37 protein-coding genes and 1 pseudogene are annotated in these 46,779 nt (G+C 50.8%); 8 read left to right on the top strand and 30 right to left on the bottom strand.

Annotated features, from left to right (window positions below; translation table 11 throughout):
• Positions 1-162: 162 nt before the first annotated feature.
• From LKD71_RS13200 to LKD71_RS13160, 9 genes are read right to left on the bottom strand one after another with little or no spacing between them, the layout of a single operon-like run.
• A complete protein-coding gene (locus tag LKD71_RS13200) occupies positions 163-783 on the bottom strand; it encodes a V-type ATP synthase subunit D (protein ID WP_178045195.1) in 621 nt (206 codons plus the stop codon).
• Between the two features lie 15 nt (positions 784-798).
• Positions 799-2,193 (bottom strand): V-type ATP synthase subunit B, encoded by a 1,395-nt coding sequence (locus LKD71_RS13195; RefSeq protein WP_178045196.1) that lies wholly within the window; start codon positions 2,191-2,193, stop codon positions 799-801.
• 16 nt (positions 2,194-2,209) lie between these two features.
• Positions 2,210-3,976, bottom strand: coding sequence for a V-type ATP synthase subunit A (locus tag LKD71_RS13190; protein ID WP_227615818.1), 1,767 nt, complete (start codon positions 3,974-3,976; stop codon positions 2,210-2,212).
• Complete coding sequence (locus tag LKD71_RS13185; RefSeq protein ID WP_227615816.1) at positions 3,969-4,556, bottom strand: V-type ATP synthase subunit E; 588 nt, start codon at positions 4,554-4,556, stop codon at positions 3,969-3,971. The genes LKD71_RS13190 and LKD71_RS13185 overlap by 8 nt, the downstream gene beginning before the upstream one ends.
• Positions 4,557-4,573: 17 nt before the next feature.
• The gene (locus tag LKD71_RS13180) at positions 4,574-4,882 is read right to left on the bottom strand and encodes a V-type ATP synthase subunit F (protein ID WP_227615815.1); all 309 of its coding nucleotides are present in this window, start codon (positions 4,880-4,882) and stop codon (positions 4,574-4,576) included.
• Positions 4,883-4,885: 3 nt separating this feature from the next.
• Positions 4,886-5,326: an ATP synthase subunit C gene (locus tag LKD71_RS13175; RefSeq protein WP_117766326.1), complete on the bottom strand. Its 441-nt coding sequence runs from the start codon at positions 5,324-5,326 to the stop codon at positions 4,886-4,888.
• Between the two features lie 30 nt (positions 5,327-5,356).
• Positions 5,357-7,294, bottom strand: a complete 1,938-nt coding sequence (locus LKD71_RS13170; protein ID WP_178045199.1) for a V-type ATP synthase subunit I — start codon at positions 7,292-7,294, stop codon at positions 5,357-5,359.
• A gap of 16 nt (positions 7,295-7,310) precedes the next feature.
• Positions 7,311-8,351 carry a V-type ATPase subunit gene (locus tag LKD71_RS13165; protein WP_227615813.1) on the bottom strand — a complete coding sequence of 347 codons (1,041 nt, stop codon included), beginning with the start codon at positions 8,349-8,351 and terminating at the stop codon, positions 7,311-7,313.
• A gap of 3 nt (positions 8,352-8,354) precedes the next feature.
• Positions 8,355-8,666 carry a hypothetical protein gene (locus LKD71_RS13160; protein ID WP_178045201.1) on the bottom strand — a complete coding sequence of 104 codons (312 nt, stop codon included), beginning with the start codon at positions 8,664-8,666 and terminating at the stop codon, positions 8,355-8,357.
• 332 nt (positions 8,667-8,998) lie between these two features.
• Between LKD71_RS13160 and LKD71_RS13155 the strand changes: the two genes are divergently transcribed.
• From LKD71_RS13155 to LKD71_RS13145, 3 genes are all read left to right on the top strand, one after another.
• Positions 8,999-9,895 (top strand): LysR family transcriptional regulator, encoded by an 897-nt coding sequence (locus LKD71_RS13155; protein ID WP_178045202.1) that lies wholly within the window; start codon positions 8,999-9,001, stop codon positions 9,893-9,895.
• Between the two features lie 125 nt (positions 9,896-10,020).
• Positions 10,021-10,695, top strand: coding sequence for a tRNA (guanosine(46)-N7)-methyltransferase TrmB (trmB, locus tag LKD71_RS13150; RefSeq protein WP_178045203.1), 675 nt, complete (start codon positions 10,021-10,023; stop codon positions 10,693-10,695).
• Between the two features lie 12 nt (positions 10,696-10,707).
• A complete protein-coding gene (locus LKD71_RS13145; RefSeq protein WP_178045204.1) occupies positions 10,708-10,878 on the top strand; it encodes a hypothetical protein in 171 nt (56 codons plus the stop codon).
• A 59-nt stretch (positions 10,879-10,937) separates the two neighbouring features.
• Here the strand turns inward: LKD71_RS13145 and LKD71_RS13140 are convergent, their stop codons facing one another.
• Positions 10,938-11,780 (bottom strand): alpha/beta hydrolase, encoded by an 843-nt coding sequence (locus tag LKD71_RS13140; protein ID WP_178046233.1) that lies wholly within the window; start codon positions 11,778-11,780, stop codon positions 10,938-10,940.
• A gap of 229 nt (positions 11,781-12,009) precedes the next feature.
• Between LKD71_RS13140 and LKD71_RS13135 the strand changes: the two genes are divergently transcribed.
• On the top strand, positions 12,010-13,833 hold the full coding sequence (locus tag LKD71_RS13135) for a DUF885 domain-containing protein (protein ID WP_227615812.1): 1,824 nt from the start codon (positions 12,010-12,012) through the stop codon (positions 13,831-13,833).
• Positions 13,834-13,835: 2 nt separating this feature from the next.
• Here the strand turns inward: LKD71_RS13135 and LKD71_RS13130 are convergent, their stop codons facing one another.
• Genes LKD71_RS13130 through LKD71_RS13105 form a run of 6 tightly spaced genes read right to left on the bottom strand, consistent with a single transcriptional unit; the run spans position 13,836 to position 18,765 of the window.
• A complete protein-coding gene (locus LKD71_RS13130; protein ID WP_227615811.1) occupies positions 13,836-15,119 on the bottom strand; it encodes an ABC transporter permease in 1,284 nt (427 codons plus the stop codon).
• Entirely contained in the window at positions 15,116-16,033 is a 918-nt protein-coding gene (locus LKD71_RS13125; protein ID WP_227615809.1) for an ABC transporter ATP-binding protein, read from the bottom strand. Before LKD71_RS13125 ends, LKD71_RS13130 begins: the two co-directional genes overlap by 4 nt.
• A 12-nt stretch (positions 16,034-16,045) precedes the next feature.
• A complete protein-coding gene (locus LKD71_RS13120) occupies positions 16,046-16,774 on the bottom strand; it encodes a hypothetical protein (protein WP_227615798.1) in 729 nt (242 codons plus the stop codon).
• Positions 16,775-16,789: 15 nt separating this feature from the next.
• Positions 16,790-17,464 carry a hypothetical protein gene (locus tag LKD71_RS13115; RefSeq protein WP_227615796.1) on the bottom strand — a complete coding sequence of 225 codons (675 nt, stop codon included), beginning with the start codon at positions 17,462-17,464 and terminating at the stop codon, positions 16,790-16,792.
• Position 17,465: 1 nt separating this feature from the next.
• On the bottom strand, positions 17,466-18,347 hold the full coding sequence (locus LKD71_RS13110; protein WP_331466470.1) for an ABC transporter ATP-binding protein: 882 nt from the start codon (positions 18,345-18,347) through the stop codon (positions 17,466-17,468).
• A gap of 25 nt (positions 18,348-18,372) precedes the next feature.
• A complete protein-coding gene (locus tag LKD71_RS13105; RefSeq protein ID WP_178046240.1) occupies positions 18,373-18,765 on the bottom strand; it encodes a GntR family transcriptional regulator in 393 nt (130 codons plus the stop codon).
• Between the two features lie 267 nt (positions 18,766-19,032).
• On the opposite strand from LKD71_RS13105, the gene LKD71_RS13100 reads away from it, so the two are divergent.
• Positions 19,033-20,565, top strand: a complete 1,533-nt coding sequence (locus LKD71_RS13100; RefSeq protein WP_227615794.1) for a putative bifunctional diguanylate cyclase/phosphodiesterase — start codon at positions 19,033-19,035, stop codon at positions 20,563-20,565.
• A gap of 52 nt (positions 20,566-20,617) precedes the next feature.
• Here the strand turns inward: LKD71_RS13100 and LKD71_RS13095 are convergent, their stop codons facing one another.
• Positions 20,618-21,928: a M18 family aminopeptidase gene (locus tag LKD71_RS13095; protein ID WP_331466469.1), complete on the bottom strand. Its 1,311-nt coding sequence runs from the start codon at positions 21,926-21,928 to the stop codon at positions 20,618-20,620.
• Between the two features lie 287 nt (positions 21,929-22,215).
• Here LKD71_RS13095 and LKD71_RS13090 point away from each other — a divergent pair, with 287 nt between their 5' ends.
• Positions 22,216-23,592: an MATE family efflux transporter gene (locus LKD71_RS13090; RefSeq protein ID WP_227615791.1), complete on the top strand. Its 1,377-nt coding sequence runs from the start codon at positions 22,216-22,218 to the stop codon at positions 23,590-23,592.
• Between the two features lie 275 nt (positions 23,593-23,867).
• Here the strand turns inward: LKD71_RS13090 and LKD71_RS13085 are convergent, their stop codons facing one another.
• The 6 genes from LKD71_RS13085 to LKD71_RS13060 all read right to left on the bottom strand — a co-directional run bounded on the left by LKD71_RS13085 (position 23,868) and on the right by LKD71_RS13060 (position 32,855).
• Positions 23,868-24,881, bottom strand: a complete 1,014-nt coding sequence (locus LKD71_RS13085; RefSeq protein WP_227615790.1) for a glycoside hydrolase family 18 protein — start codon at positions 24,879-24,881, stop codon at positions 23,868-23,870.
• A gap of 86 nt (positions 24,882-24,967) precedes the next feature.
• Complete coding sequence (locus LKD71_RS13080; protein WP_255633034.1) at positions 24,968-26,257, bottom strand: alpha-L-fucosidase; 1,290 nt, start codon at positions 26,255-26,257, stop codon at positions 24,968-24,970.
• 176 nt (positions 26,258-26,433) lie between these two features.
• Positions 26,434-28,134 (bottom strand): extracellular solute-binding protein, encoded by a 1,701-nt coding sequence (locus LKD71_RS13075; RefSeq protein WP_227615788.1) that lies wholly within the window; start codon positions 28,132-28,134, stop codon positions 26,434-26,436.
• 122 nt (positions 28,135-28,256) lie between these two features.
• Positions 28,257-29,186 (bottom strand): carbohydrate ABC transporter permease, encoded by a 930-nt coding sequence (locus tag LKD71_RS13070; protein WP_117766289.1) that lies wholly within the window; start codon positions 29,184-29,186, stop codon positions 28,257-28,259.
• A 13-nt stretch (positions 29,187-29,199) separates the two neighbouring features.
• On the bottom strand, positions 29,200-30,135 hold the full coding sequence (locus tag LKD71_RS13065; protein ID WP_177309969.1) for an ABC transporter permease: 936 nt from the start codon (positions 30,133-30,135) through the stop codon (positions 29,200-29,202).
• A gap of 455 nt (positions 30,136-30,590) precedes the next feature.
• On the bottom strand, positions 30,591-32,855 hold the full coding sequence (locus LKD71_RS13060; RefSeq protein WP_227615786.1) for a glycoside hydrolase family 3 N-terminal domain-containing protein: 2,265 nt from the start codon (positions 32,853-32,855) through the stop codon (positions 30,591-30,593).
• 210 nt (positions 32,856-33,065) lie between these two features.
• Here LKD71_RS13060 and LKD71_RS13055 point away from each other — a divergent pair, with 210 nt between their 5' ends.
• Complete coding sequence (locus LKD71_RS13055) at positions 33,066-34,142, top strand: carbohydrate-binding family 9-like protein (protein WP_227615785.1); 1,077 nt, start codon at positions 33,066-33,068, stop codon at positions 34,140-34,142.
• Positions 34,139-35,161 (top strand): LacI family DNA-binding transcriptional regulator, encoded by a 1,023-nt coding sequence (locus LKD71_RS13050; protein ID WP_227615783.1) that lies wholly within the window; start codon positions 34,139-34,141, stop codon positions 35,159-35,161. Before LKD71_RS13055 ends, LKD71_RS13050 begins: the two co-directional genes overlap by 4 nt.
• A 76-nt stretch (positions 35,162-35,237) precedes the next feature.
• Here the strand turns inward: LKD71_RS13050 and LKD71_RS13045 are convergent, their stop codons facing one another.
• The 7 genes and pseudogenes from LKD71_RS13045 to LKD71_RS13015 form a co-directional block, all read right to left on the bottom strand.
• Positions 35,238-38,375 carry an alpha-mannosidase gene (locus LKD71_RS13045; protein ID WP_227615781.1) on the bottom strand — a complete coding sequence of 1,046 codons (3,138 nt, stop codon included), beginning with the start codon at positions 38,373-38,375 and terminating at the stop codon, positions 35,238-35,240.
• A gap of 245 nt (positions 38,376-38,620) precedes the next feature.
• Positions 38,621-39,610 carry a glycoside hydrolase family 130 protein gene (locus LKD71_RS13040; RefSeq protein WP_178045321.1) on the bottom strand — a complete coding sequence of 330 codons (990 nt, stop codon included), beginning with the start codon at positions 39,608-39,610 and terminating at the stop codon, positions 38,621-38,623.
• 503 nt (positions 39,611-40,113) lie between these two features.
• Positions 40,114-42,522 carry a glycoside hydrolase family 3 protein gene (locus LKD71_RS13035; RefSeq protein WP_227615780.1) on the bottom strand — a complete coding sequence of 803 codons (2,409 nt, stop codon included), beginning with the start codon at positions 42,520-42,522 and terminating at the stop codon, positions 40,114-40,116.
• A 236-nt stretch (positions 42,523-42,758) separates the two neighbouring features.
• On the bottom strand, positions 42,759-44,138 hold the full coding sequence (locus LKD71_RS13030; protein WP_227615778.1) for an MATE family efflux transporter: 1,380 nt from the start codon (positions 44,136-44,138) through the stop codon (positions 42,759-42,761).
• Positions 44,139-44,156: 18 nt separating this feature from the next.
• Positions 44,157-45,122: a DUF3878 family protein gene (locus LKD71_RS13025; protein WP_227615776.1), complete on the bottom strand. Its 966-nt coding sequence runs from the start codon at positions 45,120-45,122 to the stop codon at positions 44,157-44,159.
• A gap of 287 nt (positions 45,123-45,409) precedes the next feature.
• Positions 45,410-45,565, bottom strand: a pseudogene (locus LKD71_RS13020) (cupin domain-containing protein); the annotation flags it as partial.
• On the bottom strand, positions 45,564-46,520 hold the full coding sequence (locus tag LKD71_RS13015) for a nucleoside hydrolase (RefSeq protein WP_227615775.1): 957 nt from the start codon (positions 46,518-46,520) through the stop codon (positions 45,564-45,566). The pseudogene LKD71_RS13020 and the gene LKD71_RS13015, both read right to left, overlap by 2 nt.
• Positions 46,521-46,779 lie beyond the last annotated feature (259 nt).

Below are 46,779 nucleotides of genomic sequence, written 5' to 3'. Positions count from 1 at the left end.
GCACCCTATTTTCTAGCGTGCCCTGGAAAGGGGGTGCAGGGGGAAAACCAGGACTGCGCAACTCCGATGGTTTTCCCCCTGCTATTCCCTGCGGCTTCCCAAAGCCCCCATAAAGAAAAAAAGCCCCATGCAATCATCTATCAATGATCGCATGGAACTTTTTTATTTACTGGTCTGCATCCTCTTGATCACTTTCAGCCTCGTGAACTCTTCTCTCTCTTTCTCTTCCAGTGCATTCTGGATATTTTTCGTAAGAGCTTCGTACATCGGAATCGTGATGTTTTTCAGCGCATTCGCACGTTTCTGGGTCTTTTTGATGTTGGCGGCCAGACGGTAGGCGGAGTTTTCGATCATGGAAAGACGGATGGTAAGGTCTTTCACTTTCTCGAAAGCGATCCTCGCCTGGTCCAGGGCCTGGGTGGTGCTGTAATAAGCGTAGGTCGGTTCATCGGCCTTCGGCTTATACTCCACCAGCGGGATCTCCGTACCCATGACGCTGCGGGTCTTGATCCTTATGGAATCCTCCACGGGGACGGAGAAGGAGATCTCCTCCACCTCATGGATACCCATCTCGATGTTGGCCCGCTGCAGGAGGCCGTAAGCCTCCCGGAACGTGCTGTCGATCTCGGTCTGGATCTCCGAGGCCTGGCTGATCAGGTTCATGATCTCACGCATAAGAATGTTTCGTTTCTTATCCATCAGATCGAAGCCCTGTTTCGCAAGTGCCAGAGAATTCTTGGCCAGAATCAGATTTCCCTTGGTGGGAAATGTGTTTGGATTCATACGCTCACCTCGGATTTATGCTTCTGCCGTCTTCGGCGCTTCATAGAATTTATCAAGGATCTTGGTATCGATACGGTCAAGTTCTTCTCTGGGCAGCATCCGTAAGAGCTCCCAGCCCTTGTCCAGCGTCTCCTCGATAGTACGGTTCTCTTCCTCGCCCTGTCCGACAAATTCGTGCTCAAAAGCTTCTCCGAATTTCAGGTAGGTTTTGTCCAGGGGAGAAAGCTCGTCCTCACCGATAACGGAAGCCAGGGCTCTGGCGTCTCCTACTTTTGCATAACAGGAGAAGAGCTGGTTTGCCACATCCTGATGATCCTCTCTGGTGTAACCCTTACCGATACCATCCTTCATCAGTCGGGACAGAGACGGCAGAACATTGATCGGCGGATAAATTGCCTGGCCGTGAAGCTGACGGTCCAGAACGATCTGACCCTCGGTGATGTATCCGGTCAGGTCAGGGATCGGGTGGGTGATATCGTCGTTGGGCATGGTCAGAATCGGGATCTGGGTTACAGAACCGTCCACACCCTGCACGATACCGGCGCGCTCATAAAGAGTAGCCAGTTCACTGTACAGATAACCCGGATAACCTTTTCGGGAAGGAATCTCTCCTTTGGAGGAGGAAACCTCACGCATGGCCTCGGCGAAAGAAGTCATATCGGTAAGAATTACCAGGATATGCATGCCTTTCTCAAAAGCAAGGTACTCAGCGGCAGTCAGCGCTACCTTCGGAGTGATCAGTCGCTCAACTACCGGATCGTTTGCCAGGTTCAGATACATGACAACGTGGTCGGAAACGCCGCTCTCCTCGAAGGTCTTGCGGAAGAAGTTTGCCACATCGTATTTAACGCCCATAGCCGCGAAAACAATAGCGAATTTCTCATCGGAAGCAGCGTCTCCCAGAGAAGCCTGTTTTACGATCTGAGCTGCCAGACGGTCATGGGGAAGTCCGTTTCCGGAGAAGATCGGCAGCTTCTGACCTCTGATCAGAGTAGTCAGTCCGTCGATGGCAGAAATACCGGTACGGATATAGTTTCTCGGGTACTCACGGGTTACAGGGTTCAGAGGCAGGCCGTTGACATTCAGACGGCACTCTGCCTTGATCTCTCCCAGTCCGTCGATGGGCTCTCCGATACCGTTGAAGGTACGTCCCAGGATATCCGGGGAAAGAGCCACCTCCATGGGGTGTCCGGTGAGTTTTGTATGGGTATTTTTCAGGGACATTCCGTCATTTCCTTCAAACACCTGGATAACAGCCTTGTCCTCGTAAAGCTCGATGATACGGCCAAGCTTTTTCTCATTGCCGTTTACCGTGATCTCTACGATCTCCTCAAAGGAGGCGTTCTGAACGCCTTCGAGAACTACCAGGGGGCCGTTGATCTGACTGAGTCCTAAATATTCAATTGCCATTTCATCCTACCTCCTTTTATGCGTTCTTGGCAATGACTTCGTCATAGAAGGCATCGATGGCTTTGTAATAGTCGTCAAACATTTCCGGCTTGTCGTTCGGCACATCGTATTTGATGGAAACGATACGGTCGAAAATGTTGCTTTCCTTCAGAATAGACATCGGCATTCCCATGGTAACCAGGGCCTTTGCTTTTTTGTAAAGGTAAAGGATCACATCCATCATCAAGAACTGTTTCTTCATGGGCACGCAGGTATCGTCCGGATGGAACGCATTCTGCTGCAGGAAGCCCAGACGAACCACACGGGCAATCTCAAGAGTCAGCTTCTGATCATCCGGAAGCACATCGCTGCCGATCAGTTTTACGATCTCCATAAGACTGCTCTCCTGGTTCAGGATCGCCATGATCTGGTTTCTGTGGTCCACGAAACGCTTGTCCACGTTGGTCTGGTACCAGGGTGCCAGATCGTTCAGGTACTCACTGTAACTGGTCAGCCACTGGATAGCCGGGAAATGACGGGCATAAGCCAGGGATTTATCCAGTCCCCAGAAGCAGCGGACGAAACGTTTGGTATTCTGGGTAACGGGCTCGGAGAAATCGCCTCCCTGCGGGGATACGGCTCCGATGATGGAAACGCTTCCTTCTGCTCCGTTTAAGGTCTGTACATAACCGGCTCTCTCATAGAAAGCGGACAGACGGGATGCCAGGTAAGCCGGGAAACCTTCCTCGGCGGGCATCTCCTCCAGTCGTCCGGACAGCTCTCGAAGAGCCTCGGCCCAACGGGAAGTGGAGTCTGCCATGATAGCCACGTCATAACCCATATCGCGGTAATACTCAGCCAGAGCCACGCCGGTGTAAATGGAAGCCTCACGGGCTGCCACAGGCATGTTGGAAGTATTGGCAATCAAAGTGGTACGGTCCATCAGAGGATTTCCGGACTTCGGGTCGATCAGTTCGGAGAACTCCTCCAGAACCTGGGTCATCTCGTTTCCACGCTCTCCGCAGCCGATGTAAATGATGATGTCGGCGTTGGCCCATTTTGCGATCTGATGCTGGGTCATGGTTTTACCGGTTCCGAATCCTCCCGGGATGGCTGCGGTACCGCCCTTGGCGATGGGGAACATCGTATCAAGAATACGCTGACCGGTTACCAGGGGTTCGCTGGATGCGTAGCGGGCTGCGCTGGGACGCGGCACACGGATGGGCCATTTCTGAGCCAGAGTCAGGGGAACTTCTTTTCCGTCACTCAGCTGCAGAACAGCGATCTCATCAAAGATCTTATATTTTCCGTCCGGAGCAGCTTTCAGAATCGTACCGGAAAGGTTCGGAGGTACCATGGATTTATGAAGGATCGCCGGTGTCTCCTGAGTTTCTGCGATGACAGTTCCGCCGCTGACTTTATCGCCGGCTTTTATGGTGATGTGTACATCCCAGAGCCGCTCGGTGTCCAGAGAATCTACGGAAAGACCGCGGCTGATATATTTGCCGGATTTGGCAGCGATCTCACTTAAGGGACGCTCGATACCATCAAAAATGTTGTTCAGGATACCCGGTGCCAGGAGAACGGAAATAGCGTCTCCGCTGGCTTCTACGATTTCGCCGGGTTTCAGGCCTGTTGTCTCCTCGAAGACCTGTACAGTGGTGGTGTCCTGAGTCAGGGCGATAACCTCGCCTACCAGGCGTTCCTTGCCGACGTAAACCATCTCTGACATCTCAAAACCGGTATTGCCCTTCAAATAAATGACGGGACCGTTGATGCCGTAAATAACACCTGTCTTATTCATGAAGGACACCTCCGTCAAAGGTAAAGTTTTTCTTCGCTGCGTCAAATTTGGCAGCAAAGGAATTGTCGATCAGGATATGACGTCCGGGAATAACTGCCCGGGTGCCGCCGCTGAAGGAATACTCGGAAACCGTCAGCGGATGGTTGACAGCAGCGGTGAGGCTGCTTAAGCAGGACTGATCTGCCGGATCAATGTAAATGGTAACTTCCTCATTTCCAGCGAATTTCACGATCTCACGGATCTGTGAAATCAGAAGCTGCTGGTATTCCGTTGTTGCCATGTAGTCGGCCAGTTTTTCCTGTACTTCTACAAAAAGTGTTTCTTTCAGCTCTTCCTGTTTTCTGGAAATATCACGTTTGATCTCCAGACGTTCCTTGGAAAGAGTGATGTTGTTTTCCCGTTTCAGCCGGTCGGTCTCAGTTTTTACTTCGAGGGCAGCCTGACGGTCTTTATCTACAGTGTGTTCCTGAAAAAGTTTTTCCAGAGCGCGGCGGTGCTCTTCAATGGCCGCGGTGCTTTCCTGACGTGCCTCCTCAAGAGCTGCAGCTTTAAAATGTTTCAGCTTTTCTTCTGTTGTCAAAATAGATCACCTTCTTTTTACAGCTTTACGCCGATTGCTTCGTTTACATAGGAAGTGATAAAATCAGCCTTCCGGCCGGTACCGTGACGGTCCGGAATTTCTACGATGAGGGGCAGACGGCGGTTCAGTTTTACATCATCGACAATGTCGGGGAACTCCCGGCCGAATTTCTCGGTCAGGAGGATGATCCCGTTTTCCTTGTCCGCAATGGCACACTCCAGGGCTTCCCGGAGCTCTCCGCGCTCATGAACCACGCAGCCTTCCACACCGGCCAGTCTCATTCCGGTATAAGTATCCACGTTATCACTGATGAGATACATTTTCATGGATTATAATGCACCCAGGATCATGAAGGAGATGATCAGACCGTACAGGCAGCAACCTTCGGCCAGACCTACGAAGATAAGAGATTTACCAAGAATGCTCTGATCCTCGCTGATTGCTCCAAGGGCAGCGCTGGCAGCACTGGCAACTGCGATACCACCGCCGATACAGGAAAGACCGGTTACAAGAGCTGCAGCCAGGTAGCCAAGGCCGGTAGCAAGACCAGCAGAAGACTCGGAAGCAGCCTCAGCAGCCAGAGCAGAAGCACCGTTTCCAAGAGATACGATACCGGCTACTGCAAAAATTCCGAAGAACAGAAAAGCGTTGATGGCCAGAGAAGTTTTTAAACGTCCTTTGTTTCTTTCACCGATAAGAAAAGCGCTGAAGGGGACGAAAATGCTGAGTACAAGTGCAGCAACGATTAAGATCTGAGTGATAGTAGACATTGATAAAATCCTCCTTAATTGTATATATTGTTATTCTTTTTCTATTTTCCGAAAGGGAATGAATTCCCGGCCGGTACCTTTGTAGAAACGGCTGAACATCTCATAGTATTCCAGACGGAGTACCTGAATTCCGACGATCAGACCTTCCATACCGCAGACGAACAGGTTTCCGAGGATCACAACGATCCAGTTCGGTGAACCTGCCTCAGCGCCTGCCAGCATCAGTACAACTTCCATCATAGCTGCGTGGCTGACTGCGAAAGCACCCACACGGACGAAGGAAATGGTGTTGGAGAAGTAGCTTAAGAGTACTTCGAAAAGTTCGAAAATCGTCTGTACGACAAACATGCCTTTTTCTTTCGGCATCACGTCTGCCTTATGCTCCACCAGTTTTGCCAGCGGCTCTTTAAAAGCGATGACAAGAAGCGGAAGCAGGAACATGACAATAAGCACGATGGTTGCCGGCATTTTTTTACCGGTCATGATGAGAGCGATCACTGCCACAACGGCTCCGTAGAACACCAGACCTGCGAGGCCATTGGTATCAAACCAGGCGCTTTCCGGATCGTGAGCTTTGATGCCGTTGATGATGTGCATAATCATAGCCACCAGGATCAGGAACATACCGAAACCGACTGCTACGATGAAGACGGTGTTCAGTTTTCCGATGAAGGGAACGGTCATCATGTTATTCATGGGCTTCAGCCACAGGGCAGGGAGCACATCCTCGAAACCGAAGAAGCTTCCGTAGAGGAATCCGAAGATCGTGGAGAAGAAACCGGCGCAGCTGATGATGGCTGCCAGATCTATCTTTTTGAATTTATAAAGCAGGAAGCCGCCGATCAGAAGGCAGAGTCCCTGGCCCGCATCACCGAACATGGCTCCGAAAATCAGAGAATAGGTGATGGCCACAAAGATGGTCGGATCAATCTCATTGTAAGCAGGCAGTCCGTACATCCGGATGTACATTTCGAAGGGTTTGAACAGCTTCGGGTTTTTCAGCTTGGTAGGCGGCTGATTCAGGATGTTGTTCTCGTCGTCCTCCAGGATGCAGTAGAGATTGACGTCATCCTCGATATCCTTCTGGAAACGCTCTGCGTCTCTCTCGGTCATCCATCCGCAGAGGATGTAGAAGACCTGTTTGTCATTTTTCGCTTTGGTGCAGGCTGCAAGCTTTCTCACGTCAAAGTTGGTGGAAAGGCTGTCCAGCGTATTTCTGGCTTTCAGAAGATCACTCCGTCTGCTCTCCAGCTTTTTTCCGACCTCTGCCTGACAGTTTTTGAGCTGCTCATCGATGGAGGCCAGGTCTTTTTTCAGCCTGGAAACGGCCTCCTCCGGGGTTCCCTCATATTCATCGGGAATACGCATTCTCTCAAAATGCAGGGAGCTGTATACTGCGTCCACCTTGACTGCCTGTGTGGCAGGAACAAAGTAAACTCCCCAGACGTACTGTTCATCAGAAGCACATTTGAAAAATACGGTGTCCAGATTGTCATAGACATATTTTTCAAATTTTTCGTAGTATTCGTGAGCGATCTTTCCAAAACGGTATTTGACAAATTTGAAGCCAAACACCTCATGGATGTTGAAGTCGAAATTCAAGAACGGCTCGATCCACTGCAGAGAGGAAAGGAGTTCCTCGTGCTTTTTGGAAAGTTCCGTACGTTTCTCCTGGAAGTTTGCGGCATATCCACTCAGTTCCTGAATGGTTTTCACCGCTGTGTCCACATCCATGCTTCCTGTTTCCTCAGAAACCGGCTGGGAAAGCTGGCTGACAAACTCATTTGCCTTGTTCAGAAGCTCCTTATAAGGATTGATCTCCATGAACGGCCGGAGCTCTTCCACCGTTTTCAGCTCGGAAAGGGCATTTTCCAGATGAATCTCATACTTCGATAAGTACTGGTTTACCACACGGTCGATATCGGCCTTTGGTCCCGTGATACTTAAGAATTTCATCTTCTCAATCACGAACCCACCCCCTTTCTTAGTTATTTATATATTTTGCTATTTCCTCCTGGGGCAGTCCGTAACGGACGCACTCCAGAATGGTAGTAAGTCTGTCAACCTCATGCTCTTTCTCATAGAGATAAGAAACCATCGTTGCGACAGAATACGGATTGTTTCTGGCTTCCTTACTCTGGATCTTATGACGGATTTCTGTGTAATACTGATCCAGATTGTGAGGGGTAAGCTCCGGATAACGTTTTCCGTAATAGGTCTTTCTGACTGCGGCAGTCAGCTCATCCTGATTTCCCGCCTCCACCAGGTCCTTGATGCTCTGGGCCGTGAGATGGTAGGTCACCGGAATAATGTGTGCGTAGATGCTGCTGTTTTCCATATGATAATATCTCTTGGAACGGTAGATCCACTGCATGTTCAGAAGATCAATTTTCACGCCATAGGCTTCCATGAAAATTTTCTGGTCTTCCTTGTCCTTGAAAATCTTCTGGCCATTTTTCCAGAACCAGCCGAAATAGAAAAGATCCAGTGCCATTTCGTAATCCCAGAGTGTCGGCGATTCAATGTCCGAAAGACGTTTCATAGGCTCATAGTAAATACTTCCCTTCAGATTCTCGACAAATTCATCGATGGTCTGGCTGGCGGAAAGTTTGTTCAGATCCAAATCTGAATGGTGGTTGAAAAAGTCTGTAAAGATCGTCAGGTCCGTGGAAACATTCCGGTGATCGAAAAGCATCCGAAGGGAACGCTTCATGATGGCGATCTCGTACCGGCCAAAATAGAGATCCATAAAGGCTCTCTGCTGTACGGTGGAAAAACGGTAGATCTTCTGGAAATCCGCATAAACAGAATAGGTGAGAATCTGCTCCACCTGGCTCCGGTGCAGAGTGCTCTCATCCAGTCCGGAGAAGAGCTCTTCATAGGAGGGCTTCTGTTTCAGATAAGCCAGCGCGCCTGTGACCGTCGGCATGGCGGCCAGCGTCTCGTAATCCTTCCGGGTAAGGAGACGGCTCTTGATGGCACGGATCTTTGTGGTCGTTCCACTGTAAGATAACAGTTTTCCCATAGCTTATCCCTCGATCATCTGTTTTAATATGCCTGCAGCCAGTGTCTCATGATTTTCCGAATATTCCTTCTCCAGAGTCATGATCGTCCTAGCAGCGGCTTCTTTCAGGGAAGAAAGCTCTGCTTTTTTCTGGTTTTCCAGGCTGGCACGGATATCGGCAAGCTTTGCTTCTGTCTTCTTATCCACGTCAGCATCGTATGCATCCATTCGCTGTTTGGATTCTTCATCCAGTTCTTTCTTTTGAAGGGCGGATTCGTTCATGATCTTGACAGCTGCGGTCTCAATTTCCGAGATCTTGTTAACGATTGTATCCATTCTGTACCTCCTTCTCTTTTCTTTCCTGTGTCTGCTTTCAAAAGCTTTTACACAGTTCTCTATTATCATACCTTTTCTTTTTAAAAATGCAAGGATAATAATAGCTAAAAATCTAAAAATGAATAACGGTCATTCCTATGCAAACAGCCAAAACCGGGACAGCTCTTCTGCTCTGACGTGGGAAAACAGGAGCCTTGGATGACCCCTGCCCGGTTTTCTGCGCTATTTGCGGTTGCCGTTTTGAACACATTGGATTATACTGAAATCGGCTGATTTTGAAAAATGATATTATTTTATACCCATAATAAAAAAACTTTATAAAAGGAAAATCTATGGCAGCAAATTTTGAATATTATAAAATCTTTTATTATGTAGCGAAATACCAGAATTTCACCCTGGCCGCCAAGGCTCTGCTCTCCAGCCAGCCCTCGGTTTCCCGCTGTATGCAGGCTCTGGAAACGGAGCTTGGCTGCCGGCTTTTCGTCCGGACCAAGCGGGGCGTCTCCCTGACTGCCGAAGGAGAACAGCTCTATAAATATGTAGCTCCCGCCTGCGAGCAGATCTTTAAAGGTGAGGAAAATATCGGCGGAACCCTCGGTTATCAGAACGGTTCCGTCTACATCGGCGTCACGGAGACCGCCCTCCACTGCTTTCTTCTCGAAAAGCTCTCCTCTTTTCACCGGCAGTACCCCGGCGTCCGCCTGAAGCTCACCAGCGGCACCACGCCCAATACGCTGGCAGATCTGAAAGCCGGTAAGACCGACCTTGCCGTAGTGACTACCCCTATCCGGGAGGATTCCCATTTCCGTGTCACTCTGGTAAAGGAATGTCAGGATATTCTGGCCGGAGGCAGCAATTATTCCTATCTCAAAGGGAAAAAAGTTCCCCTCTCCGAGGTCCAGCAGTACCCCTTTGTCTCCCTCGCGGAAAACACAATGACTTATGCCCTCTATAAGGAATTTTACGCCTCCCACGGCCTGATCCTGAAGCCGGATATCGAGCTTGCCACGGCAGACCTCATGGTTCCCGTCATCCGGCAGGGCCTGGGCGTAGGCTTCATCCCCCGGGAGCTCGTGAAAAAGGAGCTGGAGGAAGGCAGTATCGTGGAGATCGAGATCGAGGAAAAGATCGAAGGCCGCCACATCTGTATGGTGGAGGACCGGCAGAAACCCCTGAGCGTGGCCGCCCGCCATCTGATCCGCCTTTTAAAAGGAAAGGAACCGGCGTAAATGAGGAAGTTTTGGTAGAAAAAAGTAAGGAAGTATGCTATGATGCAGAATTGCGTGAGCTGCAAAGCAGCTGAGCAATTCATCGGCATCAATTACTAAATAATCAACAATAAGGAGATTTTACCATGCGTTTAAGAAATATACCAGGTGCGGACGAAGCCGTATCCAACAGCCCCTGGGTCATCCAGGATGCAGAGACAAAAAAAGGAAAATGGAGTGAGGTTTTCGGAAAAAACCAGCCCCTCTACATCGAAGTGGGTATGGGAAAAGGCCAGTTCATCACCGAGCTTTCCCGGAGGAATCCCGAGATCAACTACATCGGCATCGAGCGCTACACCAGCGTTCTCTACCGGGCGCTCCAGAAGCGTGAACTTCTCACCGAGGAATGTGGCGAGGAATTCCCCAACCTCCGTTATCTCTGCGTGGATGCCAAGGACCTTCCCAACTTCTTTGGAAAAGGCGAGGTGGACCGGATCTATCTTAATTTCTCCGATCCCTGGCCGAAGGAACGCCATGCGAGACGGAGACTCACCTCCCGCGAATTTCTGGCCCGTTATGAGGAGATCCTGGCTAACGGCGGCCTCGTGGAGTTCAAGACCGACAACCGCAGCCTTTTCGATTTCTCCCTGGAGGAAGTGAAGGAGAGCGGCTGGGAGCTTCTGGTCTGCACCTATGACCTCCACCATGACAAAGAGCTCATGGAAGGCAACGTCATGACTGAGTATGAGCGAAAATTCAGCAATCTCCGCAACCCCATCCATAAACTTGTAATCCGCAAGCCGAACCGTAACGCAGAATAAAGCATATATAATATGGAAGAAATTCTTTCGGTGATCCCTTTGAAAAGAATCCGTTTTCCGGAGCGCCTGGGCCTTCGGATCTACTGCATTCCCAAAGCCGACCGGCAATTTCTGAAGATACGAAGATCCTTCGACCAGGTCAATCAGCTGGTGAAGGATCTTCCCTGTTGCAGGAGGCGGTGATGACGTTTTACTCCTCTTAATACCTAGAATTGCGTGAGCTGCCTTGCAGCGGAGCAATTCTACAACTCCTCTGCGAAGAACGCTTCTATTTCCTCCCAGACTTCCTTCTGGAAGAAATGAAGGTCCGCATGGTCTGCGCCCTCGATGGCAAGAAGCGTCACATCGCAGCCTGCCTCCTCCAGTTTGTCATGGAGCAGTTCGCCCTGAGTAAAGGGCACCGTATGGTCGTTCTCCCCGTGGATGATCAGGAAGGGCGGCGCATCCTTGGTGACAAAGCTCACCGGGCAGTTTTTCAGGGCTTCCTTCGGATGGCACAGCACATTTTTCCCCAGGAGAAGGGATTCCGGCGAAGCGGCGCACTGCTCCGGATTATCGTAGGAGAAACCGCGGAAATCTGTAGGCGGATACCAGGGGCAGGCTGCCTGCACACTGCTGGAAAATTCGAGATTTTCTCCCACATCAAAGGCCGGATCCGTGGCAAGGGCCGCCATACAGGTGAGATAGCCGCCTGCAGACTCTCCCATGACGCCAAACTTCTCCGGATTGATATGGAACCGCTCTGCGTGTGCTCTTAAGTAGCGGATCCCGGCCTTCACATCCTGGATCTGGCCCGGCAGGGGCGTCTCATTGCTGGTGCGGTACTGAACCGAAGCCACCACAAAGCCTTTTCTGGAAAGTTCGGAAAGATAAGCCAGATGAGCGGACTTATCCAGCTGGAGCCAGGCTCCGCCGCAGATCCAGACGATGCAGGGATAGGTTCTGCTACTGTCCTCCGGATAAATGAGATCCATCTTGAGATCCTGCATGGTGTGGCCGAACCAGCTGTCACGCTGGGCGTAGGTAAGGTTGGTGATCACCGTGAACTGCGGCTTCTCTGTTTTTACTTGAATTCTTTTCTTCATGAAGGTTCCTCCTTGTCTGATATATCGGCAGAATTTTACATCTTTCTTCCACTATAACACACTCTTTTTAGCAATTCTATTGGATTTTTCTCTTACTTTCCATCTATGCCTGCTCCCCTGCCTCTTCCACAATGTTCTTTCATACAGTCCATGGAAACGATATGATTATTTTGGGCATGAGTCTGCCCTCTGAATCATAAAATAGTACCAAAAGTTCTCTGGAGCTTCTATGCGAGATCGAAAACTCCCTTCATTTCTTACCTTTCTGTTTCTCCCCGCGCTCTTTTTTCTGGTCTTTTCTGCCTGCGTCTTTTTCAACAACCGGTCTTTCCGGCAGTTTACCGGTCAGATCTTCCGCAGTGAACTGGCCGGAAATACCCTGAACCTTCACTATACCCTGAAACATCCGGAAAACTACGGGATTTCCGAGGCTCCCGTCACTCTCGGAAGCGCGGAGCCCGAAGTCCTGGAGGCTTCCGGCCTGGTTTTGGAAAATTACCAGGAGGTGCTGCGCCGTTTTCCCTACCAGACACTCTCCAAAACCAACCGGCTGACCTACGATATCCTGCAACTTTATCTTCAAAATCAGCTCTCCGGTCAGAAATTTGCCCTCTACGCCGAACCCCTTGGCCCCACCATCGGTACTCAGGCTCAGCTTCCTGTGCTTCTCGCGGAGTACGCTTTCCGAAACAAGGCCGATATCGAGACCTATCTGACCCTTCTCACAGAGATGGACGAATACTACTCGACTCTGGTTCACTTCGAGGAAGCCAAGTCCAGGGAAGGTCTTTTCATGAGCGCCTCCGCAGCCCAGGCCGTCATCGACCAGTGTAATGCTTTTATCCGGGAACCCTCGAAAAACTTCCTCATCACCGTCTTCGCCGAGAAGATCGAGGAAGCGGATTTTCTCACCCAGGTGGAGAAAAAGCATTTTCTGGAACAAAACGAAAAAGCCGTCCTGGAGCATGTAATTCCCGCCTACCAGCTTCTGATCCGAGGACTCACGGCCCTTAAAAACACGGGCAAAAACCAGCAGGGCCTCTCTGGTCTTCCCAACGGAAAGGCTTACTATGAATATCTCCTGCGGGATTCTACCGGCTCCTGGGCCTCCGTCGATACCATCCAGAAACGCATCGAACAACAGCTGAAAACAGATTTTCAGAAGCTCACGAGTCTGGCCTCTGCCCATCCGGAGCTTCTTTCCCGGGAGACGCTGGGAAGCGCCATCGCCTTCTCTCTCGACAACTCTCCCTCAACGATTCTGAACGCCGATGGCTGGTATGCCACAGACCCCTCCGGCCGGGAACTGGAAGAGAAAGCCCTCGCCCAGTGGACACCCAACGAGATTCTCTCTGATCTCCGTCAGAAAATCGCCGCCGATTTCCCCACTCCGCCGGAAGTCTCCTTCTCCGTCAAGTACGTTCATTCCTCGCTGGAGGATTACTTAAGCCCGGCCTTCTATCTCACGCCGCCTCTCGATGACCTCACTGACAACGTGATCTATATCAACCGGGCCTCCACCTACACGGCTCTCGATCTCTACACCACCCTGGCCCATGAGGGCTATCCCGGCCATCTCTACCAGACGATCTTAAGCGGCAGCACCACCTCGGATCCGGTGCGGAATCTTCTGAATTTCGGCGGCTACATAGAGGGCTGGGCCACCTATGTGGAAATGTACGCCTACGGTCTCTCCGATACGGACCCGAATCTGGCTGAACTCTACCGGCTGAACCGCTCCCTCACCCTGGGCCTCTCCTCTCTCATGGATATCGCCGTCCATTACCATGGCTTCACCGAGGGCGATGTGGCAGAAGCCTTAAGTAAATTCGGCTTTGAGGAGACCTCTGCCCAGGCCCTCTACGAGGCCCTTCTCGAAGCCCCGGCCAACTATCTCCGTTACTATGTGGGCTATCTTACCTTCGAAGATCTCCGGGACGCCTATAAAGAGAAAAAGGGCAGCGCCTTCTCTCTGAAAGCCTTCCATCAGAAGGTCCTTGAGATCGGCCCCGCCCCCTTTCCTGTGGTGAGTAAATATCTTCTCGGAAAGTAGATTTACTGCTCCCGAATCTTTTTCAATGCCTGCGTAAATTTAATAGGATTTCCATACATCAGTGTTCCGAAACGGAAGATCTTCGCTGCCAGCCAGCCCAAAACCACCACAGTGGCAGCCAGAATCGCTGCGGAAATCACAACCTCCACGCTGGAAACGCTGCCCAGCGCGATCCGGGCAAACATGGCATTGCTGGAAGTGAAGGGAATGAAGGAGGCCACCTTCATGAGAAGGCTGCTGCTGTCGTTCATTCCGGTCATGGTCAGGATAAAGGATACCACAAAGATCATCGTCACCGGAGTAGCAGATTTGCTGATATCCTCGGTCTTGGAAACCAGAGCTCCCAGCATGCCGAACAGGAAGGCATACATGAGATAACCCAGAAGACCAAATACCACGAAAGCTCCCCAGACCTCTGCCGGAATATGGAAGAGAAAATCCAGCCGGTAATTCCAGCCTGCTCCTGTGAAATGATAGGTCAGAAGACCGCTTCCCAGGATCACGCCTGCCTGGAAGATACCGCTGAGCGCCCCGGCGATGACCTTTCCGAAGATCAGACTGGTGCTGTCCACCGTGGTCACAAGAACCTCAATGGCCCGGTTGCTCTTCTCGCTGGTGATGGAAGTCGCAATCATCTGGCCGTAGAACAGCACCAGGAAGTAGAGCACAAAGATCAGAATATAGGTGTACCAGTAGTTGTTGGCCCCGTCTTTTCCCAGAACCTTCATATCAGAAATACTGCTGTGACCCAGAATTTCCTCCACGGCAGCCGCGTCGATGCCCTCGGCCTTCAGCTCCTGCTCCTGCCAGTAGTCTGTGTAAATTTCTGAAAACTCAGAATCCAGACTATCCAGAATGGAAAGATCGTTCACCACATAGGTGTAGGTATATCTGCCGGTCAGGATAAAGCCTCCCTTTGCCCCTGCTGACACGATATCTTCCACTTCATCGGTATCATCGAAAACCTTCCAGTTATAACCCGGCATCCGGTCTGTCAGTTCCGTAATATCGCTTACAAAGCCGTCCGGATCTGCAATAGCCAGTACATCTGCATCCGAATCGTAATTGCCATCAGCAGAGCTGCCTTCTGCCGCATCTTCTCCGGTGGCTTCCGTACTTCCCTTGCTTCCGCCGAAGACTTCTGAGAAGCTGCCCTTCATAAATACCGGCGGAAGAGCCACTGCTGCTGCCACTGCCAGGGCCAGAAGAATTGTTGTTACCATAAAGCTTTTACTCTTAAAATAGTTTCCAAGCTCAAATTTTAAAACATTCAGAAACTGCTTCATGCCTCGTCACCTGCTCTTTCCACGAAAATATCATTGAGCGACGGCCGGTAATCTCCGAAGCTCTCCACATCCAGGCCGCTCTCTGCCAGCGCCCGGAATACCTGCGTTTTCGTCGTCTCTCCTGTCATTTTCAGCACCACGAAATCCTTATGGATGCCGTCAGGCTGCACCAGACCGGAGAAGCGCTCCTTTACGATAGCCTCTGTCTCTTCCCCGTCTTTTCCGTTGAGGGAGAGCACCAGGCGGCCATGGCCGAAGAGCGTCTTAATCTCCCTTAAGTCGCCCGATAGGACGGTCTCTCCGTGATTCATGATGACGATATCGTTACAGAATTCCTCCACATAGCTCATCTGATGACTGGAAAAGATCACAAGCTTGTTCTCCGCGATCTGTTCCTGGATCACATCCTTTAATACCTGGGAATTTACCGGGTCCAGACCGGAAAACGGCTCATCCAGAATGATCACCGGCGGATTGTGAACCAGCGTGGCCGCCAGCTGGACCTTCTGCTGATTTCCTTTGGAAAGCGTTTCCAGCTTTCGGGAAGCGTACTGTTCCACGCCCATGCGCTCCAGCCAGTGCTTCACAGCTTTCGCGGCCTCAGCCTTTTTCATGCCCCGAAGCTGCGCCAGGTACATAAGCTGCTCGGTGACGGTTTTTTTCGGGTAGAGGCCTCGCTCCTCGGGAAGATAGCCGATGCCGATCTTTTTTGTAGAAAAGGGTACGCCGTCCAGTGTCACCGTTCCCTTATTTGCGGCAAATACCTGCATCAGAATCCGGATCGTCGTGGTCTTTCCGGCTCCGTTTCGGCCAAGCAGGCCTAAAGCCCGGCCGCTCTCCACAGAAAAAGAAATTCCGTGAAGTACCTCTGTTCCTCCAAAACTTTTGTGAAGATCTTTTACCTCCAGTTTCATATCTTCTCCTCCTTAATCAGCTGCTTCTCTTCGCAGCATCAGATACATGATAAAGTAGCCTGCCAGGCCAATGAGCACCAGGATCGCCATGCGGATTTCTGTTGAATAACTCGTAAACCAGAGCCGGATCTGATAGCCCAGAAAGGTAAACCGGCTCATGATCGAACCATCCATTCCATCGTAATTTCCCCAGAAGCCTCCGGAAGTCCAGCAGAAAAGAACCCATGTGATAAGGAAAAAGATCGTTCCCATTTTCCGGTCCTTTTTCATAAGACCTCCGTACAGGCAGATGAGTCCTGTCTCAAAAACGGTGCAGCATAGAAGCCAGGCCGGAGTCAGAAAGGGCCCCATATTCCCCGTCAGCTTTCTGCCATGATAAAGCAGCCCGTAAAGCCCCTTCTCTATAAGAAAACCAATGCCTCCCATCACATAGACCATAAGCACGATGACAAAAATCAGAAAGGCCACAGAGGGAAGATAACTCTTTCTTGTTCTTCCCATGGAAATCGCCAGATTAAACTTGTGGGCAAAGGAGTTTTCCAGAAGAAAAAGCAGAAAAATACTTCCAATACCCACAAGCAGCACCGTCGCTATCGGAAAAAGCGCTTTGTCATTCTTTATAAAGGCCTGAAAGATCAACATTCCCAGGATGCCCACGAGCCAGGAACCGCCCGCGATGGCCGCAAAAATACCGATGGTCTTTTTCTCAAGGACAAATTCCTGCCATATACTGTTTTTCATAATTCTCCTCCTATCTTAGCAGCGGACTTCCGTCCGTCTCAATACCAGCCAGGAAACAATGAGATCCGCTGCGATGAAAACCGGCGCTGCCACAAAGGCAGCTGTCAGAAAGGCGGTATTTCCCAGCAGATCTCCAAAGGTATTGATGTCGGGAGTCGAAGAAAGTTCCGTAACCACTCCCACCATACCGCCTGTAAGACCGCTTAAAATGACATAAAGGATCATGACCCATCTTCCGATCAGATTATAAAGAACACCGATCAGATTTCCGACGGAGCCTCCTGAGAGGAGAAGCAGAGCGCTCATCAGAAACATATCCTTCATACGCTGGATTTCCACCTGATTTCCTTTCATCCGAGACTGCAGAAGAAGGAAAATTGCTGTGACCGCCAGAATCCCTAGGATATTTAAAAACTTTAGGATCTGGGAACTTAAGATAACTTCCTTTCTTCGGCAGCCGAAGGCCAACATCAACGGAACCGTGGACATATAGGTGGAAAAAGGAAGAATCTGAAGACAGAAATATCCGATCATCATACAGTCCACTGCCAGCATATACCAGATCATCCCCCGGACATCTCCTCCTCTGTTGAGCCAGGTAATCAGAGCAAGGAGCAGACCGGCGACAAGAGCTCCTCCCACCGTGATCCCCCAGAGCCGTCCGTAAAACAAAAACTTTTTCCTGTTCATCCTAGGCCTCCTCACCGCAGAGCGCCACAAACACCTTTTCAAGCTTCATGGGCTGGACAGTCACCTCTGCGTCCGGAAGCTCCTGTCCCGGTTTCAGGCGGACCATCACGCTCTTGCTCCGGCCCAGCCGCTCCTCATAGTGCTTTTCCAGTCCTTCTGTGGCCCGGTCTACCTCCTCCGCCTTTCCGGAGATATGGAGGCAGGACTCCAGAAGCTCCTCGGTATTTTCCTTCAGAAGTAGCTTTCCTTCCTTTAAGATAATGACCTCCTCAAAGAGATCTGCCGCCTCTTCCATGATATGCGTAGAGACCACGAAAGTCCTGCCTGTTTCTGTAAATTCTTCGAGAAGAATCCGATAAAACTGCTCTCTCGCCACCACATCCAGGCCGGAAACCGGCTCGTCCAGGAAGGTGAAATCCGCCTTGCTGGCCAGAGCCACGATGATCGTCACCATGGAGACCATACCTTTGCTCAGTTTTCCAATCTTCTGCTTTACATCCAGATGAAATTTCCGGATCAGCTCGTCTGCCAGTTCCTGGTCCCAGTATGGCAGATAGACAGAAGCTGTCCGAAGATAATCTTTCACCTTCGTAGCTGAGAGAGCCGTATTTTTCCCCACGTTCAGTTCCCTGGAAAAACAGATATGACTCAGAGCCTTTTCATTTTCCCAGACGGAAAGCCTGCCCTCCTCCGTTTCCAGAACGACGCTGCCCTCACTCGGCGGATTCTGGGCGCTTAAGATGGACAGAAGCGTCGTTTTTCCAGCTCCGTTCCGGCCGATGAGACCGTAGATCTTGCCTTTTGCCAGAGTCAGGTTCACACTGTCAAGCGCATCCTTTGATTTATAATTTTTCGTGATATTTTCACAGATCAGCTGTTCCATACGTTCCTCCATTTTCCTTCGGTTCTCAGCCCTTCTCCGATGTCTTCTTTTCCGTTTCTCCCGCGTCGGCGATCATCTCGATGAGTTCTTTTCTTGAAATTCCCAGAGATGCCGCCTCCGATAGAAGCCCCTTGATATAATCGTCAAAAAAATGTTCTTTTCTCTTTTTCATGATCGCTGCCTTTGCCCCCTCTGCGACAAACATTCCGATTCCTCTTTTTTTATACAAAATCCCTTCCTCCACCAGAAGATTGATTCCCTTGGCTGCTGTGGCCGGATTGATGGCATACAGCTTCGCCAGCTCATTGGTGCTCGGTACCCGCTCTTCTTCCAGAAGGATATCTCTCAGAATATCCCGCTCGATCATCTCTTTGATCTGCAGATAGATCGATTTCTCCTGGTTTAAGATTTCCTGCAAGGATTTCACTTCCTTCCCCTTGGTTATATGGTTCATTACTTATGTAACTAACCATATCACCTGTATTTCACCCTGTCAAGAGTTTTTTAATGTCGTTTTCTGTTGATTTTGTCCGTATTTCTGTGGTAAGATTTGACTATCTATGACACAAAGGGTGAGATTATGAAAAAACTGCTTCAGGAACTGTCTTTTTTTCAACATTTTTCAGATATTGGTCTTTTTGTTCTGTCGGACCAGGATTTTCACATTTTATACTGCAACGAATATATGGAAAAAAACGCAGGGTTTCACGTCGGAGAACGCCCCTGCTATTTCTGCTGCAGCCAGACAACTCCCTGCGGAGCCTGTCCTGTGCGGAAGCTTCAGGAAGATCCCTCTCTTTCCGAATGTTCTTCTGTCCAGTTTCACTCCCAGCTTCACTGTGCCTTTGACCTGACGTTCCATCGGACGGCGCTTTCCGACGGAACTCCGGTCTATCTGGGCCTGGCCAAGCCCCATATGTATCTCAATGAAGAAAAAGAAGCCCTCGAAGAACGAATTGAGCATGACGAGCTCACCGGCGCCCTGACCCGCCCTGCCTTCTGCCGTCATACCTCAAAGCTGCTTAAAAGTCATCCAGAGACGGAGTACACCATCGTCCGGACCGATATTTACGGACTTCGTATGATCAACGATCTGTTTCAGAGCCAGGCCGGCGATGCCCTTCTGCATGATTTCTATGAATCTGTTTTGAAACATTTAAAACCGGGGGACACCTGCGGCCGGTTTTATGCGGATTCCTTCTGCATCTGCACTTCCATGAACCGTGAGGAAATCCTGGACTTTATGGAACAGCTCCAGCATGACATGGACCATTATCCACTGGCCTTTCATATTTCCCTTTATTTCGGGATCTGTCCTGTCTACGACCGGAACATGCCGCCCTATCAGCTGGCAGATTTCGCCAAAATGGCTCTTCAGAAGGCCCGCACTTCCTACAGCCAGCCTTACTCGATCTTCAACGAGGAGTTCCGTCAGCAGGTCACCCGGGAGCAGACCCTGATCCAGTCCATGGAGCCTTCCCTAAAAAACGGCGACTTTGTCCCCTATTTTCAGCCTTTCTTCGATATCCGGACCAAGAGTATCGTCGGAGCCGAGGTACTGGTTCGCTGGAATCACCCCATCTACGGAATGATCTCCCCTGCCAGCTTTATCCCGGTTTTTGAGAAAAATGGCTTCATCATCCAGCTGGACCAGTATATCTGGGAGGAAGCCGCCAAACTGCTCTGGCGCCGGAAAAAAGAGGGCAGAAAAAGGATTCCCTTCTCCGTAAATGTATCCAGAGCCCATATTTTTGATGAAGATTTTGAACCTTTTCTTTTAGGTCTCATGGAAAAATATGAGCTGGATCCCGGCGCTTTCGGCCTGGAGCTCACGGAGAGCGTCTATGTGGAGAGCCAGGACACGATGGCAGAGGCTGTCGCCCGGCTTCAGAAAAAGGGCTTCCGCTTCCTGATGGATGATTTCGGTTCCGGCTATTCTTCCTTAAGCGTTCTCAAGGACTGCCCGATGGATGTGCTGAAAATCGACATGACTTTCGTCAGGGACATTCTGGAAAGCCCCCGCTCGCAGATCATCCTCTCCGAGATCATCCACATGATGCACCGCCTGAACCTTCCGATGATCGCCGAGGGTGTGGAAAATCCCGAGCAGACGAAACTTCTTAAGAACTGGGACTGCAACACGGTCCAGGGTTACTATTTTGCCCGGCCCATGCCCGCGGAAGCTTTCGAAAAACTCATCGATGAGACACAGAGATAAAAAAATACGGCATAGTCGCTTTTTCTGACTATGCCGCATTTTTTATCTCTTTTTATCGAATCTCGTAAATGCCGTTGGCCTTCATCTGGACGGAGGAGCTGAAAAATTTCTTCGCTACCTCGCAGAAATAGCCGGTGTCCTTGGTGCCTGCGGTCTCATAGGGAGAATGCATGGCCAGCTGCGGAAGGCCGATATCCACGGTGTTTAAGGAAACCTTCGTGTTGGCGATATTTCCCAGCGTGGAACCACCTGCCATATCGGAGCGGTTGGTAAAGGTCTGGCAGGGTACGTTTACTTTCTCACAGAACAGTTTGAACACTGCTGCGGAAACCGCATCTGTGGTGTATTTCTGGTTGGCGTTGTATTTGATGACAATACCGCCGTTCATGGCCGGACGGTTGGTGGGATCTGCCAGGTCTGTGTGATTCGGATGGACCGCATGGGCATTGTCCGCGGAGATCATAAAGCTTCCTGCCACAGCGGAAAGGTAATCCTCCTCGGTTCTTCCCAGAGCCCCGTTTAACCGGCGCAGAGTGCTCTCCAGGAAGGTCGAAGCAGCGCCCTGTTTTGTACTGCTGCCCACTTCCTCATTGTCGAAAACGGCGCAGACCGGAACACTCTCGCCCGGAACTGCCCCGAGGAAGCCTTTCATGGAGGCAAAAGCGCACTGAAGATCGTCCAGGCGGCCGGCAGACAGGAACTCTTTTTCCAGGCCCCAGACGGTGCCTTTTACGCGGTTATAAAGAAAGAGATCTGTACTCAGGATATCCTCCTCCTTCACGCCGGCGTTCTCAGCCACCAGCTTCATGAGTTTTCCTTTGGAGGAGGCCTCGCCTACGATCGGAAGCATATCCTTCTGAATGTTGTATTTGTAGCCGTTGTTGGCTTCGCGATTCATGTGAATGGCCAGATTCGGGATCATGGCAAGATCCTGATCCAGGTTTACCAGACGGGTCTCAATGCCATTCTCTGTGCGGACTGCGATTCTTCCTGCAACAGAGAGGGGACGGTCAAACCAGGGGGCGCAAAGCATGCCGCCGTAACCCTCCACGTTCAATTTTGTATATTTGCCGTCGGCGTCCATCTCGGCATTTTCCTTGATCTTGAAGCTCGGGGAATCCGTATGGCTGCAGATCAGCTGGAAACCGTTGAAATCCTTCTTCGGCACAGAAAAAGCGATGATGGAGGAATCATTTCTCGTGACAAAATATTTTTCGCCCGGAACGATCTCCCACTTCTCACACTCCAGAAGTTCGCTGTAACCGGCGTCCTTAAGCATTTTTCTGAAATTTTCTACCGCCTGAAAACAGGTGGGGCTGTTATCCAGGAACTCGATGAGCTCCTGATTTACTGACTGACTCATGATATCCATCTTTCCTTCCTTAACATTTTTCGCAGTTATCAAAAACTTCTTTCTGCTTCTATAGTGTCAGGCAGATCTTCTCAAATCTCCCTGTTCATTCCCTTCATTTTCCCACGTTTCCACCGGACTGTCAACCGACAGATAAAGGCGGAAAAGGTCGCATCAGCGTCTTGACAAACAGCCACGGATAGGATAGATATATAATTAGTAGAGAACATGTCGCTGGACGGGCTGTCCGGCGGCGTATTTTTGTCCGCAAAATGTCATTTTTAGGGGGATCTTACATCATGAAACAAACAGAAAAAACCGTGAACCAGATCACGGAGGGTATCATCTGGAAGCAGCTTCTCTATTTCTTCTTTCCCATTCTTCTGGGAACCTTTTTCCAGCAGCTTTACAACACGGCGGACGCCATGGTGGTGGGCCGGTTTGTCGGAAAAGAGGCTCTGGCCTGCGTGGGCGGCTCTTCCAGCCAGATCATTAACCTGATCGTCGGCTTCTTCGTTGGCCTTTCTTCCGGTGCGACGGTTATCATCGCCCAGTATTACGGGGCGCGCGATGAAAAAAATCTTCAGGATACTCTTCACACGGCCATTGCCTTTTCCATCGTGGGAAGCTTCGTGATCTCGATTCTGGGAATTGTGCTCTCCCCGATCATTCTGCGTCTCATGAACACACCGGAATATCTGATGGCAGATTCCCTGCTTTATCTTCGATTTTATTTCGGCGGAATTATTTTCATCTTTATCTATAACATTGGTTCCGGCATCCTGCGGGCGGTAGGCGATTCCAAAAATCCGCTGTATTTCCTGATCTTCTGCTGCTTCTGCAACATTTTCCTGGACCTTCTCCTGGTGATGGTCTTCCATATGGGAGTCCTCGGCGTGGCTCTTGGAACCCTGATCTCCCAGGCTTTAAGCTCCGTTCTGATCCTCCGGAATCTGATGCGGACCAAAGATATTTACCGGCTGGACCTCCGCAAGATCCACCTTCACGCAGCGCCCCTCTCCATGCTGCTGAAGATCGGCCTTCCTTCCGGCCTTCAGTCCACCATGTACAACATCGCCAACATGGTAATCCAGACCGCCCTGAACTCCTTCGGAACGGACACAATGGCCGCTTGGACCGCTTTCGGAAAGGTCGATTCCTTCTACTGGATGATCAGCAGCGCCTTCGGTGTCGCCATCACCACTTTCGTGGGCCAGAACTACGGTGCCGGAAAGATCGACCGCATGAAGAAGAGTGTCCGTGTCTGCTTTTGTATGGATCTTGCCACAGCGCTCACCCTGTCAGCGCTCATGTATCTTTTCCTTGGAAAATTCCTGCTGTCGCTCTTTACCACCGATGCAGAGGTTCTTTCGATCGGTGTACGGATCATGCAGATCATTGTCCCTGCCTATGCGCCCTTCGTCTTCATCGAGATCTTCTCCGGAGCACTTCGCGGAGCCGGCAATGTGCTGATCCCCATGCTCCTGACCTGCGGCGGTATCTGCGTCACCCGAATACTCTGGATCTTCTTCTTCGTTCCGAGTCACCGGGCTGTGGAGACTATTATCTTCTCCTACCCCGGATCCTGGGTACTGACAGCGATCCTGTTCGTTCTGTATTTTGCGTATTATACCAAACGGCATTGGGGACGCGGCGCGACTAGGGATTTAAAATAAAATGTAGGCTTTTGGAAAGCGTAGAGGAAATCGAGGGGGCGGCTCCAAAGCCGCTCGCCCCCTTCGAACCCCCATTGGCATTTTTAGAAAATAAGGGGCTTACGTCAGGCTGATACATAGCGATAATATGGTATTTGATGTCTCATATTGAAATCCAACAATTCAAATCTTCAATATGAATAACAAAACACCATATCATCACTGCGTAACAGTATGACGTAAGCCCCTTATTTTCTAAAGCGGGCCCCCTCAAGTATGTTTTCCTCAGCTTTCCATCAAAGCTGCTCCCGGATATATCCGAGCAGCTCCCCTGAGGGATCACACTTATATTCCCAGAACATAATTCCCCCCATCCCCATTTCCTTGAGGTACTCAATCTTCCCTCCCAGGGACTCTTCATCTTCGTAGCTCACGAAGGTCTTTCCATCAAAAAGATACGGCACTTTTGCCACCTCGTCCCAGTATCTCACAAAACCATTCTTTCCGATCCAGTCGGCTTTGAGCTCCGCGTAGTCTCCGCCGTAGCCGCCAACGCTGTCGGCCTCCATTCCGAGTCCATGGCGGCAGCCTCCTCCTTTGACACCGTTCCACTGTCTGGAATAAAAAGGAACGCCCAGGATCAGTTTCTCCATGGGAACGCCGGCCTCATGGAAGGCTTTGACAGCCTTGTCCACGCAGACATCCAGAAGATTTCCCTCAGAGTGATAGAGGGCTGCATGGTGGCCGGTGACTTTCTGGAAGCCGCCCTGGAGGTCATAGGTCATGAGCTGTACATAGTCCAGATATTTGCTGGCTGCCTTCATATCAGTCTGAAGAGCAAAGTACACGTCGCCGCCCACAGCCACGGAAAGAGACTTCTCGCCCTCCATATGATTCAGAGACTCCCGGAGAGCCTTCAGAAGCAGCGTGTAATTTTCCTTATCATTGACATGGGAACCGATGCCGGCCAAAGAGGTTCCCGGGTACTCCCAGTCGATGTCAATGCCGTCCAGGCCGTAGGTTTCCACCAGAGAAACAGCGCTGACTGCAAAAAGGGCTCTTCCCTCCTCGGTTCTTGCCGCCTGGGAGAAACCGTCGGCTCCCCAGCCGCCCACAGACAGTACGATCTTAATGTCCGGGTTGATCTCCCGGATCTTCGGCAAATATTCTTCATTTCCGCAAGAATCCCAAACAACCCGGTGACGCTCAATGAGTCCGAAAGCAATATTGATGACATCCAGATTTTTAATATCCTGTTCTTTCAGTGTTCCAAGATCTTTTGTGCTTACATAGCCGATTACTTTTTTCATGTTCTATCCCTTCTGTTGTTATTCCTGCTCTTTCATTCTGGCAGGAGAGCCTGTACGCTCCGCTCTCCTGCCTCCCCCCAAAATACTTAGTCGTTACAGGTTACTACCTCGCCGTGACCCAGGTTGTAGGTGATCTCACCTTCCAGTTCCACCTTCAGAACCGTTGCAAAGGGATGCTCTTTCATACCCTCAGCCCAGATCCATAAGGTTCCCGGGATACCGCTCCAGGGAAGGGCTCCTGTATAGGAGAAACGAAGCTCCTCGCCTGTGTGGAGAACCGTTACCTTTTTCACCGGAGTCTTCACGCCCTTGACGCAGAGAGCCTCCCTCGGTGTGTCATAAACGAAGAGATAGATCGTCTTCTTGTCTGCGGAGAGCGTGCTTCCACCCAGGAACTGTGCGTAGTTCAGACCTTTTCCTGTGCCGTGTACGGCCTCATCGTGATCGGAAATCCAGGTTCCAAGATCCTCGAGAACCTTCTCCTGTCTCTCATCCAGCGTACCATCCTCCTTCGGTCCCACGTCGAGAAGCATCCTTCCCCCCAGAGTGATGCAGTCGCAGAACATCCGGATGATCTGGCCGCTGGTCTTGTAATCGTTGTCAGACGGGCGGTAGCCCCAGGAATCGTTGATCGTGGTACAGAACTCCCACTCGCCTTCCGGTCCGTAGAGCGGGATTCCCTGCTCCGGAGTCTCGTAGTCGCCGTAGCCCTGCATACGGGAGTTCAGAATTACGTCCGGATTCAGGGAATGGAGATACTCCCGGAACTCCTTCATATGCCACTGGTTGGCGCTGCGCTCCCAGTCGCCGTCGAACCACAGAAGATCCACGGTACCGTAGTTGGTCATGAGCTCGCCCAGCTGATTATTGTTGAATTTCAGGAACTCCTCCCACTTTGCGGGATCTTCCTCGCCGCCTGCCGGTGAACCGTAAATATCGTTCAGGCAGTCTTCTCTCTTGGCTCCCTCCGGGTAAACGCTCCGGTATCTGGGATCAGACCAGTCGATCAGAGAATAGTAGATTCCGACTTTCATTCCTGCCTCACGGACAGCTTCCACATATTCTTTTACAAGATCACGGCCTGCCGGTGTCTTTTTCAGCACGTTCAGGTCGCTGTATTTTGTGTCAAAAAGGGCCACGCCGTCGTGGTGTTTGGATGTCATTACCACATAGTCGGCTCCGGCTTTCTTAAAGAGAGCCGCCCACTTTTTCGGATCATATTTGGAAGCGGTGAAACCCTCGCACTGCTTCATATAATCCTCATAAGAAATGTTTCCGTTGTGGAAGGACCAGGATTCTGACACATCCCCCACTGCATAAATACCATAATGAATAAAAATTCCAAGTCGTGCTTTTCTGAACCAGTCCTGCATCATAATGCGCTGCTCTCCTTTCATGGAAAAAGGCATATTACTATAACTGTAATATGCCTTTTTAACTCGAACCTCATTGTTCATTCTATAAATCCCGGATCCGTTCCCAGTTCACCGGGATAGACCGGCTGCCCCCGCGATGGGCAAACCGGTCACAGGCTTACGCCCGGTTGTTTCAATTACTCAGCGATGGTGCTGATACCCTGAATGGACAGCCAGTCCTCAAGACCCAGAGCATACATACCATCTACATATGCCTGCCAGGTAGCGTCATCGTTGATATCCTGCTCGCCTGCTACGAACATAGCCTGCTGCTGCTCGAAGTAATCTTTGATAGCGGTACTGATATCTGCATAAGTATCGATGCTGCCCATATCAATCCAGTTTTCCTCGATCACACCCTCAGTCATGTTCGGCTCATAAATCTTCTCTACGGCAGCTTTCTCATCGTAGTCCGGATTTGCCTCTACCAGACGGAAGCCAGCCGGCATATATTTTGAAACTGCCTGCGGCCACAGGTTTGCCCAGGAATATTTCTCCTGATCCTCTTCAGACAGAGTGGATTTATCGATTACATGATAGCCGTCATCCTCTTTGGTAACGATGGTGCCAACCGGGCCGGTGGAAATTCCGATACCGTTCTCAAGAGAGAATGCATTGTCGAACCAGCGGCAGATCAGTTCCGGATCCTCTGCATTGTCGGTTACAACAACCTGGGTTCTGTATACGCTGAATCCACTGGTATCACGCAGCCAGATACCGCCATTCTCGGTGTTCAGTACCGGCAGAACATCCCATACACTCTTCTCCGGACCCCGTGCGATACCGGAGAACTCGTTGCTTCCGTAAGCGATGGATACGCCGTACAGATCTCTGCTTCCTTTTCCTTCCCAGGTGGAGCTGTCCTGTGTATAAAGCTCGGTATCGATCAGGCCTTTCTGATACATGCCGCTGAACCAGGAAAGGAATTCACGGTATTTGGAGCTGACACCGCCGTATACGGTCTCACCGTCAACAATTGCCAGACCTTTTTTGTTCATCGGCATTCCGAAGTAACCAGCCATTGCCTCGATGTGTTTGTTGTTCGGGTCTGTGGAGAACGGAATCTCATCGGTAGTATCTCCGTTTCCGTTGGCATCCTGGTCCTTGAAGGCCTGAAGAACTGCCTCAAACTCATCGGTGGTGGTAGGCATCTCAAGACCCAGGTTCTCCAGCCACTGGCCGTTGATGTACGGTGTATAACCAACAAGATCATCCTCTACTACATAAGGAATGCTGTAGATATGTCCGTCCGGAGCGGTCATTTTCTCTCTGACACCCTTAAGGTTCAGGATCTCGGTGATCTTCGGGCAGGACTTCTCGAAGTACTCCTCCAGCGGAACAAATACGCCCTGGTTTACGCCGTAGTTCAGGATCAGGCTATCACTTAAGGTCCAGCCGGCGATAACATCTGCATAGTCACCGGAGTTCAGGTCCAGGTTCAGTCTCTCGGTAGCGGTCTCGTACGGGAACAGACGAAGCTCAACGTCTACATTGGTCTGTTTCTTCAGCTCATCCATCATTACGAACTCACCGGTAGCACTGGAATCATCTACGAACATGGAGAAGCTTGCATCTCCCTCGTTCGCTACCAGCGGAAGCTCCTGTGTGGTCTCAGCGGTGGTTGCTGCGATAGCCGGATCCAGATCCTCTGCCTTGGTGATCGGCTGACTCGCATCTGCCTCAGCTGCTGCTTCTGTAGCTGCTTCTGTAGCTGCTTCTGTAGCTGCTTCTGTAGTAACTTCTGTGGTTTCCTCGGTGGAATCACTTGCTGCTGCGGGCATTGCCATGCTTAAGATCATGGAAGCTGCCAGTAAAGCGACAACGGTTTTTCTTTTCATTGTTTTGTCCTCCTCATAATAAAATGTTCCATTTATCATACCGCCCGACGCCCCTTATGGGATGACCGGGTTCGTATTGTCAGACGCCGGCGGAAAATAAATCGTTAAAAGTTTTCGGTGTATCAGCCCTTTACGGAACCGATCATAACACCTTTTACAAAATGCTTCTGTACCAGCGGATACATGATCAGGACCGGCACACTACTGATAATGATCAGAGAATATTTCATAACATCAATGAGCTGCTGCTGTTCCTGCAGGGCTGCACGGGCTGCAGCGGTGGTAGCCGTCTGTGAAAGAGCCGTCTGGTTAGTGATCAGGATGTTTCTCAGTACCAGCTGTAAGGGGTACTTATCCTGATCGGAAATATAAAGCAGAGCTGAGAAATAGCTGTTCCAGTGGCCAACTCCATAATAGAGGACCATGATCGCGATGATCGCTTTGGACAGCGGCAGTGCGATCTGGAAGAAGAATCTGGACTGCGTACAGCCATCGATCTCACCCGCCTCATAAAGCTCCTCGGAAATATTGGATTTGAAGAAAGTTCTTGCCACGATCATGTTGTAAACACTTAAGCAGCCCGGAAGCACCAGCGCCCAGATCGTATTCAGCAGCTGCATGTTTTTAACAACCAGGTAAGTCGGGATCATTCCGCCGCCGAAGAACATCGTGATCATGTAAAATACGGTGATCGGCTTCTTTCCGGAGAAATTGTCACGGGAAAGCGCATAAGCGGTGGGAAGGGTAACTGCCAGGTTTACACAGACACCAACGAAGGTGATCACGATGGAGTTGAAGAAGCCCCGCATGACCTGACTGTTTTTGAATACCTCTGCATATCCCTTCAGGGTAAAACCCATGGGACGGAGCAGAACCTTACCGGCAGATACAGCTGTCGGATCGCTGAAGGAAGAAATAATAACCCAGTAAAGCGGATAGGCCACAACAAACAGGATCAGCGTCAGGATGATGAAGATGACCGTATCGAAGATCACATCTTCCCTGCATCGCTTTACAGGTTTTGTTTTCATATTGTAATTTTCTTTTTTCATGTTCAGTTTCCTCCTACCACAGACTGTTTCCTGACATCTTATCGGATGCCTTATTCACAATGATCAGCAGCACCAGGTTTACAACGGTGTTGAAAAGACCAATGGCTGTGGAGTATGACATATCGTTATTTACCAGACCAACCTTATATACATAAGTGGAAATGATCTCGGATACGCTTCCGTTCAGGCTGTTCTGCAGAAGGTAAGCTTTCTCAAATCCGATGGAAAGGATGCTTCCGCAGTTCATGATCAGAAGGATCGTTGCTGTCGGAAGGATAGACGGAAGATCGATATAACGGATCAGCTGGAACTTGGTCGCTCCGTCAACCTTTGCCGCCTCATGAAGTTCCGGACTGATGCCCGCCAGAGCCGCAAAGTAGATAACGGAACTCCATCCGGTACTCTGCCATACGCCGGTCCATACATAAATATGTCTCCAGTACTCTTTCTTCGCCATGAAGTTCACGGCATCAATGCCCATGGATTTCATGATCTGGTTGATGACACCGATCGACGGTGAAAGGAACAGGGTGATCATACCACACATAACTACAGTAGAAATGAAGTTCGGCGCGTAAGTTACGGTCTGAATGACTTTACGGTATTTTTTGAACCGGAGAGAGTTCAGCATCAGAGCCAGGATGATCGGAAGCGGGAAGGATACGAGCAGTCCATACAGACTCAGGATCAACGTGTTCTTGATCGTCGTTCCGAAATACGGGGATGAGAAGAACCTCTGGAAGTAGTAAAGACCTACCCACGGGCTTCCCAGGATACCGGCTTTCGCATTGTACCTCCGGAAGGCCAGCTGAATACCGTACATGGGAATGTAGCTGAAAATAAATGTCAGCACCACACCCGGCACACAGAACAGCCAGAGCGACAGATCTCTCTTGAAAGCTCTGACCGTACGGCCTTTCTTTTTCACTTTGGTTTGATTTGCTTTCATGTGTTTCTCCTCCTTTATGGATTTGTGTTGCTTTTGTAACTGCCCTCCGGCACCGTACTCCGTTAAGTGAACATTATGAACATTCTTGTTTTGTATTCTCTTTAGCAAATATATTGTTTTGTATAATGTTACCAATCCAGTTTACATTTTTTGTGGATTACTAGGGCTTTTGTTGTTTTTATTTTAAGTTTTAGTTCACTTTTTGTCAACTACATTTTATCACTTCTTTATATTTTTTGGTATTTTTCACAAATTCAATTATCGTTTTTTCACTATATTGCCCAAAGAAATTTTTAAAAATAAGGCGCAAAGAAGTTTTTACGCTTCTTTGCGCCCGTTTTTCTTGATATTTTAACAGTTTCAACTGTTTTGTTCACTTGTTTTTCTTTATATTATTGCATTCTTTTGAACATGTCAACTGGAAATTTAAGCAAATGCTATGGGATCTGCACACGTTAAAGTATCACTTCTTCCTTCCAGCACTCATCTTTTCCTTCCGTGAGCATCAGAAGCACCCGGTCCGCCCGGTCTGTTCTCCGCCCCGGCACCTTCACCGGATCAAGCGCACTTCTTTTTACCGTCAGGGAAACTTCTTTTTCTTCTCCTGCCTTCAGTTCTACTCTCGTGAAAGCCTTCAGCTCCTTCACTCTTGGAACAGGAGTTCCCTGCAGCCGGCGGCTGAAAAGCAGGGGAACTGCCGTCCCTTCCTGGTCTCCGGTATTTTTTATCCGGAAGCTTACCCGGATCCCGCTATCCACATCCAAATGCTTTTCCTCTGTTTCCACAAAAGCAGTCCTAACATCAGAAATGGAAAATCCCGTATAACTCAAGCCCTCGCCAAAGGTGTGGAGAGGCAGGCTTTCCATATCCCGATAGGCCGCAGTGGAAGAAGACCTGGAGTTGTAATAGACAGGAAGCTGTCCGACATGACGCGGAAGAGAGGCCGGCAGTCTGCCGGAAGGACAGCAGTTTCCATAAACCAGGTCTGCCAGGGCTTTTCCTCCCATGGGTCCCGGATAGAAAGAATAAAGCACCGCATCGGAAGCTTTTTCGATCTCTTCGATACAGTAAGGTCTTCCAGCGATCAGAAGCACCACCAGAGGTTTTCCCAGTTTAGAAAGCTCCAGGATCAGTTCCTCCTGGGCAGCCGGAATATGGCACATGGCGCTGTCCATACCCTCGCCGCAGTCCATGGAAAGGCTTCCGCTCTCCTTGGAGACGGCTCCGTTTTCGTCAAAAACTGCTCCTCCGAAACGAGAGGAGGAACCACCTGCTGCCACCACGATGACATCGCTCTCTTTCGCAAGTTTCAGCGCCTTCTCAAGCTCCGCCCCGTCGGCCTGATTGAAGCCGGAACCCATCGCATATTCCACAGAAACACCTTCCGGAGCCTCGTTTTTCATTCCGGAAAGAACGGTCACGCAGGAACTCTCCGGCATAGGCGGGGTATAATCTCCCAGCATCGCATAACGGTCAGCCGCATGGTAGCCGATGAGGGCAATCTTCTTATAATGATCCTTCAGCGGAAGAACCTGCTTTTCATTTTTCAGAAGGACGGCGGACTCTCTGGCCAGTTTTAAGGATGCCGCGTTGATGCCTGCCTCCTCAGCTTCGAGCATGTTTTCTTCCATATAAGGATGTTCGAAAAGACCGCGCTTGAATTTCAGCTCCAGCACACGGAGAACAGCCTCGTCCAGAAGTTTCTCATCCACAAGTCCTTTCTCCACAGCCTCGCCGAGTCTGGAGAAGGATTCGTCCCAGAGACCCACGTCCACACCGGCTTTGAGGGCGGTGGCTCCCGCATGAAGAGTATCTCCCTCGGTATTTTTAAGAAAGTCCACAGCCAGACCGTCTGCCATGACAATGCCCTGAAAGCCCATCTCTTCCCGGAGTACATCTCTTAAAAGCCAGGGGTTACCGTGACAGTAAACGCCGTCGATCTCATTATAAGCAGCCATAACGCCGTCCACACCGGCATCACAGCAAGCCTGCATGGCGGGAAAATGGATCTCCCGGAGTTCCTGCTCGCCGATTCTCGCTGCGCTGGCATTAACTCCGCCGGTGGTCTCGCCCTGGCCGCAGAAATGCTTGGCCACGCAACTCACGCCCTCGGACTGCATGCCGGTGACGGCCGCCGCTGCCATCCGGGAGGAAAGACAGGGATCCTCGGAATAGCACTCCTCGCTTCTTCCCCATCTCGGGTCCCGGAGCACGTCGAGAGCAGACATGAGCGCCAGCTCCACATGACCGGATTTCAGCTGACGGCCGCAGGCCTCGTAGCCTTCCTTTAAAGCCTCCGGATCAAAGGTGGCTCCCGCTGCAAGGTTGACCGGGAGCAGACCGCCGCCCAGAGCCTGATGGCCGTGAGGGCACTCGCTGCTCATCATCACCGGGATTCCCAGCCTGGAATGGTCCAGCACATATTTCTGCAGGGCATTGTAGGCTTTCCCGGAAAGACCGGTCGTGATGCCCGTGTTCTCATCTTTATCCGCCCAGGGATCTGCCCGGTAAAAACCGTACAGAACGCCCAGGCCCCCCATTTTTTCCACTTCCTCGCGGAACTCCTCGGTAAAGGTAACGTTCTCGCCGTCTCTTTCATAAATACGGAAACCGTAGAGCCGCTGGTTCAGCTGGCCTACCTTTTCCTTCAGTGTCATTTTTTCCAGAAGATCCTCTGCTCTTTCTCTGGGAGAGAGGGCCGCGTCCTGATATTTTTCCATGCTTCTCCTCTTTCTGCGCTCCAGGCGCTTCATATGATGGTGTCATCATACCCTTTTTTTAAAAATATGTCCACAAAAAATTTTTTTTCGTTCATTTTGTTGTTTTTCCGACAACAAAATGTTATGATATTCTCATGTATTGGCTGTTTTCTAACGTTCAGTTTTTACAGCCCTGAACATTTCAAAAATGAAGAAGAGAGGTATTTCACAATGAGTCAGATTCGTATTCCTATCCCGGCCGTAGACTTCCAGCCGCCCGTCTACATCTGCCGCAGAGCAACGAAACCCTTCCACCTGGACGGAAACATCAACAAACCCTTCTGGGAGGACGCTCCCTTCACCGACGCTTTCCTCGATATCAAGGGCAGCCACATGCCTACCCCCCGCTTCCTCACCCGGGCAAAGATGCTCTGGGATGACAAAAATTTCTACTTTGGCGCACAGCTCGACGGAAATGAGATCTGGGGCCATGTGACCAAACGGGACGATATCATTTTCCAGGACAACGATTTCGAGATCTTCATCGACCCGGATTCCGATACCGCCCAGTACTATGAGTTCGAGATGAATGTGCTGAACACCGTCTGGGATCTCTTCCTGCCGGTGGCTTACCGCGACAACGGCGACGCTCTGAACGGCTACGATATCCACGGCCTTCAGACGGCTGTCCATGTGGAGGGCTCCATCAACGATCCCGATGCAGAAAACAAGACTTGGAGCGTCGAGGTAGTGATCCCCTTCGCAGCCATCACCGAATGTCTGAAGGACCGCCGCGCTCCGAAAGACGGCGAGTATTACCGTATAAACTTCTCCCGCGTGCAGTGGAAGACCGATATCATCGACCACTCCTATCAGAAACGCACCGATGAGAATGGAAAAATCCTTCCCGAGGACAACTGGGTATGGGCACCGACCGGCGTCATCAACATCCACTATCCGGAGCAGTGGGGCTTCGTCTTCTTCTCTGAGGACGCTGCCCGCAGCGATTACGCGATTCCCGAGGACGAGTACCGGAAATGGGAGCTCCGCAAATGTTACTATGCCGAGCAGATCCTTCTGGATACAAAAGGAAGCTTCAGCAATGACCTGAACGAGCTCAAAGAAACGCTGAAAGCTTACGCTCCCAACGAGGCAAACGTTTCCCTCCGCGGGGATCTTCCGATCACCGTGGAAACCACCAGCCGCACCTTCCTGCTCTCCTGCCCCTCCGCTGACGACGCTTATGTGCTCCTTCTCCATTCCAACGGAAAAGTGGAACGCGTGCTGAAAGGACCCGCTGCCGTATGAAAAAAGTAACCCTCCAGGAGATCGCCGCTTCCCTCGGCATCTCCAGAACCACCGTGTGGAAGGTTTTCAGCGGCCACGAGGGAGTTTCCGACTCCCTCAAGAGCCGGATCATCGCCAAAGCCCAGGAGCTCGGTTATGAATTTCCTGAGAACTTTCAGTTCGCCCCGCTGGCGGACGAACAGCCCCCGGTAAACATCGCCGTGGCTGTCTGCCGCCCCGAGACTTCTCTTTTCTGGATGAACATCATCCACCAGATCGCGAAGGAATTCACTTCCCAGAACATCAATCTGGTCTATGTGTATCTTCCCACCTCCATCGATGAAACTTACGTCCTTCCGGCTGCCCTCACCGGCGGCACCGCCAACGGAATGATCGTGCTTAATGTATACAATCAGCGGCTTCTCCATCTGCTGGCCGAGGCCCGGATCCCCAAGGTCTTTCTGGATACGGCAGATTCCGTACCGCCGGAGGAGCTGAACGGCGATATGATCCTCATGGAGAACAAGAACAGTGTATACAAAATCACCAGTCATATGATCGAGCAGGGCCGCCAGTCCTTCGGCTTCATTGGTGATATCTCCTATGCAAAATCCAACCACCAGCGTTATGACGGATTTCTGAAAGCCCTGGATGATCATGGCCTCTCTCTGGATCCTTCCATGACCCTGACCACTCCCATCGGTATCGATACTTATAAAGAAGAAATCGAGAGCTTCCTCGACAGCCTTCCGAAAATGCCCGATGCCTTCGTCTGTGCCAACGACCATGTGGGCTGTATCCTGCTCCAGCTTCTGGAAAAGCGCGGACTTCGGATCCCGCAGGATATCGCAGTCTCCGGTTTTGACAAGAATATCGAAAATCCGCTCTCGGAAAGCCTCACCACTGCAGAGGTTCCCACTATGGGATTGGGACTTCGTCTGGCCACCCAGATCCTTTTCCGGATCCAGCATCCTGATGACCCCTTTGAAGTCATTTATCTGGCCACCAAGGTACTCTTCTGTTCTTCTACAGAATCATAATGCCAGCGGATTTTTTCCTGTTATCAGAAACAGCTGCTTCCCGATGCTTACTGGGCATCGGGAAGCAGCTGTTTTTTTATTTCTGAGACCCTTTCATCTGCAGACGCAGAGTCAGTATCTCGTAAGGTTTGATGGTGAAGGAAACGGTATGATCCGTCACCTCCAGTTTTCTTTCTTCTACCGGATTTTCCAGAAGGTCTGTCTCCAGGGCTTCGCAAAGCTTTCCGGCAGAGGCCAGAGTCACTGGTGTTCTGGAATTGTTGACCTCGTAGAGGCGGACGATGATGCCGTCGCCGTCCTCGGCCTTCTTCACAGTCTCAAGAACCACATTTGCCTTATCCACACTTAAGAAAGACCAGTTTTCCTTTGCGGCAGCGCCTTTGACAGCTCTTGCCTTCACGTTCAGGTTCAGTGCCTTCTGAACGGTGCCGCCCTCTTTCCAGGTTCCTGCATGAGGATAAAGGGAATAGGTGAAGAAATGCTCTTCCTGGTCGGTGTGCGGGTTGGGCTCGGTACCGGACTTGATGAGGGTCTGGGTCATGACACGATGCTTCATGGAGAAACCGTATTTGCAGTCGTTCATCAGGCTGACACCGTAATTTCCCTCGGAAAGGTCTGCCCATTTGTGACCGCATACCTCGAATTTTGCCATATCCCAGCTGGTATTCTCGTGGATCTTTCTCGTGAGGTTACCAAACTGGATATCGTAGGTGGCCTCGTCTGTATGCACGTCTACCGGGAAGTGTACTTTCAGCAGATGCTCGCTGAGCTTCCAGTCCACATAGGTCTCGAAATCGATTCTTCTGTCCTCGCCGTAGAAATGAATCTTCTGACGGATCACGGTGCCCATGAGCTCTCTCTCTACCTGAAGCGTTGCCCGTACCGGGCCCTTCTCCAGCCAATCCATGGAGCGCACATTTTCCACGCGCCAGGATTTTTCCTGATGGAAAATATCGGTGTTCCAGTTGCTGTAGCAGAGCGGTTTGTCCTCGTAAATCCGAAGCTCGTTTCCAACCTTACCCTCCTGAAGCACCTGGCGGTCGTTTTCCTTATCGAAAAGGGAGGTGAACTCGCCCTGATCGTTGATGACGATGCTGTAGAAGGGAGTCTCCAGGGAGAAGCCGCCCTCCGGACGCTTTGAAATCTCAAAAGTCTCTTTTTTCGGAGCTACCTCTGCGCTTCGAAGAACCACATAGCCCTTGGAAGGAATGCCTTTTACATAGGTAACGGCGCCCTCTGCCGTCTTCTGAACCGGGTAAACAGCCACGCCGTCGGTGAGAGCGCTGCCATCGAAAGCGGGAAGCTCCACCAGGTCGTTTCTCTCATAACCCAGGGTGTTCCAGATCGTAACAGCCTCTTCCTTCTCATCGGTGAGGTAGGACAGGCGCTCGTCGATCAGCTCTTTGGAGGTCTTCTCGATATCAGCGTACTCTTTTTTCGTCTGGTCGTATACTTCTTTAATAGAAGAACCCGGCAGAATATCGTGGAACTGGTTCGTGAGGATCATCTCCCACATGCGGTCCAGTTCGCTCTTCGGGTAAGCGGGAGCCTCTTTTCCGGCCAGCTCTGCCAGAACGGAGAGGAGTTCCAGCTCCATCATCGCATACTCGCTCTTACGGTTGGAGCGTTTGTTTCTTGCCATGGAGGTGTAGGTTCCGCGATGGTACTCAAAGTAGAGCTCGCCTATCCACTCAGGCAGTCTCTTGTTGTCCTTCACGCGCTCCCAGAGCTCGTCGAAATACTGACCGGCAAAGGCCTGACGGACTTTCGGAATGCCCTTGATGCCTTTGTCCATACGACCGGACATTTCCATCATATCTCTGGTCGGGCCGCCGCCGCCGTCGCCGTAACCGAAGCACACGAGAATATCGTTGTTGATATCCTTATTCTGATAGCGGTGCCAGCCGCCCATGATAGCATCCGGATGAAGCATGCCGTTATAAGTGGTGAAAAAGCTGGTCTCGGGCTGACCGACTCCCAGGGTCGTGATCAGATGGGTAAAGATCCGGCTTCCGTCGATTCCCTCCCACATGAAGCTGTCATAAGGGTGTTTGTCGAACTCGTTCCAGGCAAGCTTCGTGGTCATAAAATACTCGATGCCACATTTTTTCATAATCTGGGGAAGAGCTGCGCTGTAGCCGAATACGTCCGGCAGCCAGAGGATCTTATTCTCCACGTCAAACTCTTCTTTGAAAAATCTCTTTCCGAACTGGAACTGGCGAACCAGTGACTCTCCGGAGGTCAGGTTACAGTCAGCTTCCACCCACATGCCGCCTTCCGGCTCCCAGCGTCCCTCTTTGACGCGGTCTTTGATCCGCTGGTACATCTCGGGATGGCGCTCTTTTACAAAAGAATAGAGCTTGGGCTGGCTGGACATGAAATGATAGTCCGGGTACTCCTCCATGAGTTTCAGCACAGTGGCAAAGCTGCGACAGGATTTCTGGCGCACCTGATCGATGGTCCAGAGCCAGGCCACATCAATGTGGGTATGGCCGATGCAGGTCGCGATAACCTCGTCGTAACCGCCCATTTTCTCATAGATGGCTTCCTGCACATGAGCCTCTGCAGCTTCCACGGAAGCGTAAAACTCTTTGCTGTAGGGCATCCGAAGGTCCAGAAGGTTGATGGTGTCGGTGAGGGCGGTCTCAAGATCCAGACGGATCTTATCATCCTCTTTCATACGGTTCAGGCCGTACATGGGAACTGCAATGTCATAGTAAGCTTTCCGAAGCTTGCGGTCATGCTCCTCCAGATCCACAATGAGATGGAACTCGTCGTGAAGGGTTCCGGTGTAGGACTGAAGATCCATGCGGAAGGTCTCGCCTGCTTTCGCGTTGGCTTTTACAAAAACCTCACGATGATTGATGTCGAGCCCCTGGATTACCTGGCCGTTGATGAAAAGGAGGAACTGGGGGTTCCGTCCGTCATCCCAGTCGTTCAGGCCGGTGTGAATCCGAAGCCAGAGCTCTTTTCCGTCAAAGCTTTCCGGAACCGTCACTTCTGTCCGGAACCAGTAATGGCGGTCCGGGCCGTACCAGTGATCTTTTCCCATGTCAAAATTTTTCCACTCGCCCGGGGCAGCGTCAGCCTCCGTCGGAGTGATAAAGCATCCTTCTTTGACCCGCATGCTGTCCAGATGCACTTTCTGCACGATGGACCAGCCCTTCAGCTGATTGCAAATCAGATTTACCCGCTCTTTGGCAAATTTAATCATTTCAATATCTCCTGAGGACGTTCAGCGCAGCAGGCCACAGACCCGCGCATTTCATGCGCTATCGCTGCTTTCGCAGCTTCTGTCTGAGGCTAATGGGTCTACATTCCATTTCGGTCCGCGCTAAACGAGTCCCACTGGGACTCAGCGCCGTTCCACCCATTACAAAAAGGAAATTCAGCCTACTGCAAACAAGTTTGCATAGTCTTATTTTCCTTTTTGCTAATGCTCTGAACTGTTATGCTAGATTATAAGCTGTTCTCTTTCATATAGCTGATGAGTTCGTCTACGGTGGTGAAAGCCAGACCGGTTACGCTGTCAGCGCAGCCATAGTAGATGGCGATTCTTCCGGTATCAGCGTCAGCCAGGGTAGCACAGGGGAATACCACGTTCGGAACGTCGCCCATGCACTCATAGGGCATGATCGGAGCCATGATATAATCTTTGGAACGATATTTCACTTTCCAGGGCTCGTCGATGTCCAGAAGAGCACAGCCCATGCGGTATACATAGCCGTTGCAGGTGGTCAGTACGCCGTGATAGATCAGCAGCCATCCCTCGTCGGTCTCGATGGGAACGGGGCCTGCACCGATCTTGGTGCTCTGCCATGCGGAAGCGTCCCCCTTGTAAGCGCCCATCATGTAACGATGATGTCCCCAGAACTCCATATCCTTACTCTGGCTTACAAAGATATCGCCGAAGGGAGTATGGCCGGTATCGCTGGGACGGCTCATCATCATGTAGTAGCCGTTGATTTTTCTCGGGAAGAGAACGCCGTTACGGTTGAAGGGGATGAAAGCATTCTCCAGCTGGATGAATTTCTTGAAGTCGTAGGTGTAAGCCACACCGATAGTCGGGCCATGGTAACCGTTGCACCAGGTCACATAGTATCTGTCGTCAATCTTGCAGACTCTGGGATCATAACGGTACTCACGTTTCAGGATCTCCGGATCTGCTCCCTCGAATTTTACCGGTTCGTCCTCGATGGTCCAGTTGATTCCGTCTTTACTTCTTCCAACAAAGATGTCCATGCTGATGGAACGGCTGTCGCAACGGAATACGCCGATGTAGCCATCCTCAAAGGGAACAACTGCGCTGTTGAAAATGCTGTTGGAGCGTTTCTGCTCGTAGCGGCCGATGATCGGGTTTGCGTCATAACGCCATACCGGCATCTTCTCTCCGGCGGGCTTGTCCTGCCAGGGCATGTTCGGCAGGCTGGTGCCAATAATCTTAGTCATAGGTATTTTCCTCCGTTTGGTTGTTATAAGGTAATATTTATACTTTTTTTTGAAAAAGTCAAGTACTTTTGTTCAATTTTGTAAACTTTTTTTCTTTCTGTGTTCACAGAGCTTTTCATACAGGAGCAATATACGCTTTCCATTGTTCTAAAAAAGCTTGATAAATCCGGGGATTTTCCGGTTTTCAGAAATGTTGACTTTTTTGTTCATAAAAAGAGAATGCCGCTTTTCCAGATATATTTTCCAAATCAGGGCTGTAGGTCCGATTTGACCGCATATTGGAAAATGTCAAATGCGGTTATGGAAAATCGAGTGATCTATTGACTGCAAAGTTCAAAAATGTCAAATGCAGTCATGCAAAACCAGGGGATTCGTTGACCACATTTCCCTGAACAAAATCAAAGCCCTGCTCCGACCTCTAAAATGGTTATTTTTCAAAAAGAGAACTGCCGCACAATCATCAAAATAGATAATTGAGCGGCAGTCCTCTCCCATTTCTTATTTTATTCTGCTCTCATGAGCACTTTCAGCACGCGCTCCACACAAACTTCCAGATCTTTTCTCGTGATGAGTCCTTTCTCCAGGGCTTCCATCAGGCGCTCCGGGTAACCGGTTCCCATCTTGATATCGTTTCCGGCCAGGGTCTCTTTGTAGTGCTCGCCCTTGGTCCACCAGTCGGTGGTCACAAGGCCGTTGAAGCCCCATTCGTCACGGAGGATTCCGGTGAGAAGGTCTTTGTTCTCGGAAGCACGATGACCGTTGATAAGGTTGTAAGAGGACATGATTGCCCAGGGATCTGCTTTTTTCACGATGATCTCGAAGGCTTTCAGGTAGATCTCACGGATCGCACGCTCGGAAACGCGGGAGTCGCTGTTTTTCCGGTTGGTCTCCTTGTTGTTGCAGGCAAAATGTTTCACAGTGGCGCCGATCTTCTGAGACTGGATGCCTAAGACCATGGCGGAAGCCATCTCTCCGGCCAGATACGGATCCTCGGAGTAATACTCGAAGTTACGGCCGCAAAGCGGGCTTCTATGAATATTTACAGCCGGCGTCAGCCAGAAGGAAATGTTGTTCTCCTTGACCTCTTTGGCTGCTGCCGCTCCCACCTCTTCCACAAGGCTGCGGTTCCAGGTGCAGGCCAGCATCGTGGAACAGGGCCATGCGGTCGTGCAGACGCCGCACTGAGGAGCGATACGAAGGCCGGCAGGGCCGTCGGCTGTCATGAAGTTCGGCACGCCGTACTCCGGCAGATTTCCGAAGCCGAAGGTGTTTGCCACGCCGGTGTTCGGCTGGCCGCCCAGAAGCTCTGCAAGCTCCAGATCTGTAAGCTGCGCCATAAATTCATCCAGGGAAGCTCTGCCTTCTGCCACATCGATGAGCATGATCTTTTTCTCTGGTGTTTCGCTCCAGAGCTTATAGCGGGTTCTTGCCCGTACTGCCGGTGCATCGCCCTCTGGATTGTGATCGGGCCAGCCAAGGCCGTTCTCCATGAAATCGTTGGGTGTTCTCTGGGGCAGTTCCTCGAAGCTTCCGTCAGCCAGCAGTCTCTTCGGCAGCTGAGAAGGAGCCATTTTCTCCATGAGCTGGAGCGTCACCTGATTCTCGTCAAGAGTCCAGACGAAATCCAGCAGACCTGCGTCGCGGACAGAATTTCCGAGATAGAAATGGTAATCTCCTTTTTCCAGGACGTAGGCAGATTTCTGCACCTTACCCAGATCGTCGTAGGAAGCCATGGACGCCGTCGGAATCGTGAGAACGAGGGTCTCAGTCTCGCCGGGTTTCAGCTCCTTCGTTTTTTCAAAGGCTCCCAGCACACGGGCCGGTTTGCCTAAAAGCCCCTGGGGTGCGCCATAGTAGAGCTGAACCACCTCTTTGCCCGGGAAAGAGCCGGTGTTTGTGACCTCAGCCGTCACATAGATTGTGCCGTCTTTTTCGCCGCTCCAGATCGGCTCGATGGAAAACTCAGTATAGGAAAGGCCATAGCCGAAGGGGTAGTTGACCTTCTCTTTCGCCTGGGCAATAGTTTCAAAATACCGGTAGCCCACATAGATATCGTCGGTGTACTCCACATAGTTCGGAGACTCGTGGAAGTTTGCTGTGGATGGATAATCGTCCAGACTTCCTGCAAAGGTGTCGGAAAGCTTTCCGGATGGGCTCACTTTTCCCATAAGGACGTCCGCCATCGCAAGGCCGCCTTCCATGCCGCCCTGCCATGCCATGAGCACAGCCGGAAGATTCTCATCATCAATGAACCAGGAAGTATCGACCATACCGCCCACATTCAGAACCACGACGATGCGGTCAAATTTCTCTTTCACCTTGGCCACAAGGGCGGCTTCCTCGTTCGTCAGGCAGAAATCGCTGTTCTGGAAAATCTTCTCACTGAGTTCGGACTGATGCCCCTCATCAGAAACCTGCCCCTCATAGCGGACGCTCTTCCGGTCCCAGCCCTCGCCGGAGAAACGGCTGATGACAATCAGGGCCGTGTCCGTAAACTCTGCCGCCCCGGCAAAAAGCTCTGCCGGAACCTCCGGCTCCACAGTCATGCCCGGAACCGCACCGCCTGCGTACTGCTCTTTCACGTTCTCCCGGTAGAAATCTGCCAGCGGCTCATAGATCTCGGCCAGGCCTTTTTCTTCCTTGAGGCCGTCGTAGAGATTTCTCACATGGGAAACGGTCACGTCGCCGCTTCCGCCGCCGCCTTTCACATAGTCAAAAACGCCTTTGCCGAAAAGGGCCAGCCTGGAGCCCTTTGCCAGCGGAAGGATTTTTCCGGCATTCTTAAGAAGCACCATACCTTCCGTACCGGCCTTTCTGGCCAGAGCCAGATGCTCCGCGCAAGCTGTTATCTTTCTGCCGTCCTCGCCTAAGGGAAGGTTCGGCTGATAGTTTGCTCTCACCCATTTTTCCATAGTTGTAAACCTCCTTGTGAGTCAATTCGTTTGGTTCCAGAGTAGCATAATTGAGTTCGAAAAAACAGTGTCTTTTTTTTCAAATTATATGACTTTTTTGCACTCTTCAAAGCCGGGCGGATTTTCTGCTAAAAGTGTGAGTCATGCTTGCACGAACAAACACTTTTGATTGAAAATCTATGTAGTGACAAGCCACAGCGAGATGACGCGAAGCGGAATCGAGCTGATTCTGAAACTCATGTCGTGTGGGTCACTTTCGCCAGCATCTCCTTGGAGAGAATCTTTCGGATGTTCAGCAGGAAGAGGGTGCTGGCGGTGAGAACGGAGAGGATATCCGCCACGGGCTCCGCATAGTAAACGCCCATAACGCCGAAAAACCGCGGCAGAATCAGGGCGAGGGGGATCAGAAGGATCACCTTACGAAGAAGGGCGATGCAGAGGGAGATCTTTGCCTGGCCAAGTCCCAGGAAAGAACTCTGGACACCGCTCTGGATGCCAAAAACGGACATGCCTGCGATGTAGACGGGCAGGACTTTTTTCACCAGGGCGATGAGATCCTCATCCGTCGTAAAAAGTCTGGCAAAAAGACCGGGCCGCAACATGGCGAAGACCACATAGACGAAGGCCGCCAGGAAGGTGATGGAGATCATTCTCTTGATGGTCATTTTCACCCGGTCAAATTTTCCCGCGCCGAAGTTGTAGCTGATGATGGGCTGCACGCCGTTGGTAAAACCGCTGATCGGCACGAAAACCAGCTGCAGAACGCTCTGGAGAATCGTCATGGAACCGACATAGAGGTCGCCCCCGTAGACCTGCAGGCCATGGTTCATCACGATCGTGATAGCGCTCTCCGTGGCAGACATGACAAAGGGCGACACGCCAAGGGCCATGATCTGGCCGATCAGGGAGAAATCCGGCTTCATGCCTGCCTTTTTCAGACGGATTCCGGATTTTTCCGAGCAGAGAAAGTGTAAAACCCAGGCGGCGCTTAAGGCCTGAGAAATGATCGTGGCCACGGCCGCGCCTGCCACGCCCATGTGGAAAACGAAGATGAAAATCGGATCCAGCACGATATTGACCACGGCTCCGATCAGTACGGAGAACATGGCGGTCCGGGCCTGGCCCTGGGCGCTGATAAAAGTATTGAGGCCTACAGCCAGCTCCACGAAGACTGTGCCGAGAAGATAAATGCTGATGTAGGTCGAGGAATAGCCGATCGTATTGTCACTGGCCCCGAATACATAGAGCAGCGGCTTCTGGAACACGAAGAAAAACGCCATCAAAATCACGGTAAAGAACAGAAGCATAGAAACACCGTTTCCCAGGATCCTTTCTGCCCGTTTCCGATCTCCCTGTCCCAGTGCAATGGCCGCCAATGGAGCACCCCCGCCGCTTGCGAAGCCGGAAAAGGCGGAAATGATCGTGATGATCGGGAAGGTGATGCCCACGCCGGTGAGGGCCACAGCCCCCACCCCCGGAATCCGCCCGATGTAGATCCGGTCCACAATGTTATAAAGTACGTTTACGATCTGTGCCAGCACCGAAGGGATGGCCAGCGAGATCATCAGCCGGGTGATGTTTTCTGTACCCAGGCGGTTGTCTTTTGTTGCCTGCATAAAATATGCCTCCTGACTTTAGTTTTCTTTTATTTCCTCCACCACAACTTTCCTGCTCGTTCCGCTCTTTTTCCAGCGCATCACATAGACTTTGCCTTCGATGGAATCCCTGGCGGTGGTGAAGGGCTCTTCCCGGATGATATCGGCGTGGATTCCCTGGGCTTCCAGAAACTGGCGGCGTTTTTCGGCCAGAGCGAGACGGCCTTCCATCTCGGGGAAGAATCGCCTGGGGTAAAGCGCCGCCGCTGCTTTCAGGCGCTCTGCGAGAAGATCCACGAGCGGTGCGTGAGCGTTTTTGTGAAGCCGGTTCGCGAGAAAACGGGCCAGAAAGCAAAAAGAAAACCGCCGATAAATGCCGAGCCAGAAAAGAAAGCTCCTATCTCCCACTTTTTCCGCCATTCCTTCCATCACAGCCAGAGCTTCCTTGTTGGGCGTCCAGGGTTCTTCCCGGGGAACGATATATTCCTTGGAAACAGAAGGATAACAGCAGTAATTCAGAGGCGGGAAAGCCGTCAGCTCCGAGAGCGCGACCTCCTCCCTGCTGCAAAAGCTCTCCCCCAGGTAGTCCCGCTTATCCCGGAGAATGGCAAGCCGGTACTCCAGAAGCCGGAGATATTCCCAGCCCTTCATCCAGAAATGACCTACCTCTCCGTAATCGTAGCAGTTTACCTCCAGAGAGAGCGCCTCGAAAAACACCGTCACCACAGTCTCTCCCTGATGAACCACGAGAACATAACGGGGCCCCGGAATCTCGTCCTTTTCTTTTTCACTCAGGGAAGAGACCAGCTCCCCCTCGTACTCCTTCCGGTACTCTCCCGTGAGTCTGGCCTCGTGAAAGACCAGAAAGCTTTCCACCGCGTCGTTCATGAGATAGACCAGACGGATCTCCTGTTTTTCTTCTTTGTTCTCCTCATCCAGAAGCACCTCAAACTGGTCCTGAGCGAGCAGCTCTTTCAATTTATCAAATGTATCCGGCAGTGCCATTTTTCTCTCCTTAACGTCTCCAGCGCCGATATTTTCACTGGATGGCCGTGAAGATCCCGCGCATGAACTACGGTTATTATAGTCCACAATCCGTCAGAAAGCTACGCTTATACAGAAAAAAGCCATTCTTCTTTTTACGGAAGAACAGCTTTTATTCTCAGATTACCTGGAAATATCGCTCTGCCTGGGGAATGTCTTTGCTCCCATGCACTGGCCGATAACCGTGTTAAAAGGCGGACCTATGGCCGCGCTGATGAGGGCCGGTGAAAAGCTCTGCACTCTCCGTTTTATTTTTCAAGACTTTCGTACTGTTCATCGCTCACCGGTTCACACCACTCATTGCTACACTCTTCGCCAGGAACTTCCACAGCCAGATGGCTGAACCAGCTATCCTTCTTTGCCCCGTGCCAGTGCTTCACTTCTGCGGGAATCGTCACTACATCAGCTTCTTCCCAGTTTTGCAAAAAGATCCGTAAACAGTGAATCCCGTTTCACATGATACACATAACGGATAAAATGCCGCTGAGGATCCAACACATAATGATTGTCATATCCCGGAATCGGACTATGTACCAGGTAATCTTCCTCGAAATCACCATCCAGAAGCCATGCTACCGCTGTCACATCCCAGATAATTCTTGTCCAGGCTTTGCCTTTTGCGTATTTTTCAGCTTCGCTTTTCGTCAGGTCCACAAGATAATCACAAAGTTTGTTTTTTCCTCTAAGGTGATATTCCAGTTCCGGGCCGCTTGTCGCAAATTCGGAGACGACACCTGCGCAAGGCAGCTGTACCAGGGCCACGCCGCAGCCGAAAATAATTCTTGCCGCCGCAACATCATGTTCCATATTAAATTCTCTGGTATCCGGCCAGTGCAAAGAGTGGCCTCCCAGCCAGACAACAACCATCCGTTCCCGGATTTCCGGCTTTAAAAGAAGAGCGGAAGCTATATTTGTAATCGCTCCAATAGATACTACATACAATGGTTTCTCTTTTGTATACTTCATTGCTCTTTCAGCAAGGTCCTTTGCCGCTTCTGAAAGAACCGGTTCTGTTTCTGACGAAAGGAAAGACGTTGATCCTCTGTAAACCGCAGGCTTCAGATCATCTCTCTCCATTAATGTCAGAATATGCAGGATTTCCTGGTAGCTTTTTTCCATTCCTTCTGCCGGATCTTTGGCTTTCTCATTTGAGAACGGAGCCGCATAGACAGCCTGAAGATCCAATTTTTCCTTTGAGCAGATCAGATAAGCCAATGCAAACTGGTCATCGATCTCATTAAACGTATCCGTATCCAGCACAACATCTACCCGGCCGGAGGGATGTTCCAGGCGTTTTAAAAGTTCTGCTGTGTTGATTTCATTTCCTGATTCTGCAAGATTTTTCTTTTTTCCTTCCATCTTTTTATCATTCCTTTCTTATTTAAGCTTGCAATTGCAGACAAATTTTGATCGTTCCACAATCACCTGTTTTATTTTTATCCATTCCTAATGGCCATTCTTTCGCCCTTGTTTTTCGCAAAGACATATGTGAACTGCTCGGTAACTGAGTTACCAGAGCATCTGAATAGAGGCGGGATACTGCCTTTTTCAGGGTGCGTCCATGACACCACTACTGTTTACTCTTTCGAGCTATACAGCTACTTTTATGATTTCCGGT

It is taken from the genome of Fusicatenibacter faecihominis (assembly GCF_020686945.1).
In the GTDB taxonomy this organism is placed as follows: Bacteria; Bacillota; Clostridia; order Lachnospirales; family Lachnospiraceae; genus Limivivens; species Limivivens faecihominis.
The sequence above is the reverse complement of the archived record's forward strand: the minus strand, read 5'-3'. Positions and strand labels throughout refer to the sequence as shown.

What these genes read in the sequence shown, in the direction of transcription:
- LKD71_RS13200 (WP_178045195.1), bottom strand. Translation starts at nt 783, where the DNA reads ATGAATCCAAACACATTTCCCACCAAGGGAAATCTGATTCTGGCCAAG.
- LKD71_RS13195 (WP_178045196.1), bottom strand. Translation starts at nt 2,193, where the DNA reads ATGGCAATTGAATATTTAGGACTCAGTCAGATCAACGGCCCCCTGGTA.
- LKD71_RS13190 (WP_227615818.1), bottom strand. Translation starts at nt 3,976, where the DNA reads ATGAATAAGACAGGTGTTATTTACGGCATCAACGGTCCCGTCATTTAT.
- LKD71_RS13180 (WP_227615815.1), bottom strand. Translation starts at nt 4,882, where the DNA reads ATGAAAATGTATCTCATCAGTGATAACGTGGATACTTATACCGGAATG.
- LKD71_RS13175 (WP_117766326.1), bottom strand. Translation starts at nt 5,326, where the DNA reads ATGTCTACTATCACTCAGATCTTAATCGTTGCTGCACTTGTACTCAGC.
- LKD71_RS13165 (WP_227615813.1), bottom strand. Translation starts at nt 8,351, where the DNA reads ATGGGAAAACTGTTATCTTACAGTGGAACGACCACAAAGATCCGTGCC.
- LKD71_RS13160 (WP_178045201.1), bottom strand. Translation starts at nt 8,666, where the DNA reads ATGGATACAATCGTTAACAAGATCTCGGAAATTGAGACCGCAGCTGTC.
- LKD71_RS13155 (WP_178045202.1), top strand. Translation starts at nt 8,999, where the DNA reads ATGGCAGCAAATTTTGAATATTATAAAATCTTTTATTATGTAGCGAAA.
- trmB (WP_178045203.1), top strand. Translation starts at nt 10,021, where the DNA reads ATGCGTTTAAGAAATATACCAGGTGCGGACGAAGCCGTATCCAACAGC.
- LKD71_RS13145 (WP_178045204.1), top strand. Translation starts at nt 10,708, where the DNA reads ATGGAAGAAATTCTTTCGGTGATCCCTTTGAAAAGAATCCGTTTTCCG.
- LKD71_RS13140 (WP_178046233.1), bottom strand. Translation starts at nt 11,780, where the DNA reads ATGAAGAAAAGAATTCAAGTAAAAACAGAGAAGCCGCAGTTCACGGTG.
- LKD71_RS13135 (WP_227615812.1), top strand. Translation starts at nt 12,010, where the DNA reads ATGCGAGATCGAAAACTCCCTTCATTTCTTACCTTTCTGTTTCTCCCC.
- LKD71_RS13130 (WP_227615811.1), bottom strand. Translation starts at nt 15,119, where the DNA reads ATGAAGCAGTTTCTGAATGTTTTAAAATTTGAGCTTGGAAACTATTTT.
- LKD71_RS13125 (WP_227615809.1), bottom strand. Translation starts at nt 16,033, where the DNA reads ATGAAACTGGAGGTAAAAGATCTTCACAAAAGTTTTGGAGGAACAGAG.
- LKD71_RS13120 (WP_227615798.1), bottom strand. Translation starts at nt 16,774, where the DNA reads ATGAAAAACAGTATATGGCAGGAATTTGTCCTTGAGAAAAAGACCATC.
- LKD71_RS13115 (WP_227615796.1), bottom strand. Translation starts at nt 17,464, where the DNA reads ATGAACAGGAAAAAGTTTTTGTTTTACGGACGGCTCTGGGGGATCACG.
- LKD71_RS13110 (WP_331466470.1), bottom strand. Translation starts at nt 18,347, where the DNA reads ATGGAACAGCTGATCTGTGAAAATATCACGAAAAATTATAAATCAAAG.
- LKD71_RS13100 (WP_227615794.1), top strand. Translation starts at nt 19,033, where the DNA reads ATGGAAAAAAACGCAGGGTTTCACGTCGGAGAACGCCCCTGCTATTTC.
- LKD71_RS13095 (WP_331466469.1), bottom strand. Translation starts at nt 21,928, where the DNA reads ATGAGTCAGTCAGTAAATCAGGAGCTCATCGAGTTCCTGGATAACAGC.
- LKD71_RS13090 (WP_227615791.1), top strand. Translation starts at nt 22,216, where the DNA reads ATGAAACAAACAGAAAAAACCGTGAACCAGATCACGGAGGGTATCATC.
- LKD71_RS13085 (WP_227615790.1), bottom strand. Translation starts at nt 24,881, where the DNA reads ATGAAAAAAGTAATCGGCTATGTAAGCACAAAAGATCTTGGAACACTG.
- LKD71_RS13080 (WP_255633034.1), bottom strand. Translation starts at nt 26,257, where the DNA reads ATGATGCAGGACTGGTTCAGAAAAGCACGACTTGGAATTTTTATTCAT.
- LKD71_RS13075 (WP_227615788.1), bottom strand. Translation starts at nt 28,134, where the DNA reads ATGAAAAGAAAAACCGTTGTCGCTTTACTGGCAGCTTCCATGATCTTA.
- LKD71_RS13070 (WP_117766289.1), bottom strand. Translation starts at nt 29,186, where the DNA reads ATGAAAAAAGAAAATTACAATATGAAAACAAAACCTGTAAAGCGATGC.
- LKD71_RS13065 (WP_177309969.1), bottom strand. Translation starts at nt 30,135, where the DNA reads ATGAAAGCAAATCAAACCAAAGTGAAAAAGAAAGGCCGTACGGTCAGA.
- LKD71_RS13060 (WP_227615786.1), bottom strand. Translation starts at nt 32,855, where the DNA reads ATGGAAAAATATCAGGACGCGGCCCTCTCTCCCAGAGAAAGAGCAGAG.
- LKD71_RS13055 (WP_227615785.1), top strand. Translation starts at nt 33,066, where the DNA reads ATGAGTCAGATTCGTATTCCTATCCCGGCCGTAGACTTCCAGCCGCCC.
- LKD71_RS13050 (WP_227615783.1), top strand. Translation starts at nt 34,139, where the DNA reads ATGAAAAAAGTAACCCTCCAGGAGATCGCCGCTTCCCTCGGCATCTCC.
- LKD71_RS13045 (WP_227615781.1), bottom strand. Translation starts at nt 38,375, where the DNA reads ATGATTAAATTTGCCAAAGAGCGGGTAAATCTGATTTGCAATCAGCTG.
- LKD71_RS13040 (WP_178045321.1), bottom strand. Translation starts at nt 39,610, where the DNA reads ATGACTAAGATTATTGGCACCAGCCTGCCGAACATGCCCTGGCAGGAC.
- LKD71_RS13035 (WP_227615780.1), bottom strand. Translation starts at nt 42,522, where the DNA reads ATGGAAAAATGGGTGAGAGCAAACTATCAGCCGAACCTTCCCTTAGGC.
- LKD71_RS13030 (WP_227615778.1), bottom strand. Translation starts at nt 44,138, where the DNA reads ATGCAGGCAACAAAAGACAACCGCCTGGGTACAGAAAACATCACCCGG.
- LKD71_RS13025 (WP_227615776.1), bottom strand. Translation starts at nt 45,122, where the DNA reads ATGGCACTGCCGGATACATTTGATAAATTGAAAGAGCTGCTCGCTCAG.
- LKD71_RS13015 (WP_227615775.1), bottom strand. Translation starts at nt 46,520, where the DNA reads ATGGAAGGAAAAAAGAAAAATCTTGCAGAATCAGGAAATGAAATCAAC.